The following is a 57671-nucleotide window of genomic DNA, read 5'->3' as shown; positions in this document are numbered from 1 at the left end:
CTCATCGCTAGAGCGCGTCAGCACGACGCGGGCGCCGTAAGATTGCAACTTGTTTTTCAGAAGCTTGGCGGTTTCCAACGTCAACTCCTTTTCCTTGATGCCATCGACACTTTGGGCCCCGCCGTCTTTGCCTCCGTGGCCAGCGTCAAGAACGATCGTTTTTCCGGCCAGCGCCTGAACAGGACCGCGCGTCCAGCTGTCTACATAAAGGCGGGAGTCGCTAGGCGCGATGGCTGAAAGCAGCGAGCGGTCAGCCGACTGGGGCGCTTCCGCTTCCTTTTCATTAGCTTGTCCACCCTTTACCTGCACATATGCGGATGACACCCACCCATCAAGCCCTGTTTGGGAGGCAATTTTGTACCATCCCGGTTTCTTTTCCACAATCTCGACCTCTTCACCACGGACAAGGCGTCCGACGCGCGCTGCCTTCAATAACGGCTCAGCCCGAACGTTGAGCGAACTGGCGTTGACGATTCCGGTTTGATGCGAAATCGATGACTCCCGAGCCGCAGTGAGGTATGCTGAAGACACCCAGCCGATCGCACCGTCTGCGATCACTTCCGTCCATTCCCCATCTTCCTTGATGACCCATACCGTTTCTCCCCGCGCCAAATGCCCGATAATTCGCCCATCTCGGCTCGGCTCTTGTCGAAGGCGGAGTCGGTTTTCTTGCACGATGGCCGTCTCTTTTGCCAACGCGACGTACCGCGCGGCGATCCACCCGGTTCGATTCGGTTTCCACTCGATGTTCACCCATCCATCCTTGACCTCGATCAGCCGATACGCCTCGCCGCGGTGAACGTTCGCCAATGGACGGTATGGCACCCCCGGCCCTTGGCGGACGTTCACCTGATCCGCCGTCACCACCGCCAACTGAGCGGTTTTCCCACTCTCCCCTTTCGCCCCCACCGGCCAAGCAGCCGCAGCCAGCCATAGCAAACAAAACAACAGGGCGAGCCATGTTCCTCGCCTCATGCGCATTCCCTCCCCCGTTGTCTCCAATTTGTCTACTATATCGTTCGCGCACAACGGGGAATTTCCTGTCTGTCACTTGGGAAAACCGCTCGACAAAACTAGCGGGGCGGCATCCATCAACCGACAATAGCTCTCCTTTTTCTGCATGATGCCTCTTCACACGACAGCAGCCACAACGCGCAACCCAGTCGAACCATCCAGCTACGGCCGACATACCACCATCGCTTCTCTAACCGATGTCCGAATGGATAAGCCGTCCCCATGAAGAAACACGCAGAAGCGCCAAAAGCGCTCCGTGCTCCAACGGGAGACGGTGTCCTTTGTCGCGCTGGAACCATTCAATGACGCGCATTCCATTGGGAAAACGGTGAATGAACAAGCACCAAAGTGTTTCAAAAAATCCAAAATATTACAAATACTTCATACCCTCTATTTTTTGGTAAAACGTCCGTCTCGCCACTGCTTGTTCGTTGTAAGACAGCGATTCATCCAAAAATCGCTGCACCATTTGCGACAGCTCATATTTTTGGCCAAAAAAGCGGCGCTGGCGCACCCGTTTGATTTCATGATTCTGCTGTTTGTTCATGCAGCACTTCTTATACTTTTTCCTACTTCCACACGGGCATGGGTCATTCCAGCCGATCGACATGCGTCATCCTCCTCTCCCATCTTTCTTTTTTCAATATTTCCATCAATAATGTTTAAATTCTACTATGGACAGGATAAACTACTATTATACAAAACGTTTATCCGAAAGGAGACGAGGGCTATGAACCCCGACAATCTTGCTAAACTGATCGACGAATTGTCTGCCATGTTCCATCCGACAGAGCGGGACCGTCCACACGGCAGATGGGTTGAGGCGCCAAAGAGCGCACCCCCCTCCAAACGGCGGCGGTCCAAAACAGCCTACCAGCTGAAAATCACATTAAACGGCATCCGCCCGCCGATTTGGCGGCGCGTCCTTGTTCCCGGACATGCGACATTTCACGAGCTTCATCTCATCATCCAAGAAGCGATGGGATGGGAACAAGCCCATTTATACGAATTCGATTTCGGAAGCGTTCTCATCGGCATCCCTGACGGCTGGGATTCGTTTCAGCTGGAAAAAGAACTGATGGACGCCCGCCGCATCCCATTACAGCAATGGCTGACGGAAGAAAAACAAAAGTTTCTATATATTTACGATTTTGGCGACTACTGGCGCCATACCGTCACTGTTGAAAAGATTGAAACACTCCCAAAACCGTTGGAACGCGCCGCTTGCCTGAAAGGAAAACGGGCGTGCCCTCCCGAGGATTGCGGCGGCGTCTATGGCTACCTGGAGCTGCTGGAAGCGGCGGCGCAAAAAGACTCTCTTGCCGATCCCGAATTGCGCGAGCTGGTAGACTGGATGTACGACATGAAAGGCGAAGATTTTGATCCTGATGCCTTTGACGTCGAGGAAGCGAACGAGCGGCTGGCCTATATCCGATTGTAACGCATGCGAAAGAAGGTATCCGTCATCTCTCAAGGGCACCTTCTTTCGCACCCATCTGTCCTTTGTTGCCTGCTTTGTCCATCGCCTTACAAAAATCCCCGTTCGGCAAACGTCTCCCAGACGAGCTCCTCGAGCTCCTTGCGCAACTCAGCTGCATCGACTCCTTCAAGCAACCCGTCCTTTTTCCATGTTCGGATCGCTTTGTCGATCAAGCGATGGACTTGATCAACGTCCCAGCCCTCGCAATCAAACAACTCCTCAACTTGGTCAAGCCATTCCTCAATCGCACGGTCCAGCTCATCGCCATCCTCCATCCCACCGTCGTCGAACCAGATCTCATCACCGTCATCCCCATCGTCAAAGAGCCACTCATCATCATTCTCGCCCTCATCATCTCCATCATCGAGCAACTCTGTGCGAAATAAAAACAATTCCATCACAGCGGCTTCCACTTCCTCTACAGGAACGCCGTAGTGTTCCGCAACCTTTTCCATATTGACAAATTCTCTTCCAGCCATTTCACTCGCCAAATAACGGAGTGCAGCCGCATACACAGCAGGATTCTTGATGACCGGTTCATCCATTTCGCAATATGCGCGCCAAAGGAACGCAGCCTCGCTGAGCACTAGGGAGGAGGTTGTTTCTTCCTTTTTCTTTAATTCGCGAAAAACATCATCTTGATCTCGATCCCCCCAGTCCTTTTCGCTCAGCAGCTGCCACAACAGCTCATGGACCGCTATTTCAAGCAATTCCGGAAACGACTCGCGCAAAAACACTTCACACGTTTTCATATCCGGATTCCATTCCGCTTGAAGCGCCCGCGCAAGCCGATCCTTCCCGCTCTTTGGAATCGGCAGCACCTTCATGAAGTACGCCCACTCGTCCCCATGCGGAACGAGGCATCCTACTAACACGTCCCCCTCCCTAGCAGACGGAAGCTCCTCCGGCGTCAAAAAACGGACGTACTTTTCTTTTCTGGTCAACAGATCGCGTACAAGGAAACGCCGCTCATCCTCGATATGAATGATCTCGTCAAACGACGGAACCGCCTCGTCCCATCGCTTCAAATGAGTTTGCACTGCTGGACGCCACCGCGTGCGGCGCCGGCTTCTCATATAGGCTGAAAAAATTGTCATCCCTTTGTCATCAACGTGTCTGTGAAAAATCGCCCAGTTCGTCAGCAATAAATTGGCGCTGGTCTCCAGCTCGTTAGGAAGCCCTTGAAATGGAGAACCAGACATCATGAAAGCAAGCTCTTCCTCATATCGCTCTAACGCAAACGAAAACACATCTTGCATACATTTGGCCACTTCACGGTCAATTAGAGATTCTATCGATACTGCTTCTTTCTTCCCACAACAATGCTTGTACGTTTTCCCACTGCCGCATGGACAAAGATTGTTTCGCGATGCCTTCACCATATAGCTACCTACTTTCTTTGTATCATAGTCATTGAACGTTCTCCCCCTCTACGCTAACGCTCGGGCCAGCTAAACACTTTGGGGAGACATTCACGATCAACGTGTGATGGAACTGCTTTCAGCAACACATATCGCAAGCACTTTGGGACTTCCGCCGCTCATGTCGAGAACATCGATTCGCATTCCATTTTTTATGCCTAACCAAAATCCTGGTTCTTCACCAAAAGGTGCCCTTGGCTTTTTCAAAACATGCCATATTTCCTTCTCCAAGGAGAAATCAGCCAATCCATGATTTTCATGCCGGTTGACACTCCGCACTCCTAAAGGTGTAGGATTCTTGGATCATTCGCGTCCTCATCCGTTTCTCGGTAAAACGAGAAAAACCCTGCTTCTCAAGCACACGTTATGGTGATGGACCAAAATCCTAAGAATATGAATGACTCTTACCATTGGGCTTGCCTGCATAATGGAGAATCATAGAGGCCGAGCCGAGAGAAACAAGCGCCCCGTCATTCATCGGGACGCCTACGGCCGGCGAAGCAAACGGGACAACGAGGCAAGCAGGCGCTCTTGAAACGCAGCCCGTTCTTTCTCCACCTTGTCTGGCCACTCTTGCAGCGCCTGAAGCCACGGCTCTACGTACGGAGAGAAAGACGGCGGATATACGCGGGCAAGATCGTCCAGCTTGCCGTTGCGATCGGTCGCGGCGACGATATACATGCCCGGCAACAGATGCGGCTCTGCCCGCTTCGGAATGTCCCATGTCACCGTTCGGTTATGGGCAAGCCAATCCAGCACCGCCTTCCCCTGTTCCACACGCTTGACGCGGAAAAACGAGAAACCGACGGAAAGGGAAATAGGCAAACCAAACAAACGAGCAAGCTGCCAAGCCATCAGTTCCTCATCCCCCTTTCCGTTCTCGCCCCTCCATTCATCCAGCAAAGCAAAGCAATGTTCCAATTCGCTTCTGACCTCTTCCAGCACGGCACCAATAACAGTTCGATGATTCGTTCCATAACGGCGGTCCAGCCAATCGGCCCACTCAAGCAACATATCGAGCGCTCGGCTCACCACTTCCCATGAAAACGAACTCCATCTTGACGGGATTTGATCGACGATGCATTGTTTCCAGTCTTCTTCTCCTACGTCCTCCCACGATGAAAACGTCCGCCCGGTCATATATTCACACACGAGCAAAACCACGGCCCAACACGCCTCTTTGGCCTCTTTTTCTCCGCTCACGATGACTTCGTTATAAAACGCCAATGCGTCATCGGTAAAATACATCCCTTCCCATTCCGCGCGGATCAACAATGTCTCGGTTCTTTCCGGCCCCATCCATTTCATTTTCCATAAGTCCGAAAGACGATGTGATGAGCTAAACGGAGATGGGGGCAATCCATAACGGGAGCGAATGGGATTCACTCCGATGAGCACCGGCAAATTGGCTCGTTCTTGCATGTTAAACAAATGGAATTCATACTCTTTCAGCCACTCATCCACTTCCTGCACACGCCCCTCGCGCGCCATTTCGTGAGGGGTTTTTCCATTCCATTTCTCAAGCGGGGTGTGAAGGGCTTTTTCCATTTGAACATCCAATCCGGCCATCGTTGCCACCCAAGGGGGAGAGTCTGGGTCTGAATCAATATGAAGCGAAACGTTTTCGATCCCTTTTCGGCGCAAAACGGCTTCTGTCCCCCGTTTTCGTTCTTTTGGGGAATACCCAAACGCCTGCAGCAGCGACACGAGCTGTTCGGCCGTCCCTTCCTCCTCGGTAGACAACACGAGACGCGACCGATGAGCGGATAATGACCCGCCTAATTCAAACACATGAATCGGCTTGGGGGAAATCACTCCGACATAATGGTACACATTGGTGCACCATGAACCTTCCACTTTCTCCCCATCGTCATGATCAATGTGAGCGCGTCCGATCGAAGCAAGCTTCCTCATCGCCTCAGCGGCTTCCTGGCATTCGTATTCATACGTCCATCGCGTGCGCTCCTCTTGCACATCGTCCGCCCTCGGAGGATAGCCTGCATCAACGATATCGAGAAAATGTTCAACGGCTACCTTTTCATACGGCCAATCGGTTTGCGTCAACAAGACGCGAATGTTCTCTTCCGCCCGTTCCACGCCCTTCGGATCCACAATCGATGATACACCGCAAACGTAATAGCCGCCGTCAAAGGGCTCCAAAAAGGCAAACATGCCGCCCCAAGGGCGCACAACCTCCAATGTCTCGCAATACGGCATGAGAAGTTTCTCGCCCGTCAACCGGTCGACCGCCACTCCTCCTTCATCATGCAAATCGACAAATTGCACAAGGCGCGGCACAAGTCGAACCCAGCGGTCCAACATTTCCTTGAGCTCCGGAGACAGACGACGCCCTTTTTCCTGTTGAAACCATTCAACGCCGCGCAATCCATTCGGATAACGATTGAGGAAAAAACGCCAAAGCGTCTCAAACACCTTCAACTCTTCACGATGATCCTTTTGTTCGATCATTCGGCGAAATGTACGGTTGACCGCTTCGCGTTCATCATAAGACAGCGATTCATCCAAAAACCGCTGCACCATTTGCGACAGCTCATATTTTTGGTCAAAAAAGCGGCGCTGCCGCACCCGCTTGATTTCACGCTCCTGCTGTTTGTTCATGCAGCACTTCTTATACTTTTTCCCGCTTCCGCACGGGCATAACGCGTTCCGCGGCGTTTCCGCCATATTCGATGCACCTGCTTTCTTTTCCATTTGGGCTTTTCCTACCTACTATTATACCATCATCAATAGACGGTCAACCATCATCGGCTTTCTTTCTATCAAGACGCGCGCACGTCCAAAAGCTCGCGATGTCCTTTCATGCCCGCTCGAGAACAGACGCGTTTTATCACATAGCCCCTCTTTTTTCGACACGCTATCACATGCTATAATTAGATGATAAGGAATGGAACGGAAAGGACGGACCGACATGTTGCAAACAACCGTTTCCAAGCCGCTTTTGAAGCAGGCGGCTGGGGAATTGCTGAAAGAATTGCCGTTTCCTATTTTCCACAATCTCATTCAAAAAGGGCGCGACTTATCAAGAAACGGGTTGGTCTATAACGTCATGGTGATCAACAGCCACGAAGTGGAAGGGGTCGTTTCCGACATCACCCCCCATGATGTCATGCTTGATTTGGCCAACATCACCCGCCGCCATCGCTGCCCATGCGGGACGGACGGGCTATGTCCGCATATTTTGGCGCTGTTTTTTTACGTATACGGCAATGTGTTCGACAGCGGTGAGCTGTTTCGCCTTTGGAAAAAAGGGCAAATCGAAGCGTTGTGGAAAGAGACAGCCGCTCCCCATGAACGGGAGCCGCTCGCTCAAAAAAGGGTGGGGAAACCGACCGCCCTTTCCATCACTCAAAATGAAACCGTCGAAGATTGGCGGGACCAATTTGAGAAACAGTATCAAGACTTTTTCTCGCGCCATCAAAACGGCCAAAACTGGCCGTACCGTTTGGCCTTCCAACTCCTCCCGAAGCTGGGCAAAAACGAAGGGAAGCAAGCCGGCGCCCGTCCGCTGCGGGAGCTTCATGCCGCTCTATTTTTATTGGAGAAGCTTCGGCAGTACGGGGAGGCGCAAGGTTGGAATGAAGGCGGATTCGCCTCTTACGGACAGTTTTCCTGGCAGCAGGACGTCAACTATGTCGCCGACCGTGCCTTTGACGCCCTGGAGCAATTCTCTGCCAAATCACCGCCGCGGTCGCTCAACGCGTTGATTGAACAGACGATTCCGTATGTTCGTGATGTATTGTTTTTGGACGGGTTGCTATCGTCATTCGGCTATGACTTTTACACAACCGCGTGGGAGTTGTTGTTCACCAAGCCAGCATGGCGGCAGGAAGAACGAATGGAATTGCTTCGGCTCGCCAATGAATACGGCAAGTCCCGCGCCGCCATGGCGGCGGCCCATCTTTCCTTTTTGCTTGGCGAAGATGACGAAGCCATGGCTCTGTACCGCGCGTTTCCCCATCAGGCAGGCTTGTTTTTGATTGAATGGATCGGGCGATTCATCACCAACGGCCTCGTCAAGCGGTTTGAATCCGTTTGGGAAAAAGCGAAGGACGATTGGCCGCTTTATCTTTCCCACATGTCCGACCTCGCCCGGGGAAGTTTTTTGGACGAAGCGGTTCATTTGTTTGAAATGTATGCCCGCCAACGAAACCGACCGGATGCATGGGAAGATTTTTTGCAACGCAGTCTTCCATACAGCGTCAACTATTATACCAACTTTTTGTATCGGCAAGGGCGATACCGAGAAGTCGTTGACCTGTTTTTATGGGCGAACATCACCGCCGATGAATTGCATCCACAGCTGCTTAAAACATTGCAAGCGCGCAATCCAGAACTCGTGATGCCGTTATATCATCGGGCCGTGATGAGGCGGCTGGAAGAAAAAAACCGGGCGAGCTACCAAAGGGCGGTCCGCCATTTGAAAACGCTGCGGACCCACTACCGTTCGATGAAGCGGCTCGACCAATGGGAAGCCTATCTCGAGCAACTGCTCGCCAAAACGGCGCGCATGCGCGCGTTTCATGAAGAATTGAAGAAAGGAAAATTGCTCTCATGAACGTGTTGCAGACGATTCGGCTTTCGTGCAAGTGGGACGAAGAAGATCAATGCTTCGAACTCTCAAGCTCCACGCCTGTCTCGTCATGGGCGTCGACTTTGTTCGCTTGGCACGAAGAGACGTTTTACGGCACCTTGCTCGATATCGACCATGACGGTGAAAACGGGATCGTGCGGCTGTCGCCATGGCAGGCGCTCACCCTGTTCGCTTTGCGTCCGCCCTCGCGCTTTTCCGCCATTGAATGGGCAGACGAGTTCACCGCCCGATTGGAAGAGTGGGCGAAGCACATTTGGAACGGTTTGCGCGAACGCCGCTTCCTTCCAGATGTTTCCTTGTGGAAAAGCACAGGCGGCGCATGGAGCGAAGCAGGACGCACCCGCTGGCGCGGCGCGGATGACGATCCCGATCCGTTCGTCGCCACATGGCGGTCGCTTGCGGTCGCCGACTGGCTCTCACGCGACCCGGAACTTCGCGGCATTTGGGGCGAAATCGTTCGCACTTATCCATTGATCGCCTCCCCCAGCGGCCAATGGACCGGAACGGAAGACGACTGGCTCGAACAAATCGGATGGCTCGGCGACCGGCCGCCGTTTGTCGTCGGACTGCGCCTTGTCGAGCCGTCCGAGGAAGGCGACGTATGGACGCTTGAAGCGGTGCTAATCGCCGTCGACGACAGCGTCATCGCACCCGCAAGCGACATTCCGCGCGCTTGGCGCCCATATGAATCATCGGTCTCCCGGGCCATCCGCCGCATTCATGTGATCGTGCCGTGGCTTGGCGATGAAAATGAGTCTTTGCTTCATGAACTGTCTGACGAACAAGCGTGGCGCTTTTTGTCCGAAGACAGCTTAAAGCTGACGGAAGCGGGCGTGCGCCTGCTGCTTCCCGACTGGTGGCACGATATCCGCCAGGCGCAGCTGTCGATCAAAGCGAAGCTGTCGCCTTCCGTCAACGCGGAATCATTATTCGGCCTTGAGCGCCTCGCGGACTTTGACTGGAGGGTGGCGACCAACGGGATTGAGCTGACAGAAGAGGAGTTTGCCGCTTTGGCGGAACAAAAGCGGCGCCTCATCCGCCTGCGCGGCCAATGGCTCATTCTCGATCCCGCCCTTGTCCGCCGCGCACAGGCGCTCATGGAAAAGGCGAAAAAAGAAGGCGTGCCGATCCACGACATCGTGGCGCAAACGCTGCTTTCGGAAGCAGAGGAGCGCGAAGAGGCAGCGGACGAATCGATCCCGATCCACATTGACGTCCACGACCAATTCCGGGCGTTTATCCGCCAGCTCCAGCAGCTTGATGGATTGCCGAAAGCGAATGTGCCGCCGTCTTTTCACGGCACGCTCCGCCCGTATCAGCAGCGCGGCGTCGACTGGCTCGTCTTTTTGCGCCGATTCGGCTTTGGCGCCTGCTTGGCCGATGACATGGGGCTTGGCAAAACGGTGCAACTGCTCGCCTATTTGACCTATGTAAAAGAAATGGAGCGGCCGGACACGCCGGCCTTGCTCATCTGCCCGACCAGCGTGATCGGCAACTGGCAAAAGGAATGCGCCCGCTTCACCCCAGACTTGCGCGTCTACGTGCACCATGGACCGAACCGGGCGAAAAACGATGCGTTCGTGCAAACGGCAGGCGAGGCCGATCTCGTCATTACGTCTTACAACCTTGCTCATTTGGACCAAGACGATTTAAAACAGATGCACTGGCACGTCATTTGCTTGGATGAAGCGCAAAACATTAAAAACGCGCAAACGAAACAAGCGCGCGCCATCCGCCGCTTGAGCGGAAAACATAAAATCGCCTTATCCGGCACGCCGGTTGAAAACCGTCTCGGCGAACTTTGGAGCATCTTCCACTTCCTCAACCCCGGCTATCTCGGCAGCCGTGCGGAGTTTGAGCGGCGCTTTGCCGGGCCGATTGAAAAAGAAGGAGATGCCCATAAAAAAGCGGCGCTGCAGACGCTCATCCGCCCATTTCTCTTGCGGCGGACGAAAACGGATGAAGCGGTTGCGCTCAACTTGCCGGATAAGCTTGAACAAAAAGAATATTGCCCGCTCACGGCCGAACAGGCTGCCTTGTACGAGCAGCTCGTCAACGACACACTCGAACGGGCAAAGGAAGCCAGTCCGTTTGCGCGGCGCGGCTTGATTTTGCAAATGCTAAACGGTGTTAAGCAAATTTGCGACCATCCGGCGCTGTATTTGAAAGAACGCCGACCCCGCCAGCTCGTCGAACGGTCGCACAAACTCGAAAAGCTCATCGAACTGATCGAGCAAATTCGCGCCAACGACGAATCGTGCCTCATCTTCACGCAATATGTGCGAATGGGCGAGATGATCCAAGAACTGCTTTCCGACTTGTTTGATGAGCGGGTGTTGTTTTTGCACGGAGGCGTCCCAAAACAAACGCGCGACCGGATGGTGGATGAGTTCCAAGCGAAAAAAGCGCCGATTTTCCTTTTATCGCTCAAAGCCGGCGGCACCGGGCTCAACTTAACAGCGGCCAACCACGTCATCCATTTCGACCGCTGGTGGAACCCGGCCGTCGAGAACCAGGCGACCGACCGCGCCTACCGCATCGGGCAAACGAAATTCGTCCACGTCCATAAGCTGATCACAACCGGGACGATTGAAGAAAAAATTGACGAGATGCTCGAACAAAAGCAAGCGCTCGCTGATGTGATCACCGAAGGCGAGGCGTGGATCACCGAACTGTCCGATGACGAACTGCGAGACTTGCTCGCCTTATCAGCCGCGGCGAAAGGAGGCGCTTAAGCATGGCGGGAGAAAAGCCAAAGCGCAAGAAAAAAACGGCGGAAAACCCGTGGGAAAAGCTGCTGAAGCGAATGGAGGAGAAAGTGAAAGAGCGGGAAAAGCGGCAAAAGCAACCGTAAAGGAGCATCACGCGGGCGATGAACGTCGCCCCGATCCCGTTGGACACAGAAAAGATCCATGAGCAACCTTTGCCCTTCACCTGGGCATGAAAATGCCCCATCAAGACGCGTGCATTTTCACGGAAACAGCGTGGGAAGAATCCCACGCTGTTCGCTTTTAAGCAGTCCTTTCGAAGACCGTTGAAAAACGACGGATTTGTTCGATTTGGGAGAAGCCGAAAGGGGTCACGCGACGGTGTTGCAAAGTTTTGAACTGAAGAAACGCTGTGAGGAAGCAACATTTCCTCTTTCATCACGATAATGCAAACAAACAAGGTTGAACATCCGCCTGCTCATATAGCCGTTCCTCATTGAGCACATACACCGTCACCGAACAAGTCACGTTTATGCCAAACCGAAGTCCTTCGCACAAGGCAAGAAACCGGCCAAATGCAAAAAAGGACCGGCCGCCAACCTTCCTCATCAAGAGAAGGTCTGTCGCACCGATCCTTTCGCTAAACGGAAGCATACATCCGATCGAGCTCTTGCGCTTCGTATTTCGCAAACGGGTCGATGAGCGAAATTTTTTGCGCTTCCGCATCGCCGACGCCGGCGTACAGCTCGGCGGTGCCGTCGCCTTTGCGGATGAGCCCGCCGCTGAAGACAACGTTCGCCAAATCCGGCCGTTTCGCCGGCCCGTCTAAAAAGTGGGAGCGAAGCGCAAGCAATTCCAGCTCCGAACGCTCCATCGTCTCGGGGTTCAACACGAACACCATCGGGTAGTAATGGCGGTTGCCTTGCTCGTCAAAGCAAGCGATATGGCCGAGCGCCCCAACAAGCCCGTTTGCAAGCAAATGCGCCTCGTTCACGCCGCCCCATTCTTCATCCGTAAATTGGGCATCCAAAATCGGCGCTGCCTCGATCACGTCCGGCGTCAACTCATCGAGCGAGAAAATGCGGGTGAAACCGATTTTCCCGCGGCCGCCTTTTTCCCCTTGCGGTCGGGTAAACACGCCGATCGAGCCATCTTTCAACTCGACGAGGCGAATGTCTTTCATCCCATCCGGCCCTTCGGCGAACTTTTCTAAGCGGCGAATGTTCGGTCCACGGTAAAAGACCGTCCGCCAGCTATGCTCGCCAACAAACACCGGATGCGGAAACGTCTCCACGCCGCCAAACACAAGCTGACCGTGAATGCGCGACACGAACGGGTCTTGCAAGGCGAACACCGGCGCCCCTTCACGAGGGACCCAAACGCCGTCACGCTCGACGAAAAAGTACACTTCCGACTGCTCGCTGTCGCGCGCCTCGACGCGCCCAGCGATCACCCATTCTCCTTCATCCACAAACGGTGCGGAAATATTATAAACGTCTCGGTCCCCAACACCCGCAAAGCGGAGTTTTTCCGGCTCAAACGGCTGTGGGGCCAGGCGGAATTCATCGACTAATACTTGACATGTCTTCAATGTTGGCGATTGGAATAACATGATCATCCCTCCAGGCGTTGCCAAAAACGCCGTATGCATCGCTTTTGGCCATTTTCCCTGAACAGGTTCGAACAGGAAACGCTCTCCAACTTCCTTTCATGCCAGTCCAATCAATCGGACATGGATGGCTGCGCCACCTCCTAGGCTAGGCAAGGAAGTCAATGAAACTGGTTTGTGTGTTATATTATAATATGATATGAAGGATTGTGAAACACGTTATTCTTTGCCAAAAAAAGAAGGGCCAAGCGTCTGTCAAGGCCCTTTTTTTCTTAATTTTTATTTAATATGAATCAACCATTTGGATAAATGACTCGTCGATATCAACGACCACAAATTCCACATCCTCAACCGGCGCGAGCACCTCGCGAAATAACCTAGCCACTCTCGCTTTGTCAAGCCGGCCGACTCCGGTTCCCAAGGCCGGCAGCGCCACCTTCTTGATCCCGTGCTCCCGACAGTGCGCGACAAGCCGCTCAAGACACGACCGGACGATCTCATACGACGTTGCTCCAGCCGGCTGCTTCATCGTCACAAGATGAATCACACCCCGAAACGGCAACGAGCCTGCCCCTGTCACGTACAAATCGCCTGGCTGTGGATCTTGCGCTTGACAGACGCGGATCGCTTCCTCTTCAATCACGCGCCCGCCTGCCCGACGGATCGCCGCTGCCACCCCGCCGCCCATCGGTCCGATGCCGTTGGCGGCATTGCAAATGTACTCGACCCCTTCAACCTTCGTCAAATCGCCGACCATCGCAGAAATCACCGTTCATCCCTCCTGGCTTCGCCTCTCGGCTATTTTGCGCAAAAAATCACAAAGGACAACGGCATGGTTATGTCGTTCATTTTTTGCTGCATACAACAGCGTCACCACTCCGGAAAGCAACAACAGCTCATCCACAAGCTCCTGCTTCGTTTCCTCTGTTTCCAACTCCCGCTCATATGCCCGCGCAAACTCGGCAAACCGCTCTGGCCGATGGCCAAACCATTGCCGCAGCGCTGGACTCGGGGCAATCTCTTTCATCCAGCGGTCGATGCGCGACTCGGCCTTTGACACCCCGCGCGGCCAAAGGCGGTCGACGAGAATGCGGATGCCGTCATCCTGTCCGATTGGGGTATGACTCCGTTTTAGCCTGTAATAACCCATACCGGTCGCCTCTTTCCTGCCCTATACGTTTACCTCGTCCCACTTGGCTTTTACCACTAATGTCCCACCCGTTCTCCTCAACATTTTTTCCAGCTTCATCAAATAAGTCGATTTCAAAGCAGGCGTTCTCACACGGGTAGTCACGATTCTCCCTTCGAATCGATATCCAGGCAGCCATTTCCCTAACTGTTCGATTGTTCGGGCGATCTGGTGTACAGCTTGCTTAAGGTCAGACCCTTTTAGTTCGATGAAAAATGCCCGATCTCCTTCGATCACTAAAAATAAAAAGTCGCATTTTACCCCCTCTTTAATCAAACAACCGTCTACACGGTACAGGGCCACCCTCTTTTCCCTCTCATTGACAAAACGAACCCCTCTCCCGTTTTCCTCAACAACTGCTAGTTTTCGACGGTCGCAATAGTGTAAACAACTTTCCCAACCTACAACCGCCATGTTTACTCCCCCGCTTCCTCTGCCTCCATGAGTTCATCAAGTACGCGGTTGATCGCAGATGATGCTTCATCGATCGCTTCGGCCTGTATGAACTGTAATTCATTATCAATAATGCTTCGATAATGGAATTTCCCTCCTTCACTCTCTAGCATGTAGGCCTTTAACCGCTCTGGAGAAAGGCGCAGCTTTCGGTCCACAATTGGATGCACACGTTGATCCAGTTTGTTTCCGATTTTGGCAGCGTACAAATAAATATTAAAAGCAGACAAAATGTACGGGCTATGAGTCGTAATCACGAGCGTACTATTCGTCACATTCAGCAACAACGCAAATAAGGCAACCATTTCTTTTTGTGCGTTCGGATATAAGTGTGCCTCGGGTTCTTCAATCACCATAAACACTCGCTGCCGTTCCAGAATGATTGTAAATATCAGCAGCAAAATCCAAACGACTTCCTGTTGTCCAGAAGATGAAAATTTCAGTTTTGTATACTCTCTTTCATTAAAAAAAATCCTTTCCCCATAATCAGAGAACATGTATTTCCCTTTCATCACGCCTTCGATCATCTTGATGGCCAGTCGGATTGCCTCAAAGTCAATTTTTTCTGTCGAGAATTTTTTTCGATCTTCGATGATTTCCTCAAACGAATGCGAAAACATCTTCTTTAGTAGATTAATTCGCTCGATAAACTGTTCTGTCAACACATCGAGTTGCTGCGGGTTAATATCCTGAAGCTGATCCGACAATGTGGCAACTAAACTCCTCCCTGCAGGGATAAAAATGGGTGTTTTGGAATCGCCGAATACCTCAGTGATCGCTGCTTTGACCTTTTCTAACACATTTTGTTGACGCACTTTCCACGAGGAGACATTCCAAAAATCATCCAACTGTTGTTCTTCATATTGCATTTCCTTTTTCATCTGCACAACATGTTTAAAATTTTCCTGAATCTCCCGTTTTAGCGGATCGCTGAAATGGATTTGTACATAACCGTCCTTTAAATCAAGACGGACAAACTTTTCAACATCATACTCATAACGAATATGAAACGGTTTCATATGTTTGGTTGTGCCAAAGTACCCAACAAATTTTCTCCGAAGACGTTTATTGAACTCAAAAAATGGGTTGTTTTCTTCCGTTTGACGTACTGAAAGCAAATAGTTTACCCATTCATCAGGAATCGATTGAAAGAAAAAAATCAATTTGCTGATCGTACTTTTTCCGCTCGCTTGGGGGCCAATCAAAACGGTAACATCCGTGATCTCCTCATCAAACAGCTTCACAGGACCAAAATGTTCAATCCGTATGCGCGCCACATCCTACCCTCCTTTTTTGTCTTCATCTTCTGAAAAATTTGATTAGTTGTTCTTCGATCCCTTCGCCTCTGCCACCACCCGCTCCAAAAACGAAAGCAAGTCATCCCGCAGCTCCTCGTTTTGCAAGGCAAACTCAATCGTCGTTTCGATAAAGCCGAGCTTTTCGCCGACATCGTACCGCTTTCCTTCAAATTCATAGGCAAACACGCGCTGAATTTCATTCAACCGCCCGATCGCATCGGTGAGCTGAATCTCCCCGCCTGCGCCGGCTTCCTGTTTCTCTAAAAACAAGAAAATTTCCGGCGTCAACACGTAGCGGCCGACGATCGCCAAGTTCGACGGCGCTGTGCCCGGAGCTGGTTTTTCCACGAAGCGGCGCACTTGGTAGCGCCGGCCTTGCTGCTCGAGCGGGTCGATGATCCCGTAGCGATGCGTTTCTTCCTCCGGCACGCGCTTGACACCAATCACCGAGCTGAACGTTTGTTCATACTGCTCAATGAGCTGTTTTAAACAAGGCTTTTCCGCCTGGACGATATCATCGCCCAACAACACCGCAAACGGCTCGTCTCCAATGAAATTGCGCGCGCACCAAACCGCATGCCCGAGCCCTTTCGGCTCTTTTTGGCGAATGTAGTGGATGTCCACCTTCGACGGCTCTTTCACTTTCTCAAGCAGATCCAGCTTCCCTTTTTGCTTGAGCATCTGTTCCAGCTCAAACGCGTAGTCAAAATGATCCTCAATCGCCCGCTTCCCTTTCCCGGTGACGATGATGATGTCCTCAATGCCTGAGGCGATGGCTTCTTCGACAATATATTGAATCGTCGGCTTATCAACGATCGGAAGCATCTCCTTCGGCATTGCCTTCGTCGCCGGCAGAAACCGCGTCCCAAGCCCGGCCGCCGGAATGATCGCTTTGCGTACTTTTTTCATCTCCGATGGTTCCTCCTCTATCCGATGATCATCTGTTCTTTCGAGTCATGGCCAGTGTCTTTCATTGCCCAGCCGCAAACCGCTCTGCCGACCTGACCGATGAATCGGCGTTGTTTTTATTATACCAAATCCTGTTGAACGGAAAACAAACGAAACGACGCAATGAGCGTTGAACGCTCTCCCACCTGCGCTCACGGTATGTTCGCGGCAAACCAAAAAAGAAACGCCCGGCCATCCAGGCGTTTCCGTTCTTACACCGCAACGTGCGGGCAACTTCGCTTTCATACTTTCACAAGCGAATCCAAAATCTCGTCCAGCTTCAGCTCGACGCACGCCATCGACGTATCGGCGGCGCCGTAATACATTTTCACAACATCGCCGTCAACAAGCGCCCCGCATGAGAACACGACGCGGCCGAAAAAGCCGTTCACCTCATAATCCGCTTCCGGCTCAACAAGCGGCCGCTCCGAGCGGGCGATAACTTTTGCCGGGTCGTTCAAATCGAGCAGCACCGCCCCCATGCAATAGCGGTGGTCATCCGACGCCCCGTGGTACAACTCGAGCCAGCCGTGCTCCGTTTTGATCGGCACCGCCCCGCCGCCGATGCGGGCGCTGTCCCACTTTCCTTCGCGCAGACCGAACAAAAAGCGGTGATTCCCCCAATGAAGCAGATTCTCCGACTCCGCGATCCACACCTCGGGGCGGCCGTTGCTTCGCGGCACTGGGCGATGAAGAGCGTAATATTTGCCGTTGATCTTCTCCGGAAAAATGAGCACATCTTTATTTTCCGGAGCGAAAATCATGCCGTGGTGCGTCACCGTCCGGAAATCCGTTGTGGACACCATCGCCTCGCCGACTCCTTTTGGTGAGACGGCGCTGAAATAAATGTAATACGTGCCGTCAATGTACGTAATGCGCGGATCTTCAATACCAAATGTCTCGAGCTCATTCGATGGATAGACGAACGGGCGGTCGTCGATCGTAAACCGCCGCCCGTCTTGACTCCGGGCGAGGCGCAAATAGGAGAGCGACGTCAAATACAAAAACCGCTCCGCCCCCGCCTCTTTGATCACCCGAGGATCGGAAAAATCATAGCGCGGATCGTCTTTGCGAAATTCGTAAACATCGACCTTCCCCGTCTCTGGGTTCCATACCGGTGCTTTCACGATGTTCGGGTCATCCGACATCGGCCGCTCCGCCACCCGAAGCAGCAGCAACACCTCCCCTTGGAACGTCGCCACCCCGGCGTTAAACGCCCCGATCACTTCAAACCCGTCGTGATACGGCGGCACATCGTTCGGCGTAATGAGCGGGTTCTCTTCATAGCGGTAAAGGTGCATCGTCACCCCTGCCTTTCGTATTTCGTAAATGGATCCACGATCGTGAGTTTTTGCGCTTCTGCGTCACTTGTTCCAGCGTAAAAATCGGCCGTGCCGTCCCCGTTGCGAATCAATCCGCCGCTAAACACGACATCCGCCAAATCCGGACGCTTCGCCGGGCCATCGAGGAAATGGGCTCTTGTGGCGATCAACTCCATGTCCGACGCTTCCCCCGTATCCGGATTGAACGCAAACACCATCGGATAATAGTGGCGGTTCCGCTCGTGATCGAAACAAGCGATATGGCCCAAGACACCGACGAGCCCATTGTCAAGCAAATGCACTTCGTTGGCGCCTCCCCATTCTTCATCGGCAAATTGGCCGTCAATCAATGGGGCATTCTCAATCGCCTCCACCGTCAACTCATCGAGCGCACCGATGCGGGTGAAGCCGATTTTTCCGCGTCCGCCTTTTGCCCCTTGCGGACGGGTGAAGACCCCAACCGACCCATCCCGCAGCTCGACAAGACGAATGTCTTTCATCCCGTCGGGACCGGTGAAAAAATGCGCCAATTCCTTGATCGTGTTTCCGCGGTACAACACCGTCCGCCAATACAACTTCCCGTGAAGCACGGGATGCGGAAACGTCTCCACCCCCCCAAACACAAGATGCCCGTGCACCCGCGAAACAAACGGATCCTGCAAGGCAAACACCGGCGCCCCTTCCCGCGGCACCCATGTCCCTTCACGCTCGACGAAAAAGTAGACTTCTGATTGCTCGCTGTCTCTTGCCTCCACCCGTCCGGCAATGACCCACTCGCCATCGTCTTCAAACGGCGCGGAAATGTTGTACACATCCCGCCCCCCAACGCCGGCAAACACGAGTTTCTCCACCTTGAGCGGCTGAGGAGCACGCTGAAATTCCTCAAGCAGCGTCTGGCAAGTCTTCATGGTCGGCGTCCTTGTCTGCATCACGTCTCTCCCTGCTCCCTCTTCCGATTATGATGTTTTTATTATTTTAATATGAACTGCATGCCTTCTGTGACATACTCCCACCACCTACGCTTCGCTTAGAGGTGGGGGCTTCTCGGGTAATCCCATCTCATGATGGGAAGTTGACCGAGCGATCNCCTACGCTTCGCTTAGAGGTGGGGGCTTCTCGGGTAATCCCATCTCATGATGGGAAGTTGACCGAGCGATCCCCGTGTGCCCCACGGTTCGAGGACAAATTAGACGATCGCCAATCGTTTCATGCCCTCATGTTTGATATTGATGGCCGCATTGACGTCCCTGTCGCTCTCGAATCCACATTCACAGCGGAATGTCCGTTCAGAAAGCGATAGAGACTCCTTGACTCGACCGCAGCACGAACACGTTTTGGACGAGGGGAACCATTTGTCGATTTTGATCAGCTTCTTCCCCTGTTCGGCCAGCTTGTACTGAAGGAAAGTGGTGAACATGCCCCAGCCGTTGTCATGAACGCCTTGACCGAAATGGAGGGCTTGTGACATCCCTTTCATGTTGAGGTCTTCGATGACCACGCAATCATACCGTTTCGCTAATTTGTGCGACTCCTTATGCAGAAAGTCCTTGCGCTGGTTGGCAATTTTCTCATGCAGCTTCGCTACTTTCAGACGCTGTTTGTGCCAACGATTCGAGCCTTTCTTTTTACGAGACAATTTACGCTGTTCTTTCGCTAATGTTTCCAATGCTTTGCGATAGAATCGAGGATAATTGGCTCTCTTACCCTCGCTATCGACATACAGCGTACTCATGGAAAAGTCAAGCCCAACAACCGTTTGTACTTCTTTTAGGGCAGGTTGATGTTCGTACTCTGTGAGAATAGAAATATAGTATTTTCCTGTTTTGGTTTTCGTGATCGTACAAGACTTGATGATATGGTGGGCAGGAATCTCCCGGTGTTGCTTGAACTTGATCCATTTCAGTTTGGGCAGCTTGATATAGCCATCTGAAAGCTTGATGTTGCCATTTACCATATTTGTGGTGTACGACTGTTTCGCCTTGCGGTTTTTGAACTTGGGAAATCCAGCGCGGCCAGAAAAGAAGTGTTGAAACGCTTTCTGCAAATTTAGTTGAGCATTTGCCAGCGCAAGGCTGTCCACTTCTTTTAGCCAAGGAAACTCCTTTTTGTACTTGGCAGGGGTCGGAAATGTTTGCTGTTTCAAGGATTCTTGATCGTCCTTGAACTTTTCAAACATTTGTATGCGTTCTTCAAGCATTTTGTTATACACAAAACGGACACAACCGAAGGTTTTGGCGAGCAATTCTTCTTGTTCTTTTGTTGGGTATAGACGGAACTGATAGGCTTTGTTTGCCATATCGACACCACATCACTTCATACCTTGATTTTCGATATATTTTTTGATTACTTCAATGGGCGCACCACCCGTTGTAAGCAGGCAAAAGCTTCTTGACCAAAAATCTTCTTTCCACAGTTTTCTTTTCACTTGCGGAAAATGCTTTTTGATCAGTCGAGAACTTGCACTTTTATAGGCATTGATGAACTTGGATAATTCACTATTTGGATGTGCTTTGAACAAAATATGCACATGGTCCATATCGTGATTCCATTCGACCAAGGAAATATTGTAATTTTTACCCAATCTCACAAACATATCTTTTGCATAGTCAGATATGGTATCATCAATCACTTGTCTGCGATATTTTACAACCAGCACAAGATGATAATACAATAGGAACACTGAATGGTTATTATTGTCTAATTTCATTGATACAACAGCCTTTCATTTTCTAAAACTGATGATATCATAACACACAAAAAAGAGGCAATTTTAGGCTATACCTAACCGAAATTCATCTCCCACTTTCACTTCGTTTAGAAGTGGGAGACTTCTTTAGGAAAGATGTTAAACAAAGGCATTGCGGATGACCGCAGTGCCTTTTTGATTGAAAAACATATAATTTAATTTTTATATGTTTATGCTATGATATTCTCGTATTGACGGAACCATATTCAAGACATGGGGAAGGGGTGGGAAAACATGGATCATCTCCAGGAGATAGCGGAACAGTTCAAGCTATTGGGCGACAGGACGCGTCTTGCGATCCTGGCGCTGTTGAAAGAACGGGACCTGTGCGTTTGTGAGATGGTAGACGCGCTGAACTTATCCCAGCCGAACGTGAGTCAACACCTGCGAAAACTGAAAGCAGGAGGGCTGGTGCATGAGACGCGCAAAGGGAAATGGGTGTACTATTCCTTGAATGTGGAAGATAAAAAGCATGTGAAAGCGGTTCTCGAGTATCTTCCTTCTTTAAAGGAAAAAATCCTGTCTTTGCCAAATCGGATTTGCGAATAACGTGGAGGGACTTATGACTGCCATCGTTGTTCTGATCTTTTTGCTTACTTTGATTTTCGTCATCTGGCAGCCCAAAGGGCTCAGCATCGGCTGGACGGCTACCGGCGGCGCTCTTCTGGCATTGGCATTTGGCGTGGTCACGTTGGCGGATGTGGTTACGGTAACCGGAATTGTCTGGAATGCCACCCTGGCGTTCATCGGGATCATCATCATTTCGCTGGTGCTGGATGAAATCGGCTTCTTCGAATGGGCAGCCCTGCATATGGCCCGCATGGCAAAAGGGAATGGCAAGAGGATGTTTGTCTATATCATTTTGCTGGGTGCCGCGGTGTCGGCATTCTTTGCCAATGATGGGGCCGCCTTGATCATCACGCCGATTGTCCTCGCGATGGTTCGTGCGCTGAAGTTTGAGGAGCGGATGATTCTGCCGTTCATTATGGCAAGCGGTTTTATCGCGGATACGGCTTCCTTGCCGCTGGTGATCAGCAATCTCTCCAATATTATTTCTGCGGATTATTTTGGCATTGGTTTTGCGGAGTACGCCAGCCGCATGATCATACCCAATTTCTTTTCGATTCTGGCCAGTTTGATGGTACTGTACCTGTATTACCGAAAACAGATCCCGAAGATTTACGATCTCACGCAGTTGAAAGAGCCGCAGGAGGTCATTAAAGACCGCCGGATGTTTCGATTGTCTTGGGTGATCTTGGGTCTCTTGATGCTGGCTTATTTCATGAGTGAATTCCTTTCCATTCCCGTATCGTTGATCGTAGGAATGGCTGCGATTGCTTTTCTTCTAGCCGCCCGCTGTAGTCCGGCGTTGGATACGAAAAAGATGATCAAAGACGCGCCATGGACCATCGTTATCTTTTCCATTGGGATGTATGTGGTGGTCTATGGGCTGCGAAACGTAGGGCTGACGGCCGTTCTTGCCGAGATCATCCAAACTGTGGCCGACTGGGGATTGTATGCGGCGGCGCTCGGTACTGGCTTGATTGCCGCCATCCTGTCTTCCGTCATGAACAATCTGCCGACGGTGATGATTGATGCACTGGCAATTCACGACACCCAAACGCAAGGCATCATCAGAGAAGCCCTCGTGTACGCCAATGTGATCGGGACCGATCTGGGACCCAAAATGACACCGATCGGATCGCTGGCCACTTTGCTTTGGCTTCATGTCCTGTCTCGTAAAGGCGTTACCATCACCTGAGGGGTATTACTGCAAAGTGGGCATCATCCTGACGATTCCGACGCTGATTTTCACACTCGCTGGGCTATCCTGGTGGCTGCACTTTATCCATACGAACGCTGGTGATGTCTGGCTTTCGATTGCGGCAATCTGTGCCGGTGTTGCTGCTTCCGCGTTCATCATCCATGCAATCCAGGATTTGAAACAAAGAAAGGATCCATTAAGGAGAGGGCAAACATGAGCAAAAAACCCTTGGTCTATTTTCTGTGCACGGGAAATTCCTGCAGAAGCCAAATGGCGGAAGGATTTCTAGAAGCTTTGGGCGGTGACCGATACGAAGTCAAAAGCGCCGGTCTTGAGGCGCACGGTCTGAATCCTCGAGCAGTGGAAATCATGAAAGAAGCCGGTGTCGACATTTCAGGGCAGACTTCTGACGTCATCGATCCGGAAATTTTGAACCGGGCCGATTATGTGATTACGTTGTGCGGTCATGCAGACGAACACTGTCCGGCAATTACAAACAAAAATGTCGTCAAATGGCGCTGGGGCTTTGACGATCCGGCCAAAGCCACGGGAACCGAAGAGGAAATTATGAATCAATTTCGTGCCGTGCGAGACGCGATCAAGGCCCGGATCCAGCAATTCCTTGAGACAGGCAGGTAAAGCTGTGTCAACGAAGTAAAAATACTGACCACAAAAGTAGGCAGTTACAAGAAGGTAGGCACGCCCTTCGTAAAAAATGCCTGCCTTTTTTTCAGATCAGATGAACCAAATGAACAATCTGAAAAACAATAATTACCATAATATACTTAACTTGGGATCGGGAAAATGTTATTATGTTTTTAAATATTGGGGGGATTGGCTTTGGCAAATAAAAAAACCGGAAAAAACTCGTTTTTTCTTGGTTGTTTTATCACCATTCTTGCACCAGTCATTTTATTTGTACTGTATGTTATTTACACCTATAGTACAATTCCTAGTTTTCCTAAGGGTGAATTTCTATTTGCATCCAATTCTCCTAATGGAACCTACACAATAAAAATTTACAGGACGAATGGAGGAGCAACGACTTCTTACGCTATAAGAGGGCAACTCATTCATAACCAAACGAAGAGAAGAAAAAATATTTATTTTGAGTATAGGGCTTGGGATGCTGAAGTTACATGGGAAAACGAGCATACGGTTGTCATCAACGGGAAAAGATTAAACGTGCGAAAGGATATCTATGACTGGAGAAAAGAAAAATGATTTTGTCTCAGTGTTGTTTGCATGGAAAACCATGAATAGAGGGGTAGGGGCCGGATTTTTGCGGTTGAGTAGAAAGGAGTCGATGTGATTTTGAATGGAAAATTCATCTTATTTTTAGGTTTATTTTCAGTAGCTTTCTTAATCGTAGGTTGTCAAAATTCAACAACAAATTCAAAAACAACTGAGATAATATCCTTGTCGGAGATCGAAGAAAAGGTAATTGAAAAGTACCTTCTTGAAGAAGTGATGGATTCAAATTATTGCGGAGAAATATTTGCTGCATATGAAATATTGGGGACTGATGAAATTGTCAGTGAAGTATATCTTTGGGCGTTAATTCAAGAATATTATAATAAAGGAGAAGTAATAGAAAAAGGAAGTGGGATGTCCGATCCAATCGTATTACATGTAGAAAAAAATAAAGGTTCATTGAAAGTTTTAGGTCATACGTTACTTCGTGATGGTAGTTATTACCTCAAAGATATTAAAGAATTGTTTCCTACTAACATACAGGATAAAATTTTGAATTATCCATCAAATTACATTAGCCAACTAATAGAATAAGTGGAAAACAAAGTAAAATAAAAATATTAAACTATCGGGTGCGGTTAATTAAAGCAGGTATGGAGGTATTCAATAATGGCTTATAATTGGGTAACGTGCCCATCTGATATAAGAAATTTTGTTTTTCGTATTTTAAGTGAGACTAAAGAAATAGTAAAGCAAGATTTTATTGGTTTTTACATTCACGGTTCTTTAGCAATGGGAGGCTTTAATCCGAATAGTAGTGATATTGATATTTTGGTTATTACGAGTAAATCAATGACAATAGAAAACAAAAGGAAATTAGCAAAATTATTTCTATCTTGTTCAAATAATCCATTTCCAGTTGAAATAAGTTTTCTGAACGAAGAACAATTAAAGAATTGGAGACATCCTTGCCCGTTTGATTTTCATTACAGTGAATTTTGGAGGGAACGTTATGAGGATGATTTGGTAACAGGGTCATATCAATATTTAAACGGAGATATTAAGACTGATGCTGACTTAGCTGCACATTTGACCATAACAACTAATCGAGGAGTTTGTGTAGAAGGAAAACCTATAGAGGAGGTTTTCCCTTCGATTCCACGTTCGCATTATATATCTTCAATTATGGGGGATTTCCAAGATTGTTTGGAAAATATCGAAGAGGACCCTATTTATTGTACGTTAAATTTAATTAGAGTTTTTTGGTATCTAAAAGAAGGAATTATTTCTTCAAAGCTAGAAGCAGGTAACTGGGCACTATTAACATTTCCAAGAGAAATAAAAAATACCATAAAAAAAGTGGTTAATAGTTATGCGAATGAACATGATACTTATGATTTTGAGAGAGATGAACTTTTGATATTAAAAAATTATATTTCGAGTAATGTCCAAGAGTTATTAAGCTAACGGGTGGCTTAAGTTTAATAGAATGAGAAGCCCATTACGCTAATAAATGGCACTGGCGGAGAAGAAGACATAAAACAAACTGTAAAAGACTTATATGAAATTTATTCAAGACTTCCAGAAAGTAAAGAATTAAATTTCACTTTCGACAACGCATATCCAACCATCACGGCCGTCACAAGCATGAGCAGCGTTGACGCCGACGTGACGAGCAAACTGTTAAAAAATGCCCGAAGCCACGGACGCGGCACGACATCTTCGCCGCCTTGAAACAGCTATTCATACGAGCGAAGCGTCAATGACGACGGAATGAGCTTTCGGTCGACCTCATTCCATGGGGCAAGAGAGCCTAACACCATATACCAATACGAAAACACCATGACGAACAAAACGGCAAACGCCAAAACATAAAGCAGTCCGACCTTCCATGTTTTACTCCCAGCCATGTTTGCCACCCCATTTTTCCAACACCTTGCGAAAGACGAAAATCGACGCAAAGGTGACGATCGAATTGATAATCGCGACCGCGGTTCCATAACCCGCATTTAATTTTTCAAACGCCTGGTTGTAAATCTCCAGCTGCCACGTATGGGTCGCATACTCTGGCCCACCGCCTGTCAACACATACGGTTCGGTGAAAATGCCAAACATCAGGCCGACCGCCAAAATCGTCACGGTATAAAACGAAGGGTACAGCATCGGAATCGTCACGTGCCAAACCCGCTTCCAGCCAATCGCGCCGTCCATTTCCGCCGCTTCATACACTTCTTTCGGGATGCTTTCCAAGCCGGACAAAAACAGCAGCGCATAATAGCCGACAAACTTCCACGCCATCATGAGCGCAATGACGAGCGGGGCTAAGATGGGCGAGCCGAGCCAGTCAATACCGATGCGGTGCTGACCAACAATCGGTTCGGGGCGTATGTGGCCGTCCAGCATTTGTTGGAGCTCAACCATACTGACATCGCGTTTGTCGGCGACGTCCACTATTCGCCGAGCTATCAAGAGCGGTAGGAAGGGTACTTATTGGCGCTGAAAGACTATGGAGTGAAACCGAACGAGGAGTGGATGTTCTGCCAGGCGCAAGAGGACGAAACGGTCATCGCAGGCTACATCCGCGAGCTGAAGCGGCAGCCGACCGCCTGGTTTTGCGTCAATGACGGGCTTGGCTTTTTCGTCAGCACCGGCCTGCAGCAGTACGGGCTAAAAGTGCCCGATGACGTTTCCGTCTGCAGCTTTGACAACGGGCAGCTGTCGCAAATCGCGACGCCGAAAATCACGACCGTCGACATCGACCTGAAGCGCTACGGCAAACGAGCGGTGGAATTGTTGCGATGGCGGTGGGACAACCCGAACGAACCTTTTCAGGAAGTGCTATTGTCTACGAAACTGATCAAACGGGAATCCACAGCAGCAAAACCAACGCGCTAGGGCGGGGCTGGCCTTTTGCCCCGCCTGTTTGATTTCCATTCACTTGAAGCCGCTTTGTTTCATTTCCTCAATCTCCGTCACAGGCAATCCGGTCAGTTCGTGAATCGTCTGCGCATCAAACCCTTTCATCAACATCCGTTTCGCAATGTGCCGTTTTTCTTGTTCCGCTCCCTCTTTGCGCCCTTCCTCCCGTCCTTCCTTTCGGCCTTGAATTTTTCCCTTTTGCTCGTACGAAATGATCAATTCCAGCACGCGTTCTTTTTCTTTCGTCTCCATTTGTTCCACCTCGCTTCGAAGCTGTTGTTCTTCTTCATCGGACAGCTTCACATACGTTTCAAAAAAGCCCATCAACAAACGCTGTCTTGCCTCATCTAGCTCGAGACGCACCAACATGCGCAAAAATTGCTTTTTCAGTTCCACTCGTTCACTTTCAGTATACCCCATTTTGCTAAGCAGCGCAGCCGCCACCGGGTTGTCGGTGCGGATGAATTGGCGCCAGTTTTGCTTGCGCAACTCCACATGGAAAAAGCGAAAGTCAAGCACATCGCCAAACGGAAAGGAGAGCGTGAACGAAGAGGGTTCATCTCGGATGGCATCATAGCTGAAGACGGCAATCGGAATGATCGGAGTGCGGTATTTTTCAAACAAGCGGCTGAAGTAAAGAAACATTCTTTCTGGAAATGACGATTGAACGTACGCTTGGTTTTCTACGTGAACAATGATCAATCCGTCTTTTCCTTTGAACTTCGTCTCGACGAGCAGGTCAACGCGGTACTTCTCCCCAGCCGTTACGTCCGTAAACAGCTCTTCGGACAAAAACGACAAATGGTTGAAATCAATATGCTCGTGCATATCCGGAAAGAAGAGAAGCACAAATTCCTCAAAAAACGTCTGCAACAACTCCTTGAACAACCGGTCGTGATCGATCGCCATACATTCACCTCACACGAATACGTTTCGTATTCTCTTTTTCGACATCATCAAGCAAAATCCTGCCGATGGCACAAAAATGGCTGTCCCTTTTCGAGAAGAGACAGCCAAGACGCCGACCGCAATGTGAAGCCCCCTCCATTCCTGGATATGAATGTTTCGCCACTTGCACGCAAGGCCTAGAAGTGGGGGATTCCAAGGCTACTACATCCCCGCCTTCCTTCCGCCCTCCACCGCCTTCGCCCGGCGGAAACGGGCGATCACGTCATCCATCCCCCCGCTGCCGAACATCACGCCCGCGACGATGAAGAGAAAACCAGCCAACTGCATCCATGAAATCGGCTCACCAAGCAACCAGTGCGCCCCAAGCAACGAAAAGAGCGGATTGAGGTTGATGAACACCGCCGACTCAGCGGGGCCAAGATGTTGAACAGCCTGGTTATAAAACATATGGCCAAGCGCCGTCGCCACGACAGCCGAAGCAAGGAAAATGAGCCAAAGCGGCAACGTACCCTCTTTCAAACTCGATAGGCCGCTCGGCTCGAGCACGAGGCTTAAGACAAACAGCCAAAGCGACCCGAAGACGAGCATCCACCCTGTCATCACCCGCGCCTCGACCGTCGCCTTTTTGATCATAATGAAGCTGATCCCTTGCGCCAAGACGGCCAAAAAGATGTACACATCCCCGATTGACAAATGGCCGAGGCCGCCATCGCCGTTCGCGACGACAAACACGACGCCAAAAAACCCGAGCGCGATGCCAAGCAAACGAAACAACGTCGGCCGCTGTCCCAAAAACACGATCGCCAACAGCGCCGTCACAAGCGGCACCATCCCTAAAACAAGGCCCGCGTTCACCGCCGTCGTCCTCGCGAGCCCCAAAGCTAAAAAGAAGTGATGGGCCACCACGCTGAACAATGCAGCCAAACCAATCTGTTTCGCCTCATTCCAACTGACTTTTTGAAGCTTGCCGATCCCCCATAAAAACAAAAGCACGACCAACCCGGCCGTTAGAATGCGAAGCGCCGTCAACGCGACGGGCGAAAAATGCTCCACAAGAATTTTCAACGCCGTCACGTTCAAGCCCCAAGCAACCATAATGGCGACCAACAGCGCATAAATAAATGATTTCCGCATCGCTCTCTACCTCTCCTGCATCTCTGTTTTCAGCGGAACGGCAAAGGAAAAACGGAGCCCTAAACGCTCCGCCTTTTCACCCGCCTCCAAATAGGACAAACCACCGTTTCTCACGCTAGTGCATCATTTCCAACAACTTCTGCCATCCATTTTACTACACTCTGATGAATTTTTTGACTAAAAAATGCGGCCGTATGTCTATCCTGTGACACATGCCACGGCGCTTCCGCCCTTTCCCTGCCCATATCCGCCGCCCATCGTGCATATGGTATAACAGAGAGGAGAGGAGACCCCATGTTCCCACGCTACCGCCAAAAGACGATCCGAGCCAGGACTGGGGTGGCGGTTCTCACTGCCGTCGCCGTGTTGGTGGCGATCTTGTCTCTGTTTCTTTCGAACGAACGGAACGAGGCAAAGGAAATCGTTGACACGTTTTACCGCTACGAGCAGGCAGGGGATTTTGGCAGCTCTTGGGAGCTGTTTCACCCGCTTATGAAAAAGAAATTCCCAAAAGACGTCTACATCCAGCGCCGCGCCCACGTCTTTATGCAAGACTTCGGCGTCGAGACGTTCGACTACCGCATCGATGAGGTGGAAAAACTGTCGTCATGGTCGATGTCTGATGAGAACAAACCGCTTCACGACGTGTATCGCGTCCGCGTCATTCAGACGTTCCATAGCGCTTTTGGCGTGTTCGAAATCCATCAAGACGTCTTCGTCGCCAAAGAAAAAGGGGAAAAGAACATTTTGTTCCCTTACCGCCCGTAACCCCCAACATCGATGCGGCCCCGATATCGACCGGGCGCCGCTTTCACCGCTCCTTCCATTCCTCGATGATCTCAAGCGTCCGATTAATGCCGACATTGTATATCAACAGCTTAAGCAAGTTTTCCCGCTCCTCTTTCGTAAAAAAGAGATCGCCGTCAATGATCTCAAGCGGGACAGGGGAGAGCTCGGCATACAGCTCATAATCAACCTTCTGTCCTTCCGGTTTTAGGACAAACGTTCTCATTCGCGCCATCCTCCTTTTTCACCTACACGTTTTGACAAGAAACACCCGTTAGGCAACGCTCCCTGTCAAGTATAGACTAACGCACAGCGCGTTCATACGGCATTGGCGGCCGCATGCCATGCGCATGAGACTCTCTTCCCATTTGAGCAACCTTATTCGAATCTTCTCATACACTAATGTATCATCAATCGGAGCTATTTTCTCCATCCAGCGAAAAAAAGGAGCGAAATGCCATGTACAAACATATCGTCAAACACGGGGAAACGATCGCCTCCATCGCCCGCGACTACCGCACATCTGTTGAGGCGCTCCTTCGCGCCAATGGTTTGACCGCCGCGTCCGTCATCTTTCCCGGGCAGGAGATCGTCATCCCCCACCTTCCGCCGAAAGGATCGATTCCCTACACGATCCACATCTCGATCAGCCGCCGCCAGCTGACGTTAAAACACCGGGGACGAACGATCCGCACGTATCCGATCGGCGTCGGCAAAATGGTCACCGCCACGCCTGTCGGCGATTTTGTCATCGTCAACCGCCAGCCGAACCCGGGCGGTCCGTTCGGCGCCATGTGGCTCAGCTTATCCAAAGTCCATTACGGCATCCACGGCACGAACGACCCGTCCTCGATCGGCAAATACGTATCCAAAGGCTGCATCCGCATGCACAACAAAGACGTGCTCGAACTCGCCTCCATCGTTCCGAACGGAACGGAAGTGTTTATCCGGCCGTGAGGGCAAAACAGCGTCATTCATCCGTCTGTTCTGAGTCACAACCCGTTTTATTTTTCAAGAAGATGTCATTCACTCCCACCGAACGAACACCGTGTTTCCGCTCACGATGGCAGCTGACAATCGATCGGGCAAGTAGTATAATTAGGTCAAAAGCGAATGGAGTGAAGACGATGCCAGGCGGGATCTCGCATCACGCCAAAGACATTTTGTTCAAGTCGCTGAGCGCATTGTACCAAAACCAAGCCCTCGATGTATACGGACTTCACGGACTCCCACGGATCAAAGCACTGCTTCCAAACGAATTTCCGTCTGTACGGGCGGATGAACGGCGCGCCGACACCGTGTTTCTTCTCGAAGACGATTCCATTTTGCTTCTGGAGTACGAAAGCAATGAACGATTTCTCGACAACCATTTAAAGTATCTTGATTATGCCTGCCGCATCCTTCACACATACTATCAACAGGAAAAACGAATACGCCCGATTCGCATCGTTGTGATCTACACAAGCGATGTCACGAGCGCCCGCGAACAGCTTGACGCCGGCGATGTGTTTCTTTCATCCAAAGCGGTGTTGCTTGGCGAATTCAACGGCGATGCGATTTTCCATGCCATTGAAGAAAAAGTCCACAACGGCGAACCGCTCACTCCGGAAGAAACGATGAAACTCATCCTCGTGCCGCTCATGCACACCCGCTTCGACCGGCAAACGATGATCGAAAAAACGATCGAGCTGGCGAAAGCGATCGGCGACGAACCGAAACAGCTGCACATCATCGCTGGCGTTCTGACCGCCACAGACAAATTCATCGACCGGTCATACGCCGAAAAAGTAAAGGAGTGGATCAAAATGAACAAAGTGTTTCGCCTGTTAGTCGAAGAACTTGAACAAGAAAGAGAAGAAATGTTGAAGAAAGTGATGCAGGAAAAAGAACAAGCAGTGCAAAGAGCGATACAAGAAAAAGAACAAGCAGTGCAAAGAGTGATACAAGAAAAAGAACAAGCAGTGCAAAGAGTCATGCAAGAAAAGGAGCAGGCGATCAAGCAAACGGAAAAACGGAAGGCCATCGAAATCGCCAAAAATTTGCTTGATGTTCTTCCCATTCACGAGATCGCCAAACGAACCGGACTGACCGTCGCCGAAGTCGCCGACCTAGCGAAGGAAATGGACAACGATCAGCCGCCGATCCAATAGCGCCAAAGAGCCGCAACCGTGCGGCTCTTATCACTGGTCTTTTCCCTATGGCTCTTGGCGTGTGGAACAAGCAACAGTCGGACTTTTCCCTTGGCCTTTGGCCGCCAAAGCGAGCGCACTTCCCAGTGTGTCAATCCCTCTACTCGCCGCTTGCCAATCGCTGACGGGCTTCATCCGTTAACAACAAATACGGACGGCGTTTCCCCTCCTCCTGGCGCACCACTTTCTCCGTCCACGGGTGAAGCAAAAACAGCCCTAACTTTAGACGGAATTCCGGGTCCACCATTTTTTTCCGCACGCCATCTTCATGGGCGATGAGCTTCTCAATCACATTGACCATCGCCTTCTTGCTTAGAAACACATCCTTCTCCTTCGAACTCAATCGCACAATAACCCCCTCATCGGAAAACGAAACAACGCGAAACGCTTCCTTCCCTTTGAACGTCGATACCATTTTTCCTTCGTACAGCTTATCCAGCAACGACTTCCACATTTCCTCCGCAAACAGCCGTTGGTTCATGCCCTCTCCCCAACGATAACAAGTGCCTTTTTCCGTCCCCCTACCCCTGCACAGCTTCCGATCCAAACGAACTTCGCATATCGGCCAGTTGCACCGCCAGTTTTTCCAATTCATAAATATTCTATTTCCATTTGTCTGCTGTCCAGCAGCCAATGTATCTGTTCCTGTTTTTCCACCAAGTTTTCCCCCTTTGATCTCCCTGCGAATACGTCGTTCCAAGGCATTTGTTCCTTTTCCTTGAAACTTGAAATATAAACCAAAACCTCTCCCCTACAACATCCTCCCGTCCCGCTCACTCCACTTTCTTACCCATCACCCGCTCGATCATCGCAAGCAGAGCCAGCCTTCTTTTTTCAAAAAACTGGTCAAAATCATCCGCTCTTATCGATGCCACATCAATGACATGCGTTTGCAGGATGTCATCCAACACCGCTGCCGAAACGCCTTTCCTCTCCTCTAGTTTCTTCAAATATACACTTGGAGCATCACGGCCAATCATCCGATTCGTTTTATAGGACAATGGGGTTTTATTCATAATGCAATCGTACTTCGCTTTCTCAATCCCCCGTTTTTCGCAATAGTCACGAGGGAAAATATGGTGAATATCAATCGATTCGCCGTAATACGTCTGAATATCGATCGGCACCCCAGATAAGAAATCCCGCGCCCCTTCCCTCATGAGCAATGCGTGCAACCCTTTATAAGCGGCGCTGTTTCGCGTGCGCAGCGTGAAGAGGCGATCAGCGGCGAAATGGGCATCCCGCACCGTCGTCGGCTCCGCACCGCCGCGAATCCATTCGACGACTTCCACCACGTCACGGGCAATCCGCGTCTCCGTCGCTCCTCCATACAATTCACCCAATACACCGCACCAATACCAACGGGCGATTCGGTCACGGACACAAACATTGTGCGCCTCTTTTCCCAGCTCGACAAAAATGGCCGCCAGCGGGATCAACTGGGTGCCGTACGGCAAGTCGCGCGCGGAAAACACATGTTGCTCATGCAAAAATTGAGCCGCCTGAATAAACCCTTCCGTCACCCGATCCGCCCATCTTTGGTAATCCGCCAACGTCAACTGCAAGATGTCGCGCCGCTTGCAGCTGACCGCCACGCCGTCCCCCGCTTTTCGTCGATTGTACGTGGCCAACAACGCAACTGCCTGCAGGAAGTCGGTGCTGCTGATATCGGCCAACACTTTGTTGTAAATTTCTCCAGATCTCTTTAATTTTGCTTCCTTCTCTTCCCAATCATCCCTCAGCTTGAAATCTTCCGCCGCAAATGTGGCGGTAAGAAGCTCGAAGACGGTCAGAGAGACGCCCCCCGTGTTTACATTCTCAAAAACTTGGCAAACCGCCTCTTTCGGAGTCGGCTTCCGAAGCATAATAACAGGCACTTGATATTGCTGAAAACGGGGAAATACGTCCGTCATCAACTTTTGCCACTTCAATGACCGTTCCGCAATTTTCGTTGAATCCGAAAAATAGCGCGTCTGCCACGCCAACAACCCCGCAGGATCGAAAAGCAAATTCACCGGAAGCATTCCCGCTTCGCATTCTTTCTCCAAGTCAGAACAATCAAGAACAACCCTCCCTCCCGGTCCGCGAATGATCCGGTCTTCCGGAACACTGACGATCGTCTCTTCTCGGTCGACGTTCGGATCTAACATTTTGTCAATGTCAATATAGTAGAACCGTTTGATTGCCTTGTCTCTCTTGTCTCTTGTCGCTACAGGCGCTTTCAATTTCAATGATTGAAACAACGCCGTCAGCCGCTGTTGACCGTCAAGAATCAGCCGTTCCGGTTCCACTTGGTTCACGTTATCGACCCCTTCGATCGGCCTTGAGGCAAAACGGACATTCGGATTTCCCGTCTGGAGCATCATCACCGCACCGATCGGATAAGAGAGAGAAACACTGATCAACAAATTCCGAATCCGCTCGTCATCCCAAACCCAGCCTCTCTGAAAATCAGGAAGCTGTGTTCGACATTCCTGAATGCTTTCAAGCAAATCAAGCAAACTTTCGACCGTACTGTCAAACGTGGTAATCGTGCTCATATCCTTCCCCCTCGTTTCATGAAAAACCCTACACTTCCATACGATTCAATCGACCAATATGCCATCATCCAATGCATATTCCTGTTGCTTTCCAAAAAACACTTTATTCTTTCGACAATGGCATTCTTGTTCCTCCTGCCGCGCAGCGTTTGGCAGAAACATCCCCCAGCCAACGAAAATCTGTGGTTGAATATAAAAACAAAATATTGTATATTTATAAATATACAATGACGATTGATCGCGAGGGATCCAAATGCAAATCGACCATGCCGTCACGAGCGATGTCAAAGACATGCACGCGCTCATCCAACACTATGCGGAAAAAGGATTGGTGTTGCCCCGCTCGCTGCTGTCCATCTACCAGCACTTGCAATGCATGTATGTCGCCAGGGAAAACGGTCAAATCGTCGGCACCGCTGGGCTGCATATCCTAGGGCACGATCTCGGGGAAGTGCGTTCGCTCGTCGTATCTCCTGAGCATATGGGGAAAGGAATCGGCCGCCTGCTCGTTGAACATATTGCGAACGAAGCGGCCAGACTCGGGGTGAAGCGGTTAATCTCCTTCACGTACCAAGTGGAGTTTTTTCGAAAATGCGGGTTTGAGATCGTAGATAAATCAACACTGCCGGAAAAAGTGTGGATTGACTGTGTCAATTGCCCGAAACTCGACTGTTGCGATGAAACAGCCATGATCAAATACATTTGACCCTCCTCCCACCCGCATGGCGGGAAAGGAGGGAGAGCCCTTGGAAAAACCTTTTTTCCTCCGCTGTTTCGCTCTCTATACCCTTAACTAAAAACGAGTATGTTCGAAACTGGAAGGCTGGTGATTTCGTGAAAAATCGCGGAAAACGGAATCTCTTCTCAAATTGAGAAGTCCTGTAAAATCAACGCTTCTCTTTCAGCCGAAAGCAACGGGTTCGGCGAAATCGGTCGTTTTTCACCAGCCCTCTAGAAAATAAAACCGCTTTGCCCCCGGCTCGTGCGCCCCATCCGCATTAAAGTAGCGAAGGATGATATAGTTGAGTCCATGCCAGAGGCAAAATCGGCCAAAACTAATGGATTTGTTCGTTAATCATATGAAAATTAATATTCACCGGTATAAACTTCTTTATACTCTCAATATCCCGCTTCTTGTAGTCCATAATCACAATGCCAGTAATGACCTCATCCTCTTCAGAAAACCGGATAAACACACCAGGAGCTGCTTCGTCATCGTACGACACTTTTGGTTCGCCCAAATAAATATAAAGAACATCGTGATCATAGTCATAGGAGTATTTAACGTTTTCCTGTAAATTTTGGACGAACATAAATCGCACCTCCTGTCTCTTGGTTTAACCTGCTTTTGGCGATGACGGTAACAACGTCACCATACGCTTCATCTTCATGGTCGACAATAACGACCAATGCCTTTAGCGACTTAAACTTAGGCAATTGCACAAGATCTATATATTTTTGTCTTGTATCATGCTGATCGTCCGGATTATTTGGCAATATAAAACAAGGATCTTGAATGACGCTCTTGACCATATCTTCTTGGCCTATAAACTCTTCCCTTGTATGATCCCCACCAACAATATGATAATTCCATGTTGTGCTTTTAAGCCGCACCTCTCTGCCTAGAGGGTCCTCAGTTATAAATATGTAGTCTGTATTGATCTTGTTACCTTCCATTATTGCTCACTCTTCACACCAATAATACCTAATTGCGAAAGTTCCTGAATCTTTTCCTCGCTTGGCGGGGAAGGGATTTCACCGAATATCTCTTCATACTGCTTAATGTAATTCAATAACAAATAGGCAAATTGTTTGGCGTGTTGTGGGCTCATAGTAACCTTTCCGAGGTATATATTCTCATCGGGCGATTGCTGTTGAAGATTAAGGATGATATCATGAAGACTCATACTTAAACTAATGGAATTACAATAAACATTGAAGGGCCTCTTTTCCATATTCCCTTCCATATACCTTTCCTCTCCCTTTTAAAACGGTATTGTAATTATATTTTATACCTTAAAGAATTTTCTTGCACTCATTTCATTAGGGAAACCGCTGTATATAGAAAATGCCTATAAATAAACCGCCCCACCAAGGGGCGGCCTAATCATCGTCCTTTCCGCTGATGCCATTTCCACGCGCTTTCGATGGCTGACAAGTGACAGGCACCCTCACCCCCTCACAAATTCAGCATATTTTTTCTTCCGCTCTGTTTTTGTGCCTGAAAAGTAATCTAATCATGCATCCATATTCATAAATTTCGGGGGCAGCGATTTTGGATGCATATACAAATAAACTCTCCATCGGTAATGTTCCGGCGCATGCACCATATGAGCTTCTACAGGATTGAGATGAATATATCGACTCACTTCCAACATTCCACTGTCATTGTCAATCCATTTACCATAATAACGTTTTTCAAATACATGTCCCGTCAAACGATAGCGAGTATTATAATAATTCGCATACCGTTTGTTCATGAGCGCCATGACTTTCGAAATCGGCTCCTGTTTTGAGCGCAGCTGCAGGTGAAAGTGATTCGTCATAAGGCAATATGCGGCTACTTCAAATGGGATTTTTTCGTGAAGCTGGTGGAGGATATGAAGAAAAGCGAGAAAATCATTTGTTTCCTTGAATAGGGGATCACGCCGATTGCCGCGGCAAACGATATGATAAAACCGATGGGGCACCCAGATCCGCTTTTGCCGTCCCATTCTTTTTACCTCGCTGTTGCCTGTTGCTTCGTATATGTTTTCATCCATCTCAGCGTCATCGCTTCCCAAAGCGATTCATCCGCTATCTTTTCGGTTCCCTTTAAATCGGAAATGGTCCTTGCCAACCGAATGATTTTCGTTTGTACACGATTGCTCCATTGATGTTGGGATGCCCATTGCTGCAACAGAAGTTGCTGCCTGTTGGCAAGCGGGCTTTTTTCCATTAATAACTCAAAAGAAACACGCCCATTCGTTATTTCTTTTCCGTAACGTTCATATTGCTTTCTTCTTGCTTCTTCTACTCTTTTCCTTATGGTTTCCGAAGATTCCGAAACCCTCGTTTCTTTGGTGAAATCAATGACTTCCAATGATAATAAAACATCCATCCGGTCATAAATCGGCCCGGAAACACGATTTCGATACGCTTGAATTTGTTTCGGACTGCATGTGCAATAGCGCGTTCTTGAGCCTAAATATCCACACGGACACGGATTCATCGCCCCAAGCAAAATAAAGTCCGCGGGATATGTCACCGTCGACGAAATACGGCTAATCGTCACTTTCCCCGTCTCTAACGGCTGGCGAAGCATATCCAGCGTCTTTTTCGCAAATTCCGCCATTTCATCGAGAAACAAAACACCGCGATGTGCCAGCGACACCTCTCCAGGCTTTGGGTGCGTTCCCCCGCCAATTAAAGAAACCGATGAAGCGGAATGATGCGGATGACGAAAAGGCGGATGGCCACTCTCGATTTTTTCCCCTGCCAGCTGGTACAAACTGATCACCTCTAACTGTGCATCATGAGTAAGGCTCGGCAAAATCGTCGGAAACGTTTCCGCCAACAAACTTTTCCCGCACCCAGGCGGTCCAACCATTAACACGTTATGTCCGCCTGCCGCTGCGATCTCCAATGCTCGCTTTGCTTGATGATGGCCAATAATCGATTGAAAATCCCGATGATGCTTTCGCGGGGAGTCTATGATTTCAGGAGTGCGAAAAGCTGGGGGTAACGAAAGAACACGTTGTCCTTGCAGATATTGCACCGCTTCTTCCAATGTCTGAACAAAGATACAATCGAGATCTTTCAAATGATGAAGCGGAAGTGCGGGATCATACGGAAGGTATACTTTTTGAAAACCGAGCTTCTTTGCTGCCAATATCGCTGGAAGCATGCCATCCACCGGCTGAATCGCTCCATCCAACGATAACGAACCTAAAAACGCTGCATCCGGGGAAACCGGCGCTGTCAGCTTGCCCATTGCCTTCAAAATCCCAATCGCCATCGCCAAATCAAACATCGGGCTATGCTTTTTCCGCTCCGGCGGAGACAAATGAACAACAAGCCTTTTATCAAAAAAGTCGCATCCGAAAGCATAAAGCGAAGCAAGAACACGTTCCTTTGCCTCTTTCACCGACGCATCCGGCAACCCAACAATCACCATCGCCGCAATCCCAGGCACCTCCTGCACCTCCACCTGCACCCGATACCCTTCTAACCCCCTCAACCCAATGCTTAAAATCTTCACCGTCACTCATCCATCCCTCCCAATCACAGAACATTAGTTCTCACCCATCATTGTAATACCCTCCCCTTTATCTTTCAATTACCAATATTTCGACAAATTTCGGGTGGTGAGCGCCACTTCCGGATATCGCGAAAACGCTGCAAAAAGACGACAGAGTGGATGTCATTGCCTGGATGGAAAAAGAATCCGTGCACGTCATATCTGGAGTTCGGCCGGGAAGACTCATTTTTAAACCGAATGGGCCATTGGTGGATGAGTATGAACAATCGTGGGATCTAGCAGGAGATGCAGGCGTTTTGAATCTTACGGTAAAGAACAATAAGATTTTTTATGATGAATATCCGGATGCACTGGCCCGATTGTACAGCTCGCTGACTTCTCATGGAGGAAATTATCTTGTTGCAAGTGCTAAACCGGGATTTGAATTTATCGGTGAAGGCTCTCCAACTCATGTTGGAGGAGCAAGCCACGGGGGGCTTCATAAACAAGATTCGCTAGTGCCGATGATTATAACTGGCACCGATTCGTCCCCAAAACATTTGCGCATTATTGATCTAAAAGATTAGATTTTAACAATGATTGATTGATGAAGACGGGCAATTCAGCCTCCCGCTGACAACACTCATTCAGCAGGAGGCCTTTGTATTTCCTTCACCTTTCCACTATGCCATTTCTATGCGCTTGCAATAATTTCTTCAAGCGAATATTCCGCTTCTCAGTCCAGTTTCCTTATCCATCTTCTCCGATGAGGCGACAAAGCACGTCGGAGCGCTCAGTCAGTCGTTGGATTCCATGACGGCTTTGCGACTGGTCCCTTTTTCATCTGTTTCAACGACTTCGTTGGCGGAATAGCCTAAGCCGTTGCCGAGGGTTATAAATAGCCATGGCAATGGATCAAGCCATCCCTGCTAATGTTAAATCTTTGACAAACTTCGAAGCACGGCAGGTATTATCCCATAACAGGGGCTAATTCATCCAATGTTGCACCTTGGAAAGAAGGAATCTCGCACTCAAAGGCTACTTTCAGCCACCAATGAGGAGTTGATTTTTCATTCATATACACAACACGAACAGAAGGGTTCGCTCCATTTTCTAACAAGGAAAAGACGGCCTTACTATAAAAGGCTGGAACATATCCAAGCTTCTTCCCTCCGTGAGTATAGATAGCAACAGCATGGGGATCATAAGTGTTTGTTGGTTCTTGTACTAATTTCAACGTTTCGTTAATGGCTAGCCATGTTGCCCAATTTTGAGGAAGATTTTGATAGCGCATGCCATGAACAAAAAAGCTGACACACAGCTTTCCATCGTCTTCAAGACGCAGCGGTTGCTCAAAAGAATAAGTGTCGCTGGCTAACCGCCCACGTGTTTGTTGAAGCAAGTCCATCTTAGTGGAATTCTCATCCAGACCTAAATCGGACAAAATGGCTTTAAAATCCGCACGATCTGGTGACGGCAATCGGCGTTCAAACGCCGGAAACAGCTCCTTTGATCGATATATTTTAGTTGGGTCTGGGAAAGCCGGATGCAACATATACCCGTTATTCAATGCATCTTTCAGTTTTCCGTGACCAGAGGCATTATAGGTGTAAGTGAACTCATAATAGCCATCATAATGAGAAAGAGTTCCTATATGATAAAAAGAACGGGTTTTAGGATTTTGCCAAACCACTAAAAGTGTATGAACTTTTTTCATGTTATTGATCATCCCTTCCAATCCACTCCAATATTTTCTTTCTTCGAAAAGGCACTATATTCAATAACCAGTCTTTTTGTGCCTCGCTTAAAATATCTAATGATTGAATAAAATCAGAATACCTTATTAAATCAAATTCAACTAACTTTTGGATACTTTGATTAAACTCATCTGTAAAGTTTTTACTAATATATGTTAACAAGTCTTTAGCTTTGACCTTTTTCTTTTCAAATATACCCGCCTTAACCCTTGTTTTTTCCGTATATTTGTTCATTTCTTGGGGATTCGAGACCATTTGTATCAGCTTTTCATCTTCAAATCGAAACCCTAAAGAAGCACCGTTATCATAAATGGGAGAGAATTTTGCTCCTGTTTCAAGAAATAGCAATTGCCAATTAAATGGGTGCCTATCTTGATTGCCAATAAGAATATCAAACAATTGCATATCTATAAACTCTGATTTTATGGTCTCCCAATACACAAATTTCTTCATTATTTTGAATCCAGCATCAATGAGTTCCATGTCCTTCAACGAGGATTCTTGGAGCTCCTTATAATCGTCGACTAGCGCTGATAATAAAACTCCACCTTCTTCAGTCATTTTTGCATCATATTCCTTTACAAAATTTCGTAGAAGACATCCTCTTCTACCGTTTCTGGTTACAATCTCAACACTCATCATTTCTAAACCAAATATAGCTCCAATTTCAGCGGCAATTAGTTCTGTAATATCCTCCCAAGAAACTCCTTCTTTAAACTGCCGCGGGTATTTTATAAGATAATGTATTTTCTCTGGAGATATCAATTCCTCTTTCTCCAGTGTACTTTTTCTACCATACCCGACTCGTTCCCACTTACTGACATCTCTCAACAATGCTAATCGTTCCTTTTTCGTACAATCTTACTATGTATTTTAACACTAAATGATGCAAATTTATCATTCATCATAAAATTACGGCGTAACGATTTAAAATTTCGGTCATCAAAAACCAAAAAAGGACAATATGATTGGAAACTATTTTTTAAATATTTACTGATTCATTGATTTCTATTTTTGTTGGTTCCACATTTGCGTAATATTTTGGACGATAACCTTGGAGGCACACTTTTTTGATTACCCCATTCTCAACAACAAATGTTAAATCCTCAATTTCCTGTAGTGTCCCAGTTAAAATGAGTTGTTCTACCACTTTTCCTCGGATCTGTTCCATAGTGTAACCTTTTTCTTTCAAGATACGCAAAAGGTTTGAAATCACTTGTATCTTTGCATTAGAGGGGTTTATAATCATACTTTCTAACAATACGGAAGAATGATCATACCGAGGTAATTCTTCACCAAATAATATTCTCCTTACTCGCAACATAGCAATATCATCCGCTGATAATCTTTTTCCCATCAAATTGATAGACATTTCAGGAAAGGTAAATGAACTATAGTCCCCCAAACTTACTAGGGTTATAGTAACTGTTGTATCCTCCTTTTGGGATTCAACACGAATATTTTCAATCGTAACCATATCAGCAAAATTTCGGACTGAAAGAGCATATTGACCGCTATTTTGTTGCATCAATTTTAACGTTCTTTCCGTTTTGCTATCAGGATTCTTCAATACCAATTCATATGTGCCTGCTTTTGGTTCACGGTATTCGTCATATTCGCAAGTTAAATCACCTAACCAAAAATACGCTCCTGAAGAATTTACGATTTTCGTTTCAATAGCTGGACTCGTTCCGAAACTTTGACCTTCTCTTTTCACTACTCTTTTTAATAATAACGGTTTCCCTGTGAGGGTGCTTTTCATTACAGGTGTTTGATCCTTAAACTCTTCAGCAACTTTTTTGCTTACATAGGAGTACAAATTATATACATCAATCTCACCGTTTGCATCAGCAGCTTCGCCTTCCAACCCTCTAATGAGATAATCCGTAAAAGCACCGTGGCCATTTCTGTCCCACGCCCATTGATTTGACGTACATGCAGCGATCAATACTTTCCCCGACCCTTTTACCTCTAGGCCTCTTACCATTTCATGTTGTATATTTCTTGCAATGGCACCACTATGACAAGTATCAAAAAACGCCAGTACAGTACTAGCAATAGTATGATCAATCAAATCTCTTACATCTGTCATTTTAATCATGGAATCTTCTGGATTATAAGCATCGCCATCGAAAGGAACAAAATAACCTTCATTATTATGCAAAAAGCCATGACCTGCCCAAAAAAGAAATAATATATCATTTGGAGAAGCATCTTCAAAAAAGGACGTTAAAGCGGAGTGTAATATATCCCGCTTTGCAATGTTCCCTTGAAACACCTCTACATTTTCTTTTTTAAAAAACGACGGAGGTTCTAACAACAATCTTTTTATTTCACTAACATCATTAACTGTATTAGGAAGAGGGGAAGTATTTAAATATTGGTCTACTGCTATAAGCAAAGCTTTATAAACCATTGTTGATCACCCTATCGTATCAACATCTGAATTTGATTTTTGTATGGCAATAGAGATATGATTACGAACAATCTACAAATTGGAACTGTAACCCAACACCATCACTTTATATTCAGAATCGATTATAAAAATTTGTATTTACGACAACCAATTAACAGTCGGAACTTCATAGACAACAGTAGCTACATTCAAGAAACAACAGGCATAATCCCTATTGAATTCCCCAAATTTCCATCGCCTTTTTCACCAGTTTTTCTTGTCTTGAGAGAATCTGATTCTTTGTCCATTCCTTTTCCTCTAATATTTCTTTCGTAAGATCAAACGATACTTTTTTGTTTCGTTTTTCGTAAATTTCCTTTTTACGGTCAAATGAATAGTATTGTGCAGCAGAATTTTTCACACCGCTCAATAAAGTCAAATTTCCAAGCTTATGAACCAATTCTTGATGAACATCAGGCGTGAAACGTTGGATCCAATATTCATCTTTTAGCTTTTGCGGAAGGATGTGCTCCACCGTAATTCGTCCATGGAATTGTTTTACCACGCTCTGATCTTGGCTTTCTTGTTCCAAGCGAAGGAGTATTGCTTTTACAGCAGGAGAATGGTAAATATCCGCACGTATCAATTGTTCAAATTCTTTATTATCCGCATATTTTTTAACCGTTTCAATCAGTTCATCCGCTGAACATCCTTTATTGATCAAATTAATCACTTGATAATAAACCGTATTTCGTTTTGTTTTGCCAAGCCGGCGAACCCAGTTTTGGTACGTGATTTTTTCCATTAATTCAACAAAATCAGCGAATTCCATATCCGGCACCGGTTTATTTAGAAACGCAAGCACAGGAGGTATCCACTCATCATGAGCGACCCGATGGAGGGAAGAGATGAGTTTTTGCGTCTTAAGATGATTATCGAAATCGTTTTCCATAATTTTTTCATAATGATGAGCCGAGCGCAGGAGAAATTCAGCGAAACGAGCGGGAGCTTCTTTATATTCTTCAAGGATCTCATCAAACTCTTGATAAAGAATTTCCTGCTGCTTGTTCCCTTTGATCGAAGTCCGCAAATGGCTTAAGAAATTATCCAGCTGCCGAATGCCAACGATATTCTCCAGTTCATTCCAACATTCTTCCACTCGGCTTCTCTCAAGAGGCTTGCTTTCACAATATTCAAACAGCCGGTTTTTTAATAAATCCCCGTTGGAAAGAGACATTCCTCTCGCATTTAAGACATTAAAAAGCCGGTAGGCGGAGGTAAAGTTATCGGTGACCACAAAGACAACATATACATGTTCTAAAATATAATTGACCAACCGCCGCAACTCGACTTCGCTTAATTCTGAAACTACTTGTTTGATTTCAAGCATATTGTCATAAAACTTCGCTTGAGTTTCACTCATTTCTTGTGCAGAGCTTATATCTTCCCCCATGAGGATATACTTCTGGAAAAATGCTTGATCTTGCTTTCTGACTATCAGGCGAGGCTGCTCCGGTTCATCCGTATAAGGGTTTACCGGCATAATTCGTTTTTGAATATCCTCTACACTAGAAGGATGCGTGATCAACTGCTTCATAACCGCAAAAATAATATTTAAAGTCGTTAACCGCTGCTGGCCGTCTACGACTTCATAACGGCGGTTGCGTTCTTTTTCAATCGTAATAATCGATCCGATAAAGTATTCAGGGTCATTACGCTGATAAGCTTGGCAAATATCTTCTATCAACTCGCGCGCATGGCTTTTCTCCCAAGAATACGGCCGTTGATAAGGAGGAATTTCATAAATTTTGTTTTCCGTCAGTATCTCGTTGATCTTTTTTTCACTTGCCTCCATTTAGCATCATCTCCCCCAGTAGCCAGATTTACTTTTACACATACATCTATAATACAGATTTTACGTTTTTACAACTCTCTCCTTTTTCACACATGTTAACTTCTTCTCAAAAACAAATCCATATCATAGTTTTGTAATGATTGATGAAGAAGTTTTATGTAAAAAAAGGATTCCTCGTAAGCGAACATAACAAAAAGAAGTCTTGAAGCATCTAGGATGTAGCCATTGAGAAGTCCACCAATGAAATGGATGCAGCGGGTATAGCTAGAAGAGGAAGCAGAGGATCTCTATAACCATGATGCAAAACATAGAGGGAATTCGTAATTTTACATTTCAGAACATATCCGTCGTAAATAAATTCGCACAAACGAATAAAGCAATCCCCCACATGCGTCAATAACCACATTCGCCAAAAGCGCCATCCTCCCCGGTTGAAACGATTCAGTTCCTTCTTCCGTTTTTGAATATAAATCATTTTTCCATCCACTCCAACTCCTCCAACGACTGAACATCTTGAAGAATGTAGCGAATCGTTTTTTTCATGGACTTTGGCAGCTGTTGAAATGATGGCATACATACCTCCCCAATACTACTTATTATCCTCTTTAAAAACTTGTTTTAACTGATGAGCTAGCTCCTGAACCATATCTTTTGCGGTAATATTGGCGGACAATTCGCCACGTTGATACGCTTCGATTAATATATGCTTGAAACGCTCGGTTTCTGGTTGCGACGGCTTTTTTTCCATGACAAAGTCACCTCCAAATCGTAAAAATTAAATAAGCCTCCCGCTGAATGGCTTCAACAGGAGGCTTGTAAACGGTTATTATCGTTTTATCGTTTTGACAACGACATCAATGACCCGGTTTTGTTCTTCAACGGTCATGCTAGAACCAGACGGCAAACATATGCCATTGGCAAACAATTCATCCGAAACGCTCCAACCTTCCTGATGCGGGTAATACGTTACCCCGTTAAACACAGGCTGCAGATGAAGCGGCTTCCATACAGGACGCGCTTCAATATTTTCCTCCGCAAGCGCGTTGATAATATCCATTGGCGTCACGCCAAGCGTTTGCTGGTCGATCGTCAACGTCGTCAGCCAACGATTGGACATCGTACCTTCCAGTTCAGGCATAAACTGAACACCTTCGATATCTCCTAACGCTTGCACGTAACGATCAAAAATCGCCCGTCTCGCTTTCACCCGCTCGTCCAACACTTCCAACTGCGCCCGACCGATTCCAGCAACGATATTGCTCATACGGTAGTTATATCCTACTTGGCTATGTTGATAATGCGGAGCCGGATCGCGCGCCTGAGTCGCTAGAAAACGAGCTTTTTGCAATGCTTCGACATCATCGGAAACCAACATTCCTCCACCAGAGGTGGTAATAATTTTGTTTCCGTTAAACGAATAAATGCCGAACTTTCCAAACGTACCGCTTTTCTTCCCTTTATATGTAGAACCAAGCGACTCCGCTGCGTCTTCGACCACTGGTACTTGATAATGATTGCAAATCGCTAAAATTTCATCCATCTTCGCGCTTTGGCCGTATAAATTAACCACAATCACCGCTTTCGGAAGCTTGCCTTCCTTCTTCGCTTCTTCCATCGCTCTTTCCAACGCCAACGGAGACATATTCCACGTATCCGGCTCCGAATCGATAAAAACAGGCTCCGCACCTTGATACAAAATCGGATTGGCACTCGCGATAAATGTCAATGAGGAGCAAAAGACTGTATCTCCTTGTTGTACACCTAACAACCGTAACGCAAGATGAATCGCCGCGGTCCCCGAACTAACCGCAGCCGCCCCTTTTGAACCTACATATTCCGCCAACTCTTTTTCAAACGCATCGACATTCGGACCAAGCGGCGCAATCCAGTTGGTTTCAAATGCTTCTTTGATATACTTTTGTTCGTTCCCGCTCATGTGGGGAGGGGAAAGGAAGATTCTTTTCTTTATTAACATTTTTATCATTCCTACTCTAATTAATTGTATATTTTTAATAAAATAAACTCCATCTTTACCTCTTTATTATTTTTACCTGCAGTATAATTAAAAAAGCTATTTAAATTCCTATTCTTAGAAAACTAAGAATTTCTTATTTGTAAATTAGGATCTCTATATATTGGGAAAAAACCATTTTCATCTGAAACCCCTAAATAATTCTTTATTTTCTCATACACATGTCTATTCCTTATTTTTTTTCCAACAAAAAATTCCAAATCTCCATTTTTATTAAAATTCTTTTTAAATTTATATAAGTCATCGTTACCCTTGTATCCTCCACCTAAGTGGAAATATTTATAGCCTTTATCTTTAGANATACACATGTCTATTCCTTATTTTTTTTCCAACAAAAAATTCCAAATCTCCATTTTTATTAAAATTCTTTTTAAATTTATATAAGTCATCGTTACCCTTGTATCCTCCACCTAAGTGGAAATATTTATAGCCTTTATCTTTAGACCATTTTATCATGTAATCAAGAAGTAAATTGTTCGGAGCAAATTTTAAAAACTCTCTATCGGAGCCAGAAAAATGATAATGAACAGTATTATTATAGTGCATAAAAATCCCAGCACTAACCACTTTTTCTTCATATTGAACAAAGACTAATTCTACATTACTGTCCAAAAATCTCAATGTATTGAGAAAAAACTCTTTTGTAAAATAATAATAATCAGTAGCATTGTTTTTATCCATAGTTCGATAATATAATTCAAGAAATCTATCCAGTTCAGAAATCGAGGCATGACGAACAAATAACCCATTTTTGTCGGCTTTTCTAATTTTATTTCTATTTTGCGAACTATATTTTTTAGTTATTTCGGAAATGGGTATTTCTAAATCAACATATACTGTGTTTCTAACAAAAGTTCTATCAATTCCCACATAGTATTGGTGGTTACCTAGCAAAGGATGAAAGCGAACAAATTCACTAACTATATTATTTTCCTCACAGTATATTGAAAATACTTTACTAAAATTTTTAAATAACGATTCTTTTGTTAAACTATCTTTTACGTTTGATATTGGACCACCATAGCCATAAGGTGTAATAATATCAAAATACTCTTTATCTAAAGTTAAATTTTTTAATTGGGGAAGATTATTAATCCTTCTAAGCAAAAACGGATAATATACAAAATTATCTCCTTCTTCATACACAAACAGAAAAGCCTTTCCTTCATTATATTCTTCATATATTTGACAATATTTCGGATCAAAATATACATCCTTCTCTTCAAGTTTATTTAAATAATAATACCAATCATCCATATTATTAATATCAAAAATTTTATATTTCAATGTAACCACCTTACACTTATATTTTCTTTATATTGAGGCTCATCCTAATACTAGAACAAACTTTATTAATATTATTATTTTTTTCTAATTCAGTAAAATCAGTAATAAGTAATATCTTTCTATTTGGATCCAACTTATATAAACTATATAATAAATGCGAATCTTTCAAGCATAAATAATCTGTTAATTTATAATAGTGATCTCCTATTCTCCCTATATTATAAATGTTGTTATTAACTAAAATCCTAAAAGACGAAAAATGATAAATACTATGACTAGCTTCAGCAATATGATAATCCTCGACAATAAAATTTAAAGGTTCGTTCATGTTTTTAATAGGCAGCTCTGATAAAAACCAATGAGATTTTTTTTCTTCAATGAAGCCTAACCGCCTGTACCAATCTATAGCTTTTTTATTAAAATCAAACACATCTAAGGAAACTTTATTTTTATTAAATTGTTTTAGAAGAGGAAACATGTATTCTGATATTAAACCCTCTCCTATTCCTCTGCCCCTAAATGCTTTAGAAACATAAATATTGTTTAAAAAAACACAATCATTTAGTATCCGCCATTCTGTAAATCCAGCTAACTTTCCATCTATATAGGCTCCGAAAAATTTTATATTTCGATGAAGTGTTGATATTTTTACAATATTTTTTAAATATTGGCTATAACCTTTACAACTAAATATAGTTTTTTCAAAAATACTATAATCTAATCCCTCCCTAATTAATTCGGGGACTATATCCATATCTTCTGCTTTAAGGGGAGCAAATTTTATTTTCATCTATATCATTCCCTTGAGATCTTTCTTCATCTAGGTCAAGCATTTTGGAAGATGGTACATCCACAATATCTTCTTTTTTAAGAACTTTTACAACAGTCTTTAACATTATATAAAAATCTAAAAAGATTGACTGATTTTCTACATAATATACGTCTAATTTTAACCGCTCATCCCAACTTAGGTTATTCCGACCAGAAACTTGTGCTAAACCAGTAATCCCTGGACGTACATTATGCCTTTTCATCTCCTCATGTGTGTAATAAGGTAAATATTTCATTAACAATGGACGCGGACCTACAAAGCTCATATCTCCCTTTAATACATTATAAAGTTGAGGCAACTCATCAAGACTTAATTTTCGAAGCAATTGACCAAATGGAGTTAATCTCATATGATCTGGTAACAATTCTCCGTTCTCATCACGTTCATCTGTCATTGTGCGAAACTTATACAAATAAAAAGGTTTTCCATACAAGCCAGGACGTTGTTGTTTAAAGATAACGGGAGAGCCTAATTTATAGCGAACAAGGATCGCAGTTACCAACATAACAGGCGATAAGATGATTAAAGCGATGAGAGAAACGATGAAATCAAAACCCCGTTTTAATATAGTTATCACCTCGATTCTTTGAAATAAAAGTTAAACCTAACAAACAAGCCAAACTATAAAAGCTCTTTCACTTTTATCATACAGCCATTCTCTTTAAAATCATGTGTTTATTTTTTATAACAAGCTTTCATACCCATTTGGATTATTCGACTGCCATCGCCAAGCATCGCGACACATTTCTTCGATCCCTCTCGTAGCAACCCAACCTAGCTCTTCTTTTGCTTTAGTAGGGTCCGCATAACAAATAGCTACATCGCCTGGACGACGATCGACGATTTTGTACGGAATTTTGATGCCTGTTACTTTTTCAAATGCCGATACGAGCTCAAGGACGCTGTATCCCCGCCCTGTGCCGAGATTATACGCCTCTACTCCTGTTGTGTTCATTACTTTTTCCAATGCTCTCACATGTCCGATTGCTAAATCAACGACATGGATATAATCGCGAACTCCAGTACCATCTACTGTTGGATAGTCATTGCCAAACACGCGAAGTTCTTTTAATTTTCCTACCGCTACTTGTGTAATATACGGCATTAAGTTGTTCGGAATCCCGTTTGGATCTTCCCCGATTTGCCCGCTCGGATGGGCACCAATCGGATTAAAGTAACGTAAAAGCGCAATGCTCCATTCATTGTCGGCAATATACAAATCACGCAAAATTTCTTCAATCATCAGCTTCGTTCGTCCATATGGGTTTGTTGCTTGAAGTGGAAAATCTTCAGAAATCGGCACACGCTCTGATGTTCCGTATACTGCTGCTGAAGAGCTAAATACCATCTTCTTCACACCGTACGCTTGCATTACCTCACATAATATTAACGTACTGGTAATATTGTTATGATAGTAGCGAAGTGGAATCACCACCGACTCTCCTACAGCTTTCAATCCAGCAAAATGGATCACCGCATCAATTGAACGGTTAGAAAATACTTCTTCAAGCTGCTTCTTTTCCAGTAAATCAATATGATACACTGGAAACTCTTTTCCTGTAATCTCACTAACTCTTTTTAACGCTTCCGGCTTACTGTTTACAAATGAATCTACCACAATAATATCATATCCTGCATTCAACAATTCAACACAAGTATGGCTGCCAATATATCCCGCACCGCCTGTCACAAGGATGTTCATTTGGGTTCCTCCAATGAAGATTTTGCATTATAAAATAAAAAGGAGCTTTGAGTGGTATAAGCTCCTAAACTAAATACTTACTACATTTCTTAAAATACTTTCCCTTCCAATAGAATGGTATTCAACGTTATGTTTTGCAACTTCCTCTAAGGCGTAACAATTCCGTCCATCAAACACAACAGGTGTTTTCATGAATCTTACAAACGTATCTAGCGGTAAGTTTTTAATTTCATCCCATTCTGTGACAATCATTGCAATATCGGCATCGCGAAGTGCCTCTTCTATCGAATTTGCATACATAATTTCATCATCAATAACACACTTTGCATTTTCCATCGCAATTGGGTCATAAGCAACAACAAAAGCACCATCTTTTACAAGTTCTTTAGCAATAACAATCGAAGCAGCTTCACGCATATCATCTGTATTCGGTTTAAAAGCTAAACCAAGTAGAGCTACTTTTTTACCTTGTAAACTACCAAAGCGATTACGTGCTTTTTCTACTAACTTTACTTGCTGTTTATTATTTACATTTATTACAGCCTCTAACAAATCAAACTTATGATCGACATCTCCCGCAATTTGAACTAACGCTTTTGTGTCTTTTGGGAAACATGAACCACCGTAGCCAATACCAGCTCGTAAAAACTGTGGGCCAATACGTGTGTCCAACCCCATTCCATATGCAACATCCTCGATATTGGCACCAACTTTTTCGCAAATATTTGCGATTTCATTAATAAAACTGATTTTTGTTGCTAAAAAGGCATTCGAAGCATATTTAATCATCTCAGCACTATGAATATCCGTTTTAAAAATCGGGATACCAAACGGTTTATTCACTTCTTCAATAATAGACGCCGCTCGTTCGTTATCAGCCCCAATCACAATTCGGTCACCATGGAATGTATCGTAAATCGCCGACCCTTCCCGTAAAAACTCTGGATTTGATACAACATCAAAATGGATATCTTTTTTTAGATGCTGTTTTATCCATGTTCTCACTTTATCATTTGTTCCAACCGGAACGGTACTTTTTGTAACGACAACAACCCCGTCCCTTTCGATATTTTCAGCGATGTCTTTCGCTGCCTGCTCAACAAACTGCAAATCTGCAGAACCATCTTCTTTCTGCGGTGTGCCTACCGCAATATAAATCACTTCCGCATCTTTAAATGCTTCTTTGTGACTTGTTGTAAAATGCAACCTGCCATTTTTAATATTCTTTTTCATTAATTCATCTAAACCAGGTTCATAAATCGGCGAAATTCCCTTTTTCATCTTCTCTACTTTTTGCTCATCTATATCGACACAAGTCACATCATGACCAATATCGGAAAGGCAAACACCAGTAACTAAACCAACATAACCTGTTCCTACTACTGCAATTTTTTTCATATAATCCCATATCCCTTTCTAAAAATAGCCGATTTTTATGATAAATCTCATAAAAAATATTTAAACATGTAGAGCTACTTTAGTAATAAGTTCTAACTTTTAATTTAAATAAACAATGTCTTATTTTACATTACTTTTTATTTAATGTATCTATTAATACCTGTTCAACTTGTTTTGCTAGTTTGATTCTCTCAAATTTCTCTTCTGCTAACTTTCTTGCTCTTTTCCCCATTTCTTCCAATACATCTCTTTTCTCTTTTATTTCTAGTAACAATTGAGCCAATTGAATAGGATGATCAGGGTCAACATAATACCCAATATTATAGTCTTCTACAATTTTCCTTGTCCACCCATTAGAATTCACTATAACCGGTTTACTAGCAGCTAAAGAATCAAAAAATTTATTTGGTGAATTTGTTGCAAGTATTGGTATATTTTTAAAAGAAGTGATTGTTATATCAGAAATTGCTAACAGATTAGGCATCTCTTGTCTTGGTACAGCACCGGTGAAAATAACATTATCAAGATTATTTTCCTTACACATTTGTTCCAAATAAGGTTTAGTTTTTCCATCTCCTGTTAGAATAAATATAACATCACGATCTCCTAATTTTTTTAGTTCAATAGCTGCTTTTATAATATAATCCAACCCGTTTGCTACCCCCATGGAGCCACCATGAATAACTACAAACTTTCCATGTAATTGATATTTATTAATAAGTACCTGCTTATCTTGTTCGTTTATTTCTTTTCCGAACAAATCAATGTCTGAACAATTCGGGATCATCTTAACCGTGTTAGGATTTATACCAGTACTAATTACTCCTTCCTTCATCCCCGGCGAAAGTGCAACTATATGACTAGCCTCTTGATAAGTTTTTTTCTCAAAAGCTCTCAGTATTTTTATCAAAAATGGTGATTTTATAGCTCCGATTTGAATTGGTGCTTCTGGCCAAAGATCCCTTACTTCAAAAACAAAAGGAACTTTTTTTATTTTTTTTATTATTAGCGCAGGTAGAGCCACCGTCAAGGGAGTTGAGGTAGCATATACAATATCATGTTTCTCCAATTTAAGACCAACATATATAGCTAAAACCATAAACTTTAGGAACGACAATATTCTTTTGAAATAACTCATATAATTAGAATAGTCATTTTTTATAGCAACAACTCTAATGCCATCAATCTCATACTCATCATATAGCATATGTGTTTTTTCTGGCCTTAAAGACTTAACAAAAACATTACTAGTGAGCATTGTTACGGCATGGCCTTGTTTAACTAGATATTTTGAAAACTCGTATGATCTTGTACCTGTGGTACCGTTTCTAGCAGAGAAATACTGGTGTATATATAGGATTTTCACACAGATTCACCTCAAATTTTAATTCCTTAATAAATTAAATAATAATTTAAAAGTATCTTTAAAAATATACATTGATAAAAATACCAAAAATAGAGCAAAAATAATTAAGTAATATGTTTCTTCTATAGTATAAAAGACTAATAACGTTATAGTTAACACCAATAAGCCTTTCAATAAATCATAGGCATTTAAATCAATGTTGTATTGTTTGTTTAGTTTGTTAGTAATTATTAAACTATTAACAAAAAAAGCAAGTGTCAGGGAAAATATTGCTCCAATTAACCCAAAGGTTTTAGTAAATAATATCAGCCCAAGAATATTGACTGCAGCACTCATTAAAGTTGGCATTAATAATTTATTAGAACCCTTTTCAGCTAAAAATAACGTACTTGCAAAACTTGTATAAGAGTTAACTAGTACACCTATAAACGTAATAGGAATAATTATCAACACACCTTGATATGTTTCTGCAATCAAATATGGAAATGCAACTTTTATAAGGATTAATCCTAAAGAACCTACATATAAAATAACCTTTAGTATGTAATTTAAACTATATTCATAATACTCTTTTTTATTGCTATCTTTCTGCATAGAATATGACATTTGATACCAAGCAAATTGAAAAACATTAACAACAAACACAATAATACTAGATAAACGATTAGCAACTCCATACAATCCATTTTCATATATTCCTAATTCGTTACTAATTGTAAGTCTTGTTAGTCCACTCAAAAGCCAATAAGATAAAGTTACTATACAAAGCGGTAATGCAAAAACAAAAAGCTCTCTCATTAGCCGAAAAGAGACGATACTCATCCTAAAGTTATTAATTATCATTAATTTTTTTTCCAATACAAGCAACTGAATCGAAGTTCCGATTATATAGGAAATATATAGCGCTTCTATTCCCATATCATAAATAGCGATTAGTATTATATTAAGGACAATACCAATTACACTATTGAATATCCCCGTTGCAACTAATAAAGTATCTTTAAAAAAGCTTCTGGCCACACAATTATAAAAATATTGAAAAGCATATAGCATTCCATACATAAAAATAAAATATTTATAATCTATATCATATTTAAATGAATTAGTTAAAATAAAAAATAAAGCAATATATAGTAATAGACCGGAAAATAGGATTATTATTCCGTTTGATATCACCATATATTTGTCAGACTTTTTTTCGTACTCAAAAGTGAAACGGAATATACTATCCCAAACTTGAAAGAAAATAATAGGAACTGAAAGATTAATTAATGAAATTGTTAAATCATAGTAGCCATATGACTGAGGATCTATTTTAGAAGTGTACAATGGCAACAAAAAGAAGCCTGTTAATTTTGTTAATGTGTTACCAATAAAAAACACTGCAGATGTTTTAATAAATTGTTTTATATAATTATTCATTTTATATTCAGTCCTTTTTTGTATTTATTTTATATTTCCTAGAGAATTGTTCCGCGTATTTCCGATTATTATGGACGAATATTACTAATTGTACACCCTCCCATAAATATCTGTAGATTTCTTCATATTCTTTCGCAAAAAGAAATGCATCACCATATTGTACACACTTATCATAGTTCTTTTTAAAAAACCATCTAGAAAAGGACCAACTTGCTACATATACTCTTCTTTTTAGTAATTTTAAACCACTACATTTGAAAAAGTCAGATGGTAAGGCCAAAAGATAAGGTGCACTAGTATTGGAATCTATATAAGTTTCAATAATATCCTTTAACTCCAACTGTAGTTCTTCTGAAAAAGACTGATAATGAATCCCCTTCCCGGAAATAAGATTAAATTCTCCATCACCAAATCTAATTAGAGATTTTTTATTTGACTTTATCTCCCTAACAGTCTCAACCGATGTTAAAAACTGCGCATTACTCACACATTTAATTGAGGACAGAAAATAATAAAGTGTCCTGATCCAACTTGATACTCGATACACCACGAGTGTTGATTATCCAAAATTATACATACGCCTTCCATAAATTTGGGCATACCTCACATTTCGCACCCTTCCGACGAAAATCGGGAGGATTTTTTTGCATCGATGTGGAATGAATCCTTGACACACAAGGAATGCAAAGGAGTTTGTCCACCATGGATGTTCAAATTTGTGAGATTTATGACAGTTCCTATTTGAATATAATAAGTGCCCTTTTCCAAGATCTTGACCTTCCCCAGCTCATCGATCGGCTGGTTCCGGTGGATCCCCAATGCCAAACCCGAACCAGCGATGCGGTCAAGCTGATCATTCTGGATATCTTGAGCGGACGACAAGCACTCGTCCATTTGGAGCGATGGGCGCATGAGATCGATTTGTCGAAGCTGATCCGGCCGGGGCTGAAGCCTTCTTGGTTCAATGATGATGCGTTGGCTCGTCATCTCGACCGCCTGTATGAGGCGGATATTCACAAGGTGATCAGCACTTGCTTGATTCACATTTATCGGAAAGAAGGCCTTCCTCTCCAGGCCTTCCACGCCGATACGACGGACAAGACCGTTTACGGCGCGTATGAATCGGTCTCGTCAGAGGCCCTGCGGATCACGCATGGCTACAACCGGCATCATCGCTGGCAAAAACAGATCGGTTTCGGGCTGATCGGCAACGAGGATGGCATCCCGTTTTACGGCGATGTGCACGACGGCAACCTGCCGGACAAAACGTGGAATCCGGAGGTGCTGTCCCGTGTCCACGAACAGCCCAAACAAGCCAAGATTGAAGACGAATGGATTTACGTGGCCGATTCCGCCGCCATGACGAAAGACACTCTGGCGCAGACGAAAGCCGCCAACGCCTTTTTGATCACGAGAGGCCCATCGTCGCTCCGAATCGTCAAAGCTGCTCTGGCGGAAGCGGATGTCCAACCCGATCCAGCGTGGAGCAACTCCTTTTCGTTGGCCGAGAAAAACGGCGCGGCGTACCGGGTATGGGAAACGGCCTCGACGTATGAAGGCCACCCCGTTCGGCTGATCGTCGTCGAATCGAGCGCACTCGACCAGCGCAAAGGAAAAACGCTCGAAAAAGAGCGGGTCAAAGAAGCGGAGCTTCTTCGCGAGGAACAAGCCCGTTGGGAGCGTCACCCCTTCTCCTGCCGCGAAGACGCCGAACAAGCCCTGGCGTCCCTCAAGGCGTCCCTTCGCCCCCGGTTTCATCGGGTCAAGGCCGCGGTCGAAGAGATCGTGCGCCCGAAAAAACGGCGCGGCCGGCCGAAAAAAGGGGTGGAACCCGAGGTGGAGACGCTGTATCTTTTGCGCCTGGACGTCGAATTCCACCAACAGGCATGGGAACAGGCAAGACGGAAAGCGTCCCGGTTTGTCCTCGTCACGACCGTTCCGAAGGAATGGAAAGGCCGAACGATGGATGCTCGAGAAATCTTGAAGTTGTATAAAGGGCAAATCTCGGTGGAAATGAACTTCTCCTTTCTCAAAGATCCGTTCTTCACCGACGAGATTTACGTCAAAAAGCCAGAACGGGTGGCGGTGTTGGGCTATTTATTTCTCTTGGCCTTGGCGATTTACCGCGTCTTTCAGCGCCGGGTGCGTCAGTTCATCACACCAGAACGCCCGTTAAAGGGCGCCGGAGGCCGCAAGCTGACCCGACCGACCGGGCAAGCGATTTTTCAGTTGTTTGAGTATGTGAAAGTCGTCCTCCTCAAGCTGCCGGATGGACGCATCCAACGCGCGCTAGGAAAACCGCTCACCTACGAGCAGCGAAGGATTCTGCAAGGATTGGGAATGGATGAGAGCATTTACGTGTAACGTCATATGGAACGACTAGCGATGGTAAAAAAAGGATTGCCATCGCTTGTCGTGTTGGTCAAAAAGTTATTCTGAAAAACTAAATAAAAAATCCTTTGTTTTGACCTTGTTAGGGTGCGAAATGTGAGGCATACTCAAACAAAGCAGCGGCCATCCCGGATTTCCAATCGAGAGGAAGCTGCCCAGAGAAAAAACGGCGAACGAACGAAATGAAGGAAAGAGAGACGTTCGTCTGTTTTTTGGTTTGATCATACAGCCATCGCAGCAACACATACGCGATGAACGCCGCAAACAGTTGGTTGTATACCGCATTTTCCGTCGTGCCAAACAAGGTCGGGANAACGAAATGAAGGAAAGAGAGACGTTCGTCTGTTTTTTGGTTTGATCATACAGCCATCGCAGCAACACATACGCGATGAACGCCGCAAACAGTTGGTTGTATACCGCATTTTCCGTCGTGCCAAACAAGGTCGGGACATTCAGATATTGCTTCACCCAACGGAAAAAGACCTCAACAGTCCAACGTTGTTGGTACATGTCGGCAATGGTTTCCGCAGACGCATGGAAGAGGTTCGTCACGACCCGAATGTCGCGGCCATTCGCATCTCGAAAGATCACCACCCGGTGACGCTTGGTGGAGCGGCATTGTTTCGTCCCCAACTGGCACGTGAAGTCGGCTTGAACCGATGAGGATGTGCTGGAAAGGCGTTTCAAGCTTTTTTTCTGATGAAGTTCGATGTTGTCCTTCATCCGAATGACAAAGAGCTGATGCTGCTCCACAAATCGATCGAGGCGTTCGATTTTGA

Annotated in this window: 51 protein-coding genes and 7 pseudogenes (1 of these 58 running past the window's edge); 16 read left to right on the top strand and 42 right to left on the bottom strand. The window is 45.9% G+C overall.

Annotated features, from left to right (window positions below; all coding sequences use genetic code 11):
• Both T260_RS125880 and T260_RS01000000138085 read right to left on the bottom strand, forming a co-directional pair.
• Window positions 1-975 carry the 5' portion of an N-acetylmuramoyl-L-alanine amidase family protein gene (locus T260_RS125880; protein WP_023634284.1) on the bottom strand. Its footprint begins 366 nt before the window's first position, so 975 of the gene's 1341 nt are visible here — the first part of the coding sequence; its start codon is at window positions 973-975; its stop codon lies off the left edge, out of view.
• 409 nt (window positions 976-1384) lie between these two features.
• Complete coding sequence (locus tag T260_RS01000000138085) at window positions 1385-1624, bottom strand: SEC-C metal-binding domain-containing protein (protein WP_011232726.1); 240 nt, start codon at window positions 1622-1624, stop codon at window positions 1385-1387.
• Window positions 1625-1744: 120 nt separating this feature from the next.
• Between T260_RS01000000138085 and T260_RS125885 the strand changes: the two genes are divergently transcribed.
• The gene (locus T260_RS125885; RefSeq protein ID WP_011232727.1) at window positions 1745-2455 is read left to right on the top strand and encodes a plasmid pRiA4b ORF-3 family protein; all 711 of its coding nucleotides are present in this window, start codon (window positions 1745-1747) and stop codon (window positions 2453-2455) included.
• 86 nt (window positions 2456-2541) lie between these two features.
• On the opposite strand, the gene T260_RS125890 is transcribed toward T260_RS125885, so the two are convergent.
• Both T260_RS125890 and T260_RS125895 read right to left on the bottom strand, forming a co-directional pair.
• A complete protein-coding gene (locus T260_RS125890) occupies window positions 2542-3876 on the bottom strand; it encodes an SEC-C domain-containing protein (RefSeq protein WP_015865238.1) in 1335 nt (444 codons plus the stop codon).
• 525 nt (window positions 3877-4401) lie between these two features.
• Window positions 4402-6627: an SEC-C domain-containing protein gene (locus T260_RS125895; protein WP_023634283.1), complete on the bottom strand. Its 2226-nt coding sequence runs from the start codon at window positions 6625-6627 to the stop codon at window positions 4402-4404.
• Window positions 6628-6844: 217 nt separating this feature from the next.
• Here T260_RS125895 and T260_RS125900 point away from each other — a divergent pair, with 217 nt between their 5' ends.
• Both T260_RS125900 and T260_RS125905 read left to right on the top strand, forming a co-directional pair.
• A complete protein-coding gene (locus T260_RS125900) occupies window positions 6845-8491 on the top strand; it encodes an SWIM zinc finger family protein (protein ID WP_023634282.1) in 1647 nt (548 codons plus the stop codon).
• Complete coding sequence (locus tag T260_RS125905; protein ID WP_023634281.1) at window positions 8488-11262, top strand: DEAD/DEAH box helicase; 2775 nt, start codon at window positions 8488-8490, stop codon at window positions 11260-11262. Before T260_RS125900 ends, T260_RS125905 begins: the two co-directional genes overlap by 4 nt.
• A 613-nt stretch (window positions 11263-11875) precedes the next feature.
• Here the strand turns inward: T260_RS125905 and T260_RS125910 are convergent.
• The 10 genes from T260_RS125910 to tnpA form a co-directional block, all read right to left on the bottom strand.
• Window positions 11876-12847 carry an MTP-1 family protein gene (locus T260_RS125910; RefSeq protein ID WP_011232734.1) on the bottom strand — a complete coding sequence of 324 codons (972 nt, stop codon included), beginning with the start codon at window positions 12845-12847 and terminating at the stop codon, window positions 11876-11878.
• 280 nt (window positions 12848-13127) lie between these two features.
• Entirely contained in the window at window positions 13128-13613 is a 486-nt protein-coding gene (locus T260_RS125915) for a macro domain-containing protein (RefSeq protein ID WP_023634280.1), read from the bottom strand.
• Window positions 13614-13616: 3 nt separating this feature from the next.
• The gene (locus T260_RS125920) at window positions 13617-13994 is read right to left on the bottom strand and encodes a DUF488 domain-containing protein (RefSeq protein WP_011232736.1); all 378 of its coding nucleotides are present in this window, start codon (window positions 13992-13994) and stop codon (window positions 13617-13619) included.
• 21 nt (window positions 13995-14015) lie between these two features.
• Window positions 14016-14447 carry a hypothetical protein gene (locus T260_RS125925; protein WP_011232737.1) on the bottom strand — a complete coding sequence of 144 codons (432 nt, stop codon included), beginning with the start codon at window positions 14445-14447 and terminating at the stop codon, window positions 14016-14018.
• A 2-nt stretch (window positions 14448-14449) separates the two neighbouring features.
• Window positions 14450-15763 (bottom strand): AAA family ATPase, encoded by a 1314-nt coding sequence (locus tag T260_RS125930; protein ID WP_011232738.1) that lies wholly within the window; start codon window positions 15761-15763, stop codon window positions 14450-14452.
• Between the two features lie 42 nt (window positions 15764-15805).
• Window positions 15806-16693: a UTP--glucose-1-phosphate uridylyltransferase GalU gene (galU, locus tag T260_RS125935; RefSeq protein WP_011232739.1), complete on the bottom strand. Its 888-nt coding sequence runs from the start codon at window positions 16691-16693 to the stop codon at window positions 15806-15808.
• Between the two features lie 281 nt (window positions 16694-16974).
• Complete coding sequence (locus T260_RS125940) at window positions 16975-18033, bottom strand: BtaManbiosPhlase (protein ID WP_023634279.1); 1059 nt, start codon at window positions 18031-18033, stop codon at window positions 16975-16977.
• A 2-nt stretch (window positions 18034-18035) separates the two neighbouring features.
• Window positions 18036-18983 (bottom strand): MTP-1 family protein, encoded by a 948-nt coding sequence (locus tag T260_RS125945; RefSeq protein WP_023634278.1) that lies wholly within the window; start codon window positions 18981-18983, stop codon window positions 18036-18038.
• A gap of 257 nt (window positions 18984-19240) precedes the next feature.
• Complete coding sequence (locus T260_RS125950) at window positions 19241-20350, bottom strand: RNA-guided endonuclease InsQ/TnpB family protein (protein ID WP_023634277.1); 1110 nt, start codon at window positions 20348-20350, stop codon at window positions 19241-19243.
• Between the two features lie 12 nt (window positions 20351-20362).
• Window positions 20363-20761, bottom strand: a complete 399-nt coding sequence (gene tnpA / locus T260_RS125955; RefSeq protein WP_023634276.1) for an IS200/IS605 family transposase — start codon at window positions 20759-20761, stop codon at window positions 20363-20365.
• A gap of 273 nt (window positions 20762-21034) precedes the next feature.
• Here tnpA and T260_RS125960 point away from each other — a divergent pair, with 273 nt between their 5' ends.
• From T260_RS125960 to T260_RS01000000138075, 6 genes and pseudogenes are all read left to right on the top strand, one after another.
• Window positions 21035-21349, top strand: coding sequence for an ArsR/SmtB family transcription factor (locus T260_RS125960; RefSeq protein WP_023634275.1), 315 nt, complete (start codon window positions 21035-21037; stop codon window positions 21347-21349).
• Between the two features lie 13 nt (window positions 21350-21362).
• Window positions 21363-22782, top strand: a pseudogene (locus T260_RS01000000138080) (arsenic transporter).
• Complete coding sequence (arsC, locus tag T260_RS125965; protein WP_023634274.1) at window positions 22779-23204, top strand: arsenate reductase (thioredoxin); 426 nt, start codon at window positions 22779-22781, stop codon at window positions 23202-23204. Before T260_RS01000000138080 ends, arsC begins: the two are co-directional and overlap by 4 nt.
• Before the next feature lie 201 nt (window positions 23205-23405).
• Entirely contained in the window at window positions 23406-23789 is a 384-nt protein-coding gene (locus T260_RS125970; protein ID WP_023634273.1) for a DUF5412 family protein, read from the top strand.
• 90 nt (window positions 23790-23879) lie between these two features.
• Window positions 23880-24353, top strand: a complete 474-nt coding sequence (locus tag T260_RS0120665) for a hypothetical protein (RefSeq protein ID WP_128738871.1) — start codon at window positions 23880-23882, stop codon at window positions 24351-24353.
• 75 nt (window positions 24354-24428) lie between these two features.
• Complete coding sequence (locus tag T260_RS01000000138075) at window positions 24429-25226, top strand: aminoglycoside adenylyltransferase domain-containing protein (protein WP_023634271.1); 798 nt, start codon at window positions 24429-24431, stop codon at window positions 25224-25226.
• Between the two features lie 131 nt (window positions 25227-25357).
• On the opposite strand, the pseudogene T260_RS1000000140650 reads toward T260_RS01000000138075, so the two are convergent.
• Window positions 25358-25669, bottom strand: a pseudogene (locus tag T260_RS1000000140650) (carbohydrate ABC transporter permease); the annotation flags it as partial.
• Window positions 25656-26114: pseudogene (locus T260_RS125975) on the bottom strand (carbohydrate ABC transporter permease); the annotation flags it as partial. The pseudogenes T260_RS1000000140650 and T260_RS125975, both read right to left, overlap by 14 nt.
• Between T260_RS125975 and T260_RS01000000138065 the strand changes: the two are divergent.
• Window positions 26103-26654 (top strand): annotated as a pseudogene (locus T260_RS01000000138065) (substrate-binding domain-containing protein); the annotation flags it as partial. The pseudogenes T260_RS125975 and T260_RS01000000138065 sit on opposite strands and share 12 nt — an antisense overlap.
• A 39-nt stretch (window positions 26655-26693) precedes the next feature.
• On the opposite strand, the gene T260_RS125980 reads toward T260_RS01000000138065, so the two are convergent.
• Window positions 26694-27587 carry an Rpn family recombination-promoting nuclease/putative transposase gene (locus T260_RS125980; protein WP_013524772.1) on the bottom strand — a complete coding sequence of 298 codons (894 nt, stop codon included), beginning with the start codon at window positions 27585-27587 and terminating at the stop codon, window positions 26694-26696.
• A 201-nt stretch (window positions 27588-27788) separates the two neighbouring features.
• Window positions 27789-28721: a DMT family transporter gene (locus tag T260_RS125985; protein ID WP_011232747.1), complete on the bottom strand. Its 933-nt coding sequence runs from the start codon at window positions 28719-28721 to the stop codon at window positions 27789-27791.
• A gap of 294 nt (window positions 28722-29015) precedes the next feature.
• Between T260_RS125985 and T260_RS125990 the strand changes: the two genes are divergently transcribed.
• On the top strand, window positions 29016-29489 hold the full coding sequence (locus tag T260_RS125990) for a hypothetical protein (protein ID WP_011232748.1): 474 nt from the start codon (window positions 29016-29018) through the stop codon (window positions 29487-29489).
• A gap of 43 nt (window positions 29490-29532) precedes the next feature.
• Here T260_RS125990 and T260_RS125995 read toward each other — a convergent pair whose 3' ends face one another.
• Complete coding sequence (locus tag T260_RS125995) at window positions 29533-29733, bottom strand: hypothetical protein (RefSeq protein ID WP_011232749.1); 201 nt, start codon at window positions 29731-29733, stop codon at window positions 29533-29535.
• A gap of 233 nt (window positions 29734-29966) precedes the next feature.
• On the opposite strand from T260_RS125995, the gene T260_RS126000 reads away from it, so the two are divergent.
• Together T260_RS126000 and T260_RS126005 are read left to right on the top strand one after the other, a co-directional pair.
• Entirely contained in the window at window positions 29967-30464 is a 498-nt protein-coding gene (locus T260_RS126000) for a L,D-transpeptidase family protein (RefSeq protein ID WP_011232750.1), read from the top strand.
• Between the two features lie 170 nt (window positions 30465-30634).
• Window positions 30635-31657 carry an RpnC/YadD family protein gene (locus T260_RS126005; RefSeq protein ID WP_023634267.1) on the top strand — a complete coding sequence of 341 codons (1023 nt, stop codon included), beginning with the start codon at window positions 30635-30637 and terminating at the stop codon, window positions 31655-31657.
• A 139-nt stretch (window positions 31658-31796) separates the two neighbouring features.
• Here T260_RS126005 and T260_RS1000000140315 read toward each other — a convergent pair whose 3' ends face one another.
• Both T260_RS1000000140315 and T260_RS126015 read right to left on the bottom strand, forming a co-directional pair.
• On the bottom strand, window positions 31797-32177 hold the full coding sequence (locus T260_RS1000000140315) for a hypothetical protein (protein ID WP_225995682.1): 381 nt from the start codon (window positions 32175-32177) through the stop codon (window positions 31797-31799).
• 292 nt (window positions 32178-32469) lie between these two features.
• The gene (locus T260_RS126015) at window positions 32470-34236 is read right to left on the bottom strand and encodes a GmrSD restriction endonuclease domain-containing protein (protein WP_023634265.1); all 1767 of its coding nucleotides are present in this window, start codon (window positions 34234-34236) and stop codon (window positions 32470-32472) included.
• A 253-nt stretch (window positions 34237-34489) separates the two neighbouring features.
• On the opposite strand from T260_RS126015, the gene T260_RS126020 reads away from it, so the two are divergent.
• Complete coding sequence (locus T260_RS126020; protein ID WP_023634264.1) at window positions 34490-34942, top strand: N-acetyltransferase; 453 nt, start codon at window positions 34490-34492, stop codon at window positions 34940-34942.
• A gap of 349 nt (window positions 34943-35291) precedes the next feature.
• Here T260_RS126020 and T260_RS126025 read toward each other — a convergent pair whose 3' ends face one another.
• The 5 genes from T260_RS126025 to T260_RS126045 all read right to left on the bottom strand — a co-directional run bounded on the left by T260_RS126025 (window position 35292) and on the right by T260_RS126045 (window position 38482).
• Complete coding sequence (locus T260_RS126025) at window positions 35292-35549, bottom strand: DUF2283 domain-containing protein (RefSeq protein ID WP_011232755.1); 258 nt, start codon at window positions 35547-35549, stop codon at window positions 35292-35294.
• Entirely contained in the window at window positions 35518-35913 is a 396-nt protein-coding gene (locus tag T260_RS126030; protein ID WP_023634263.1) for a hypothetical protein, read from the bottom strand. Before T260_RS126030 ends, T260_RS126025 begins: the two co-directional genes overlap by 32 nt.
• Window positions 35913-36203, bottom strand: coding sequence for a DUF3467 domain-containing protein (locus tag T260_RS126035; RefSeq protein WP_021321464.1), 291 nt, complete (start codon window positions 36201-36203; stop codon window positions 35913-35915). Before T260_RS126035 ends, T260_RS126030 begins: the two co-directional genes overlap by 1 nt.
• Window positions 36204-36473: 270 nt before the next feature.
• A complete protein-coding gene (locus tag T260_RS126040) occupies window positions 36474-36950 on the bottom strand; it encodes a transposase (protein ID WP_011232757.1) in 477 nt (158 codons plus the stop codon).
• A 5-nt stretch (window positions 36951-36955) separates the two neighbouring features.
• Window positions 36956-38482, bottom strand: coding sequence for a YifB family Mg chelatase-like AAA ATPase (locus T260_RS126045; RefSeq protein WP_023634262.1), 1527 nt, complete (start codon window positions 38480-38482; stop codon window positions 36956-36958).
• 104 nt (window positions 38483-38586) lie between these two features.
• Here T260_RS126045 and T260_RS1000000138970 point away from each other — a divergent pair.
• Window positions 38587-39042: pseudogene (locus T260_RS1000000138970) on the top strand (alkaline phosphatase family protein); the annotation flags it as partial.
• A gap of 383 nt (window positions 39043-39425) precedes the next feature.
• On the opposite strand, the gene T260_RS126050 reads toward T260_RS1000000138970, so the two are convergent.
• The 14 genes from T260_RS126050 to T260_RS1000000140810 form a co-directional block, all read right to left on the bottom strand.
• Complete coding sequence (locus T260_RS126050) at window positions 39426-40172, bottom strand: HIRAN domain-containing protein (RefSeq protein WP_011232761.1); 747 nt, start codon at window positions 40170-40172, stop codon at window positions 39426-39428.
• Window position 40173: 1 nt separating this feature from the next.
• Complete coding sequence (locus T260_RS126055; protein ID WP_014196909.1) at window positions 40174-41046, bottom strand: HipA domain-containing protein; 873 nt, start codon at window positions 41044-41046, stop codon at window positions 40174-40176.
• Between the two features lie 148 nt (window positions 41047-41194).
• A complete protein-coding gene (locus tag T260_RS126060; protein ID WP_014196910.1) occupies window positions 41195-42628 on the bottom strand; it encodes a caspase family protein in 1434 nt (477 codons plus the stop codon).
• Between the two features lie 211 nt (window positions 42629-42839).
• Complete coding sequence (locus tag T260_RS126065) at window positions 42840-44462, bottom strand: DUF262 domain-containing protein (protein WP_021321466.1); 1623 nt, start codon at window positions 44460-44462, stop codon at window positions 42840-42842.
• Window positions 44463-45051: 589 nt separating this feature from the next.
• Window positions 45052-45210, bottom strand: coding sequence for a YwzD family small protein (locus T260_RS1000000140005; RefSeq protein WP_023634260.1), 159 nt, complete (start codon window positions 45208-45210; stop codon window positions 45052-45054).
• A 78-nt stretch (window positions 45211-45288) separates the two neighbouring features.
• Window positions 45289-46437, bottom strand: a complete 1149-nt coding sequence (locus tag T260_RS126070) for a DegT/DnrJ/EryC1/StrS family aminotransferase (RefSeq protein ID WP_023634259.1) — start codon at window positions 46435-46437, stop codon at window positions 45289-45291.
• A gap of 351 nt (window positions 46438-46788) precedes the next feature.
• Window positions 46789-47751 carry a lipid II:glycine glycyltransferase FemX gene (locus T260_RS126080; protein WP_442345775.1) on the bottom strand — a complete coding sequence of 321 codons (963 nt, stop codon included), beginning with the start codon at window positions 47749-47751 and terminating at the stop codon, window positions 46789-46791.
• Between the two features lie 46 nt (window positions 47752-47797).
• Window positions 47798-48571, bottom strand: a complete 774-nt coding sequence (locus T260_RS126085) for a GNAT family N-acetyltransferase (protein ID WP_023634256.1) — start codon at window positions 48569-48571, stop codon at window positions 47798-47800.
• Window positions 48546-49187: a sugar transferase gene (locus T260_RS126090; protein ID WP_201769453.1), complete on the bottom strand. Its 642-nt coding sequence runs from the start codon at window positions 49185-49187 to the stop codon at window positions 48546-48548. The genes T260_RS126085 and T260_RS126090 overlap by 26 nt, the downstream gene beginning before the upstream one ends.
• A 108-nt stretch (window positions 49188-49295) precedes the next feature.
• Window positions 49296-50315: a UDP-glucose 4-epimerase GalE gene (gene galE, locus T260_RS126095; RefSeq protein WP_023634254.1), complete on the bottom strand. Its 1020-nt coding sequence runs from the start codon at window positions 50313-50315 to the stop codon at window positions 49296-49298.
• 69 nt (window positions 50316-50384) lie between these two features.
• Window positions 50385-51713: a UDP-glucose dehydrogenase family protein gene (locus T260_RS126100; RefSeq protein ID WP_023634253.1), complete on the bottom strand. Its 1329-nt coding sequence runs from the start codon at window positions 51711-51713 to the stop codon at window positions 50385-50387.
• A 130-nt stretch (window positions 51714-51843) separates the two neighbouring features.
• Window positions 51844-53079, bottom strand: coding sequence for a glycosyltransferase family 4 protein (locus T260_RS126105; RefSeq protein ID WP_023634252.1), 1236 nt, complete (start codon window positions 53077-53079; stop codon window positions 51844-51846).
• 18 nt (window positions 53080-53097) lie between these two features.
• The gene (locus T260_RS126110) at window positions 53098-54501 is read right to left on the bottom strand and encodes a lipopolysaccharide biosynthesis protein (RefSeq protein WP_023634251.1); all 1404 of its coding nucleotides are present in this window, start codon (window positions 54499-54501) and stop codon (window positions 53098-53100) included.
• 7 nt (window positions 54502-54508) lie between these two features.
• Window positions 54509-54988, bottom strand: a complete 480-nt coding sequence (locus T260_RS1000000140810; protein WP_370736693.1) for a GT-D fold domain-containing glycosyltransferase — start codon at window positions 54986-54988, stop codon at window positions 54509-54511.
• A gap of 215 nt (window positions 54989-55203) precedes the next feature.
• On the opposite strand from T260_RS1000000140810, the gene T260_RS126120 reads away from it, so the two are divergent.
• Window positions 55204-56865 carry an IS1634 family transposase gene (locus tag T260_RS126120; protein ID WP_023634249.1) on the top strand — a complete coding sequence of 554 codons (1662 nt, stop codon included), beginning with the start codon at window positions 55204-55206 and terminating at the stop codon, window positions 56863-56865.
• A gap of 109 nt (window positions 56866-56974) precedes the next feature.
• Here the strand turns inward: T260_RS126120 and T260_RS1000000140805 are convergent.
• A pseudogene (locus tag T260_RS1000000140805) lies at window positions 56975-57202 on the bottom strand (IS4 family transposase); the annotation flags it as partial.
• Window positions 57199-57671, bottom strand: a pseudogene (locus T260_RS0120655) (transposase); the annotation flags it as partial. The pseudogenes T260_RS0120655 and T260_RS1000000140805, both read right to left, overlap by 4 nt.

This window comes from Geobacillus thermopakistaniensis (assembly GCF_000498995.1).
Taxonomy (GTDB): domain Bacteria; phylum Bacillota; class Bacilli; order Bacillales; family Anoxybacillaceae; genus Geobacillus; species Geobacillus thermoleovorans.
The sequence above is the reverse complement of the archived record's forward strand: the minus strand, read 5'-3'. Positions and strand labels throughout refer to the sequence as shown.

What these genes read in the sequence shown, in the direction of transcription:
- T260_RS125900 (WP_023634282.1), top strand. Translation starts at nt 6,845, where the DNA reads ATGTTGCAAACAACCGTTTCCAAGCCGCTTTTGAAGCAGGCGGCTGGG.
- T260_RS126065 (WP_021321466.1), bottom strand. Translation starts at nt 44,462, where the DNA reads ATGGAGGCAAGTGAAAAAAAGATCAACGAGATACTGACGGAAAACAAA.
- T260_RS126005 (WP_023634267.1), top strand. Translation starts at nt 30,635, where the DNA reads ATGCCAGGCGGGATCTCGCATCACGCCAAAGACATTTTGTTCAAGTCG.
- T260_RS126070 (WP_023634259.1), bottom strand. Translation starts at nt 46,437, where the DNA reads ATGTTAATAAAGAAAAGAATCTTCCTTTCCCCTCCCCACATGAGCGGG.
- T260_RS126035 (WP_021321464.1), bottom strand. Translation starts at nt 36,203, where the DNA reads ATGGAAGGGAATATGGAAAAGAGGCCCTTCAATGTTTATTGTAATTCC.
- arsC (WP_023634274.1), top strand. Translation starts at nt 22,779, where the DNA reads ATGAGCAAAAAACCCTTGGTCTATTTTCTGTGCACGGGAAATTCCTGC.
- T260_RS125985 (WP_011232747.1), bottom strand. Translation starts at nt 28,721, where the DNA reads ATGCGGAAATCATTTATTTATGCGCTGTTGGTCGCCATTATGGTTGCT.
- T260_RS126110 (WP_023634251.1), bottom strand. Translation starts at nt 54,501, where the DNA reads ATGAATAATTATATAAAACAATTTATTAAAACATCTGCAGTGTTTTTT.
- T260_RS126015 (WP_023634265.1), bottom strand. Translation starts at nt 34,236, where the DNA reads ATGAGCACGATTACCACGTTTGACAGTACGGTCGAAAGTTTGCTTGAT.
- T260_RS125960 (WP_023634275.1), top strand. Translation starts at nt 21,035, where the DNA reads ATGGATCATCTCCAGGAGATAGCGGAACAGTTCAAGCTATTGGGCGAC.
- T260_RS125890 (WP_015865238.1), bottom strand. Translation starts at nt 3,876, where the DNA reads ATGGTGAAGGCATCGCGAAACAATCTTTGTCCATGCGGCAGTGGGAAA.
- T260_RS126100 (WP_023634253.1), bottom strand. Translation starts at nt 51,713, where the DNA reads ATGAAAAAAATTGCAGTAGTAGGAACAGGTTATGTTGGTTTAGTTACT.
- T260_RS126040 (WP_011232757.1), bottom strand. Translation starts at nt 36,950, where the DNA reads ATGGGACGGCAAAAGCGGATCTGGGTGCCCCATCGGTTTTATCATATC.
- T260_RS125925 (WP_011232737.1), bottom strand. Translation starts at nt 14,447, where the DNA reads ATGGCGGTTGTAGGTTGGGAAAGTTGTTTACACTATTGCGACCGTCGA.
- T260_RS126000 (WP_011232750.1), top strand. Translation starts at nt 29,967, where the DNA reads ATGTACAAACATATCGTCAAACACGGGGAAACGATCGCCTCCATCGCC.
- T260_RS125905 (WP_023634281.1), top strand. Translation starts at nt 8,488, where the DNA reads ATGAACGTGTTGCAGACGATTCGGCTTTCGTGCAAGTGGGACGAAGAA.
- T260_RS125950 (WP_023634277.1), bottom strand. Translation starts at nt 20,350, where the DNA reads ATGGCAAACAAAGCCTATCAGTTCCGTCTATACCCAACAAAAGAACAA.
- T260_RS01000000138085 (WP_011232726.1), bottom strand. Translation starts at nt 1,624, where the DNA reads ATGTCGATCGGCTGGAATGACCCATGCCCGTGTGGAAGTAGGAAAAAG.
- T260_RS1000000140315 (WP_225995682.1), bottom strand. Translation starts at nt 32,177, where the DNA reads ATGAACCAACGGCTGTTTGCGGAGGAAATGTGGAAGTCGTTGCTGGAT.
- T260_RS1000000140005 (WP_023634260.1), bottom strand. Translation starts at nt 45,210, where the DNA reads ATGGAAAAAAAGCCGTCGCAACCAGAAACCGAGCGTTTCAAGCATATA.
- T260_RS126020 (WP_023634264.1), top strand. Translation starts at nt 34,490, where the DNA reads ATGCAAATCGACCATGCCGTCACGAGCGATGTCAAAGACATGCACGCG.
- T260_RS126025 (WP_011232755.1), bottom strand. Translation starts at nt 35,549, where the DNA reads ATGTTCGTCCAAAATTTACAGGAAAACGTTAAATACTCCTATGACTAT.
- T260_RS126060 (WP_014196910.1), bottom strand. Translation starts at nt 42,628, where the DNA reads ATGGTTTATAAAGCTTTGCTTATAGCAGTAGACCAATATTTAAATACT.
- T260_RS126085 (WP_023634256.1), bottom strand. Translation starts at nt 48,571, where the DNA reads ATGAAAATAAAATTTGCTCCCCTTAAAGCAGAAGATATGGATATAGTC.
- T260_RS126120 (WP_023634249.1), top strand. Translation starts at nt 55,204, where the DNA reads ATGGATGTTCAAATTTGTGAGATTTATGACAGTTCCTATTTGAATATA.
- galE (WP_023634254.1), bottom strand. Translation starts at nt 50,315, where the DNA reads ATGAACATCCTTGTGACAGGCGGTGCGGGATATATTGGCAGCCATACT.
- T260_RS125895 (WP_023634283.1), bottom strand. Translation starts at nt 6,627, where the DNA reads ATGGAAAAGAAAGCAGGTGCATCGAATATGGCGGAAACGCCGCGGAAC.
- T260_RS126050 (WP_011232761.1), bottom strand. Translation starts at nt 40,172, where the DNA reads ATGAAAAAAGTTCATACACTTTTAGTGGTTTGGCAAAATCCTAAAACC.
- T260_RS125940 (WP_023634279.1), bottom strand. Translation starts at nt 18,033, where the DNA reads ATGCACCTTTACCGCTATGAAGAGAACCCGCTCATTACGCCGAACGAT.
- T260_RS01000000138075 (WP_023634271.1), top strand. Translation starts at nt 24,429, where the DNA reads ATGGCTTATAATTGGGTAACGTGCCCATCTGATATAAGAAATTTTGTT.
- T260_RS125995 (WP_011232749.1), bottom strand. Translation starts at nt 29,733, where the DNA reads ATGAGAACGTTTGTCCTAAAACCGGAAGGACAGAAGGTTGATTATGAG.
- T260_RS125910 (WP_011232734.1), bottom strand. Translation starts at nt 12,847, where the DNA reads ATGTTATTCCAATCGCCAACATTGAAGACATGTCAAGTATTAGTCGAT.
- T260_RS125980 (WP_013524772.1), bottom strand. Translation starts at nt 27,587, where the DNA reads ATGGCGATCGATCACGACCGGTTGTTCAAGGAGTTGTTGCAGACGTTT.
- T260_RS125885 (WP_011232727.1), top strand. Translation starts at nt 1,745, where the DNA reads ATGAACCCCGACAATCTTGCTAAACTGATCGACGAATTGTCTGCCATG.
- T260_RS125920 (WP_011232736.1), bottom strand. Translation starts at nt 13,994, where the DNA reads ATGGGTTATTACAGGCTAAAACGGAGTCATACCCCAATCGGACAGGAT.
- T260_RS126030 (WP_023634263.1), bottom strand. Translation starts at nt 35,913, where the DNA reads ATGGAAGGTAACAAGATCAATACAGACTACATATTTATAACTGAGGAC.
- tnpA (WP_023634276.1), bottom strand. Translation starts at nt 20,761, where the DNA reads ATGAAATTAGACAATAATAACCATTCAGTGTTCCTATTGTATTATCAT.
- galU (WP_011232739.1), bottom strand. Translation starts at nt 16,693, where the DNA reads ATGAAAAAAGTACGCAAAGCGATCATTCCGGCGGCCGGGCTTGGGACG.
- T260_RS125945 (WP_023634278.1), bottom strand. Translation starts at nt 18,983, where the DNA reads ATGCAGACAAGGACGCCGACCATGAAGACTTGCCAGACGCTGCTTGAG.
- T260_RS125990 (WP_011232748.1), top strand. Translation starts at nt 29,016, where the DNA reads ATGTTCCCACGCTACCGCCAAAAGACGATCCGAGCCAGGACTGGGGTG.